The sequence below is a fragment of the Fictibacillus marinisediminis genome, from assembly GCF_023149135.1.
In the GTDB taxonomy this organism is placed as follows: domain Bacteria; phylum Bacillota; class Bacilli; order Bacillales; family Fictibacillaceae; genus Fictibacillus_C; species Fictibacillus_C marinisediminis.
Genome location: NZ_JAIWJX010000002.1, coordinates 1 through 57,671 on the forward strand (window position 1 = coordinate 1; position 57,671 = coordinate 57,671).

Sequence of the window (57,671 nt, forward strand, 5' to 3'; positions counted from 1 at the left end):
GTGGAAAATATTAATGACCTATGGAACAAAGCACTGGCTGCCATGGAAAAGAAGGTCAGTAAGCCCAGCTTTGAGACATGGTTGAAGTCCACAGCGGCACATGCACTGCAAAATGATACGCTTATCATTACTGCACCGAACGAGTTTGCCCGGGACTGGCTGGAATCCCGTTATTCCACCCTGATCTCGGAAACCCTCCAGGATGTAACCGGTGCTGCGCTGGATGTCAAATTCATCATTCCTCAAAATCAGATGGAAGAAGAAGTTGACCTTGAAAAAGTGTTAAAGAAAACACAAAAAGTAAATGTGGAGCAGCAAGAAGAAGTGAAACAAAGCATGCTGAATCCGAAGTACACTTTTGACCGGTTCGTTATCGGGTCAGGGAACCGATTCGCCCATGCTGCTTCTCTTGCGGTGGCTGAAGCTCCCGCCAAAGCCTATAATCCTTTGTTTATCTATGGAGGCGTAGGTTTGGGGAAGACCCACTTGATGCATGCGATCGGCCATTATGTGATCGACCATAAACCCAATGCCAAAGTGGCGTATTTGTCCTCTGAAAAGTTTACAAATGAGTTCATTAACTCGATCCGTGACAACAAAACTGTCGAATTTAGAAATAAATTCAGGAGTGTTGACGTTCTATTGATTGATGATATTCAGTTTTTGGCGGGAAAAGAACAGACTCAGGAAGAATTCTTCCATACGTTCAACGCTCTTCATGAAGAAAGCAAGCAGATTGTTATTTCAAGTGACCGTCCTCCAAAAGAGATTCCTACATTAGAGGACAGGCTCCGTTCCCGTTTTGAATGGGGGCTGATTACAGATATCACTCCGCCGGACCTCGAGACGAGAATTGCGATTCTTCGTAAAAAAGCGAAAGCAGAAGGATTGGACATTCCAAATGAAGTGATGCTTTACATCGCGAATCAAATCGACACCAACATCCGTGAACTGGAAGGGGCTTTGATCCGTGTTGTTGCCTATTCTTCTCTTATTAACCAGGATATGAATGCGGATCTGGCAGCAGAGGCATTGAAGGACATCATTCCTTCCTCTAAACCGCGTATGATCACGATTCATCATATTCAAGAGATTGTCGGCAGGCATTATAATATCAAGCTTGAAGATTTCACTGCCAAGAAGAGGACAAAGTCTGTTGCCTTTCCTCGACAGATCGCCATGTATCTCGCAAGGGAGCTGACCGACAATTCACTGCCTAAGATCGGCGAAGAATTTGGGGGAAGGGACCATACGACTGTCCTGCACGCTCATGAGAAAATTTCAAACTTAATGGTTTCCGACCAGCTGCTGCAAAAGAATATCAAGGAAATTCACGATCAGTTAAAATCGTAGTGCCTCTATAAGCACCTGTTTTTGCTGTGAATACTGTGAATAACCGGTACATGCTTATACACAGTCTGTCCACATGTGGATAGGCTGTTCTTCCTTTAACTTTTTGCGGTTATCCACAGATTCACAGGCCCTACTATTACTACGACTATTTTTTATTTAAAAAAATGAATAATATAACACAATTTCAAAATGAAAATGTTCAGGGGGATGACGATGAAATTTCAAATTAACCGAAGCCAGCTAATTGAAGGTGTTCAAGATGTAATGAAGGCCGTTTCTTCACGAACAACGATACCAATTTTGACAGGGATCAAAATGGACGTACATAGTGAAGGAATGACATTAACCGGCAGTGATTCCGATATATCCATTGAACGATTGATTCCTATGGAAGAGAACGGAACTGTCAATTTAGAAGTTCAAAAACCCGGAAGTATCGTGCTGCAAGCAAGGTATTTCTCTGAAATCGTTAAAAAACTGCCAAATGACACGGTTGAGATCGAAGTCGGGGAACGTTTTGAAACAAAGCTTCGTTCGGGAGCATCCGAATTCAGCCTGGTTGGCCTGGATCCTGAAGAATATCCTCGCCTTCCTCAGATTGAAGAACAAAATGTGTTCAGTATTCAAGGAGATCTGCTTCGCCAGATTATCAGGCAAACTGTCTTTGCGGTGTCCACGTCAGAAACACGCCCTATATTAACCGGGGTGAACATCAAGCTTGAGGATGGTGTTTTAAGCTGTGTAGCAACAGACAGCCATCGCCTCGCACTGCGCACTGCAAGAATTGAGAGCAACACGGAAGAATTATCGTTTCAGAATGTTGTCATTCCAGGCAAAAGCCTGAATGAACTTTCGAAGATCGTAGAAGAATCCAGTGAACTCGTTCAAATCGTTGTGACCGATAATCAAGTACTGTTCAAAACGAAGAATACATTGTTCTTCTCCCGCCTGCTCGACGGCAATTATCCTGATACGAGCAAGCTGCTTCCTAGTGAGAGCAAAACAACACTCGGATTATCTACGAAAGATTTCCTGCAGGCGATTGACCGTGCTTCCCTTTTAGCAAGAGAGGGCAGAAATAATGTGGTCAAGCTGGCCACCCTGGATAACCAGACAGTCGAGATCTCTTCCAACTCACCGGAAATCGGAAAAGTTTACGAGAATGTCATCACTGAATCGATGGAGGGAGAAGATCTTAAGATTTCGTTCAACGCGAAATATATGATTGATGCCCTAAAAGCGATGGATTGTACAGAAATTAAAGTCTTGTTTACAGGTGCTATGCGGCCGTTCCTTATCACACCTGTAGAAAATGAGACAGTTAAACAGCTCATTCTTCCTGTCAGAACGTATTAAGAACATAAATTACGCATAAAAAGCTGCTGGTCTTTATCCGGCAGCTTTTATGCCTTTTCATAAAGAGGATAAAAATGAAAATACTAGCTATAAAAGGGGTGTAACGATGGAAACTGTAAAAATTACAACCGAGTATATTACGCTGCAGCAGCTTTTAAAACAGGTAGATGCCATCTCTAGCGGAGGAATGGTAAAATGGTATTTAGCAGAGAATGAAGTGCTGGTTAACGGTGAACCTGAAAATCGCAGAGGCAGAAAGCTTTATGAAGGCGATGCGGTTTCTGTTCCCGATTTAGGTGAATTTACTGTAGCGAGATAGATGGGGGTATCCCGTTGTATATTGAAGAATTAAACATTAGGAACTACCGGAATTATTCGTCCCAGGAGATTAACTTTGAAAACAAAGTGAATGTGTTTCTTGGTGAAAACGCACAGGGTAAAACAAATGTGATGGAGGCCATCTATGTGCTTGCGATGGCTAAATCCCACAGGACTCCTCGTGATAAAGAATTAATCTATTGGGACGAAGAATATGCTAAAATAGAAGGACGGGTTCAAAAAAGGACCGGACCATTCAGTTTAAGCCTGGTCATTTCGCAAAAAGGAAAGAAAGCAAAAGTCAATGGACTTGAACAGCGGAGGCTGACTGATTATATAGGGGCATTAAATGTCGTCATGTTTGCACCTGAGGATTTGAATCTTGTAAAAGGGAGTCCGCAGGTGCGACGTCGTTTTATCGATATGGAGATCGGACAGGTCAATCCTGTATATCTCCACTACCTGACCCAATATCAAAAAGTCCTCGCTCAGCGCAACTCGCTTTTGCGGGATATGCAGCGGAACCGTTCTAAAGAAAACGGAGTCATGCTGGATATCCTGACTGAACAAATGATTCAGTCTGCTGCAAGAGTTACAGAAAAACGCATGAGCTATATGAAACTGCTTCAAAGCTGGGCCGATCCGATCCATCACGGGATCAGCCGGGGGCTTGAAAGGCTGGAAGTTTTATATAAACCGACCATTGAGGTATGTGAAGAGCAAGAATTGTCGAAAATGATAGAAGCTTATGAACAAAAGTTTGTTAAAATAAAAGATAGAGAACTAGAACGAGGGACCACTCTTTTCGGACCGCACCGTGACGACCTGCTTTTCCACGTGAACGGAAAAGATGTGCAGACGTTCGGTTCACAGGGCCAGCAGAGGACTACTGCGCTTTCGATCAAACTTGCAGAAATCGATCTCATTCATTCAGAAGTCGGGGAATATCCGCTGCTGCTGCTGGATGACGTTTTATCAGAACTTGATGATTACAGGCAGTCTCATCTGCTGAACACCATTCAAGGCAAAGTACAAACGTTTGTAACGACAACAAGTGTGGAAGGTATTCATCACGAAACGCTGGAAAAGGCGGCAACGTACCATGTCGAACAAGGTTCGATTGAACGGATAAGGTGAGGTGAACCATGTTACTTCATATTGGCGAAGAAGCGGTGATCCAGCAAAAAGATATCATAGCTATTCTGGATTACCATGCTCTTGAAAGCTCGGAATTAATGAACGCCTTTTTAAGGCAGCACAAAGAAAAGAAAAGCATGGTCAATCTATGCGACACAAATCCAAAATCCGTTATCATCACAAAGAAACAGGTTTATATCTCCCCTCTCTCCTCGATCACACTGAAAAAACGGGCAGGAGAACGTATTGATTTTGCCCATAGCTGGTATTTAAAATAAAAGGCTTTATTTGAAATTGTTCCCGAAACCGAAATGTAGGTGAAGAAAAAAATGACTACTGATCAGAAATTAGAACAGCATTATGATGAAAGTGATATTCAGGTATTAGAAGGGCTCGAAGCTGTCCGTAAACGTCCCGGAATGTACATCGGTTCCACGAACGTAAAAGGACTGCACCACTTAGTGTGGGAAATCGTCGATAACTCGATCGATGAAGCTTTGGCTGGTTACTGTGATGAGATTACTGTCACGATCGAAAAAGATAACAGCATTACTGTTACGGACAATGGACGAGGTATTCCTGTCGGGATTCAAGAAAAAATGGGACGTCCTGCTGTAGAGGTCATCATGACCGTACTTCATGCCGGCGGTAAATTTGGCGGCGGAGGTTATAAAGTATCCGGAGGACTTCACGGTGTTGGTGCGTCCGTTGTAAATGCGCTTTCCAGTGAAATGGATGTAACCGTCCATCGTGACGGAAAGATTCATTATCAGCAGTACCACCGCGGTGTTCCGGCGGCCGACCTGGCCGTGATTGGAGAAACAGACAAACGGGGAACGATCATTCACTTTGTTCCGGATAAAGAAATCTTTACGGAAACGAGGGAATATGACTTTGCCACACTCTCTCAAAGGATCAGAGAACTTGCCTACCTTAATCGCGGAATCAAGATTATCGCTAGAGACAAGCGCGAAGAAGAGCCAGTCGAACAGGAGTACCATTATGAAGGCGGGATCAAATCCTACGTTGAACACATCAACCGTTCACGTGAAGCCATTCATGAGCCGATCTTCATCGAAGGAGAGAAAGATGGAATCTCTCTAGAGATCGCACTTCAATATAACGACAGCTATACGAGCAATATCTATTCTTTCGCCAACAACATTAACACGCATGAAGGCGGAACCCATGAATCTGGGTTTAAGACTGCGTTAACACGTGTCATCAATGATTATGGGCGCCGAAACAATATGTTCAAAGACAGCGATACAAACTTGTCGGGTGATGATGTGCGTGAAGGTTTGACTGCCATCATCTCCATCAAGCATCCAGATCCACAGTTTGAAGGACAGACGAAAACGAAACTTGGAAACTCTGAGGCGAGAACGATTACGGAATCTCTATTCTCTGAACAGTTCTCCACCTTTATGCTGGAAAATCCAAATATCGCCAAGCGGGTACTGGAAAAAGGAATGATGGCGCTTCGTGCGCGCGTCGCTGCCAAAAAAGCCCGCGAGCTGACACGCAGAAAAAGCGCACTTGATGTTTCTTCTCTACCCGGTAAACTGGCAGACTGTTCTTCAAAGGACGCCAGCGTATCTGAATTGTACATCGTTGAGGGTGACTCGGCAGGTGGATCAGCCAAACAAGGGCGCGACCGCCATTTTCAGGCGATTCTGCCATTGCGGGGAAAAATAATCAACGTAGAAAAAGCACGTCTTGATAAAATCTTATCAAACAATGAGATCCGAGCCATCATTACGGCACTCGGTACGGGTATCGGTGAAGATTTTGATATTTCAAAAGCGAGATACCATAAAATTATCATCATGACAGATGCTGATGTCGATGGCGCTCATATCCGTACACTGCTGCTGACGTTCTTTTACCGGTATATGAGACCGATCATCGAGAATGGATATATCTACATCGCACAGCCGCCTCTTTATAAGATTCAGCAGGGCAAGCGGATTGAATATGCTTATAACGATAAAGAAATGGATAGAATTATGAAAGAGATCCCGCAGAATCCAAAACCGGGAGTTCAGCGATATAAAGGTCTTGGAGAAATGAATCCCACTCAGCTGTGGGAAACGACCATGGATCCAGAAACAAGAACGCTGCTGCAGGTTGAACTGAAAGATGCGATGGAAGCGGATGAAACCTTTGAGATCTTGATGGGGGATAAGGTCGAACCGCGGCGTGATTTCATTCAGGAAAATGCCCATTACGTCAAAAACTTGGATATTTAACAACAGTGGAAACAGGGCATACCCCTGTTTCTCTTACCGTTTTTATAGATATTATTTGTAAGGAAATGAGTGCACCGTAAAGAGAATTTCTTATGGATCATGCAGTAAATGGAGGTTAGAACTAATGTCTGAAGCAGATCAATCCCGGGTGAAGGAAATAAATATCAGCTCGGAAATGCGTACATCATTTATGGATTATGCGATGAGCGTTATCGTAAGCCGTGCTCTTCCTGATGTCCGTGACGGCCTGAAGCCTGTTCACCGGCGGATTCTTTATGCAATGAACGACCTGGGCATGACCGCCGATAAAGCGTACAAAAAGTCCGCTCGTATCGTCGGGGAAGTTATCGGTAAGTATCACCCTCACGGCGACTCTGCCGTATATGAAACGATGGTTCGTATGGCGCAGGATTTTGCATATCGCCACATGCTGATCGATGGCCACGGCAACTTTGGTTCCGTGGATGGGGACGCCGCTGCGGCAATGCGTTATACAGAAGCAAGAATGTCAAAAATTGCGATGGAAATGGTCCGTGACATCAACAAGGACACGATTGACTATAAGGATAACTATGACGGCTCCGAACGTGAACCGATTGTTATGCCTTCCCGTTTTCCAAACCTCTTGGTCAACGGTACTTCCGGGATTGCGGTTGGGATGGCAACCAATATTCCTCCTCACCATCTCGGAGAAGTCATCGACGGTATTTTGGAACTCAGCCGAAATCCCGATATTTCTATTCCGGAACTAATGGAATTCATTCCTGGGCCGGATTTCCCGACAGCAGGTGAAATTTTAGGACGTGAAGGAATCAGGAAAGCTTACCAGACTGGAAGAGGCTCCATCATTATCCGTGCCAAAGCAGAGATTGAAGAACAGGCGAACGGCAAAAGTACGATTATCGTTAATGAAATTCCTTACCAAGTCAACAAAGCCCGCCTGATCGAAAAGATCGCAGAATTAGTCAGGGATAAAAAGATTGACGGCATCACTGATCTTCGCGACGAATCAGACCGAAATGGAATGCGTATTGTCATCGAAGTCCGCCGTGATGCGAATGCCAATGTACTCTTAAATAACCTTTATAAACAGACGGCGCTGCAAACCAGCTTCGGTATCAATATGCTGGCATTGGTCGATGGGCAGCCGAAAGTACTGAACCTTAAAGAATGTCTGTATTATTACTTGAAACATCAGCAGGTCATCATCCGCCGCAGAACCGAGTTCGATCTTCGGAAAGCAGAAGCGCGTGCTCATATTCTTGAAGGCTTAAGAATTGCGCTGGATCATCTTGATGAAGTCATCGCCCTTATACGTTCTTCAAGAACAACAGAGATTGCGCGAGACGGCTTGATGGAGAAATTCTCTCTAAGCTATGAACAGGCTCAAGCCATCCTGGAAATGAGGCTTCAACGTTTGACAGGCCTGGAGCGGGACAAGATTGAAAATGAGTATAAAGAGCTTGTCGCTCTCATTGCAGAGCTGAAAGCCATCCTGGCAGATGAGGAAAGGATTCTCGAAATCATTCGTGAAGAACTCACTGAGATTAAAGAACGCTTCAGTGATGCGCGCCGTACGAACATTACCGTCGGCTTCGACATGATTGAAGATGAGGACCTCATTCCAAGAACAAATGTCGTCATTACTTTGACGAACAAGGGATACATTAAGCGTCTTCCCATCTCCACCTACCGCTCACAGCGTCGAGGCGGCCGCGGCATCCAAGGCATGGGAACGGGTGAAGATGATTTCGTGGAACATCTCTTTACAACAAACTCTCATAATACGATCCTCTTCTTTACGAATAAAGGTAAAGTGTACCGCCTGAAAGGTTATGAGATTCCTGAAATGAGCAGAACGGCAAAAGGAATTCCGATTGTCAACATGCTTCAGGTTGAACGGGATGAGACGATTTCAGCTGTCATTCCTGTAGAAGAATTCGAGGATACGTGGTACCTCAACTTCATGACGAGACATGGGATTACGAAACGTTCTCCGCTTTCTCAGTTTGCTAATATCCGAAAGGGCGGTCTGTTTGCCATTACCTTGCGTGAAGATGACGAGCTGATGGGTGTTAAACTGACAGATGGCAGCAAGGAGATTATCGTTGGAACAAGCCAGGGAATGGCGATTCGCTATAAAGAGGATGATGTACGATCAATGGGCCGTACAGCTGCAGGAGTAAAAGCTGTAACTCTTGGCGAAGACGATTATGTCGTCGGAATGGAAGTTCTCGATGAAGCACAGGATGTATTAATCGTTACGAAAAAAGGTTACGGAAAACGTACACCAATGGAAGAATACCGTCTGCAGTCACGCGGCGGAAAAGGAATCAAAACCTGCAACATCACCGATCGAAACGGAGCGATCATCGCGCTTAAAACGGTAACGAATGATGAAGACCTCATGATCATTACCGCTGACGGCATCCTGATCCGTATGAACATGTCCGGCATCTCATCCATGGGAAGAAATACTCAGGGTGTGAAATTGATCTCCATGCACGAAGGCAACCATGTAGCCACTGTTGCGGTTGTAGAAAAAGAACTCGATGAAGATCTTGAAGACGGATTGGAAGAAGAAATGGAAGGCCACGAAGATACACAGGCACCAGAAGAAGCTTCTAATGAAAACGATACAGAAGAATAATTGATAAAAAGAGGAAAATAATCATATATTTTCCTCTTTTTTATATGTAAAATGAAAAAGGAATTTCATATACATAAAAAGCGGGGAACCAAGATGATAATCCATCCTTCAGCGGCAAAAGTCGGCCAAGTTCTTGCTACCGATCATTTCGGCCGTACGAATCATCCGATTATAAAGAAGAATACTGTCCTGACAGATGAGCACCTGGACATTTTATCGTTGTTCATGATCAGGGAAATTGAAATCGTCTCTGAAACTTCCGAAAATAAACAGACAACAAAGACTGCTCCTGAAAAAAGCAAGCCATCTCCTGTTTCTTCTATAGAGATGCCCGGTGCCTTCCTGCCTCTCTATAACGAAGCCGTAAAGCGATTTAAAGTGCTGTTCATCAACTGGAGAGCAGGTGCTCAAATCGATGTGCTTACATTAAGGAATGCAATCGTACCTGTTGTGGAAAAAGGAATGGACCAGCCTGGAGGATTAAAGGACATGCAGCAGGCGGGAAATACAGACGATTATTTGTATTACCATGCAGTGTCTCTTTCTGTACTTAGTGCTTTCATAGCTAAAAAACTTGGATTCTCAAGAGGGGACTGTCTCCAGATCGGAGTGGCAGGCGCGCTGTGCGACTGCGGCATGTCCAAAATATCTCCAGCTATCTTAAAGAAAAAAGGGCCCTTGAACCTTCATGAGGTTAAAGAAATGAAGCAGCATTCCATCCAAGGCTATAACATGCTTAAAAAATTGCCTGCTATAAAAGAAGGTGTTCTTCTCGGGGTCCTGCAGCATCATGAACGTCAGGATGGAAGCGGCTATCCACTCAAGGTTCATGGAAGCAAGCTTCATCCTTACAGCAGAATCCTTGCCGCAGCGGACGTCTACCTTGCGATGACTTCAGAAAGGCCCTACCGGAAAAAACTAAGTCCTTTTAAAGTCATCGAGCTAATGATGAAAGATCAATTCGGCCAGTTTGATCCAGCTATCATTCGGGCGGTGACGGACGGACTGTCTATCTTTTCAGCAGGGACGAGAGTAAGACTATCGGACGGCCAGACAGGAACTATCGTTTTTAAGGAAGACTCTCATCCTGCGAGACCGATTATCCAGCTGGATGAATCGTCGGCCATTATCTCTTTAAGGGACAACAATGATGTCTTTATTGAAGAAGTTCTCTCTGAATAACGGAAGCAAGGGAGTCCTAAAGCTAGCAGGGACTCTCTTTTTTCATGTTTACACAGTTTTATTTTAAAAAACACTTGCAATAGATCCATTATGGTGGTATATTTATTGAGCTTCTTGTTTTGCCTATTCTTTCAGGCGAACTTCTGATAAAAACTTTTTCAGGAAAATGGTTGACTTAATAGATGCTAGTATGGTAATCTAATAAAGTCGCCAAAACGAGCGGCACAAACAAAATGTTCTTTGAAAACCAAACAAAAGCCAGGTAAGTCAGGGATTTTACAATCCCATCAATTTTTAAACTTTAAGAGCTATATCAAACACTTTATTGGAGAGTTTGATCCTGGCTCAGGATGAACGCTGGCGGCGTGCCTAATACATGCAAGTCGAGCGAACCAAAGAGAGCTTGCTCTCTGAGGTTAGCGGCGGACGGGTGAGTAACACGTGGGTAACCTGCCTGTAAGACGGGGATAACTTCGGGAAACCGAAGCTAATACCGGATGATAAAGAGAAACGCCTGTTTCTCTTTTGAAAGTCGGCCTTGTGCTGACGCTTACAGATGGGCCCGCGGCGCATTAGCTAGTTGGTGAGGTAACGGCTCACCAAGGCGACGATGCGTAGCCGACCTGAGAGGGTGATCGGCCACACTGGGACTGAGACACGGCCCAGACTCCTACGGGAGGCAGCAGTAGGGAATCTTCGGCAATGGACGAAAGTCTGACCGAGCAACGCCGCGTGAGCGATGAAGGCCTTCGGGTCGTAAAGCTCTGTTGTCAGAGAAGAACAAGTACCGGAGTAACTGCCGGTACCTTGACGGTACCTGACCAGAAAGCCACGGCTAACTACGTGCCAGCAGCCGCGGTAATACGTAGGTGGCAAGCGTTATCCGGAATTATTGGGCGTAAAGCGCGCGCAGGCGGTTCTTTAAGTCTGATGTGAAAGCCCACGGCTCAACCGTGGAGGGTCATTGGAAACTGGGGAACTTGAGTGCAGGAGAGAAAAGTGGAATTCCACGTGTAGCGGTGAAATGCGTAGAGATGTGGAGGAACACCAGTGGCGAAGGCGGCTTTTTGGCCTGTAACTGACGCTGAGGCGCGAAAGCGTGGGGAGCAAACAGGATTAGATACCCTGGTAGTCCACGCCGTAAACGATGAGTGCTAGGTGTTGGGGGGTTCCACCCTCAGTGCTGACGTTAACACATTAAGCACTCCGCCTGGGGAGTACGACCGCAAGGTTGAAACTCAAAGGAATTGACGGGGGCCCGCACAAGCAGTGGAGCATGTGGTTTAATTCGAAGCAACGCGAAGAACCTTACCAGGTCTTGACATCCTCTGACCATCCTAGAGATAGGACTTTCCCCTTCGGGGGACAGAGTGACAGGTGGTGCATGGTTGTCGTCAGCTCGTGTCGTGAGATGTTGGGTTAAGTCCCGCAACGAGCGCAACCCTTGACCTTAGTTGCCAGCATTCAGTTGGGCACTCTAAGGTGACTGCCGGTGACAAACCGGAGGAAGGTGGGGATGACGTCAAATCATCATGCCCCTTATGACCTGGGCTACACACGTGCTACAATGGGTGGTACAAAGGGTTGCAAAGCCGCGAGGCCGAGCCAATCCCAAAAAGCCACTCTCAGTTCGGATTGTAGGCTGCAACTCGCCTACATGAAGCCGGAATTGCTAGTAATCGCGGATCAGCATGCCGCGGTGAATACGTTCCCGGGCCTTGTACACACCGCCCGTCACACCACGAGAGTTTGTAACACCCGAAGTCGGTGGGGTAACCTTTTAGGAGCCAGCCGCCGAAGGTGGGACAGATGATTGGGGTGAAGTCGTAACAAGGTAGCCGTATCGGAAGGTGCGGCTGGATCACCTCCTTTCTATGGAGACATGAGCGCACTTAGATGCCTCATGAACTTACCTGAGCTTTTGTTTGGTTTTGAAAGAACATCGTTTCTTTCAAACAATAGAGGTTATGTGACGCATTTTTTTGCGCGCACGGACCATGTTCCTTGAAAACTAGATAACGAAACATCCAAACAAAGCCAACTAATTCATTAGTTGTGCGCTGATTATGCAAGACCCATGATCTAACGATCATGTGAAACGATTCAGCTGAAAAGCTGATTCGGTTAAAGGTTAAGCTAGAAAGGGCGCACGGTGGATGCCTTGGCACTAGGAGCCGAAGAAGGACGGGACGAACACCGATATGCCTCGGGGAGCTGTAAGTAAGCATTGATCCGGGGATTTCCGAATGGGGGAACCCACCATCCGTAATGGGATGGTATCCATATCTGAATACATAGGATATGAGAAGGCAGACCCGGGGAACTGAAACATCTAAGTACCCGGAGGAAGAGAAAGCAAATGCGATTTCCTGAGTAGCGGCGAGCGAAACGGAATCAGCCCAAACCAGAGGGCTTGCCCTCTGGGGTTGTAGGACACTCAACATGGAGTTACAAAGGAACGGGGTAGATGAAGCGGTCTGGAAAGGCCAGCCAAAGAAGGTAACAGCCCTGTAGTTGAAACTTCGTTCCCTCCTGAGTGGATCCTGAGTACGGCGGGACACGTGAAACCCCGTCGGAATCCGGGAGGACCATCTCCCAAGGCTAAATACTCCCTAGTGACCGATAGTGAACCAGTACCGTGAGGGAAAGGTGAAAAGCACCCGGAAGGGGAGTGAAAGAGATCCTGAAACCGTGTGCCTACAAGTAGTTGGAGCCCATTAACGGGTGACAGCGTGCCTTTTGTAGAATGAACCGGCGAGTTACGATAACGTGCAAGGTTAAGCTGATAAGGCGGAGCCGCAGCGAAAGCGAGTCTGAATAGGGCGCCATAGTACGTTGTCGTAGACCCGAAACCGTGTGATCTACCCATGTCCAGGGTGAAGTTCAGGTAACACTGAATGGAGGCCCGAACCCACGCACGTTGAAAAGTGCGGGGATGAGGTGTGGGTAGGGGTGAAATGCCAATCGAACACGGAGATAGCTGGTTCTCCCCGAAATAGCTTTAGGGCTAGCCTCGCGGCTAGAGTCCTGGAGGTAGAGCACTGATTGGACTAGGGGCCCCCACAGGGTTACCGAATTCAGTCAAACTCCGAATGCCAGAGACTTATCCGCGGGAGTCAGACTGCGAGTGATAAGATCCGTAGTCAAGAGGGAAACAGCCCAGACCATCAGCTAAGGTCCCAAAGTATACGTTAAGTGGGAAAGGATGTGGAGTTGCCCAGACAACCAGGATGTTGGCTTAGAAGCAGCCACCATTTAAAGAGTGCGTAATAGCTCACTGGTCGAGTGACTCTGCGCCGAAAATGTACCGGGGCTAAACGTATCACCGAAGCTATGGATTGTACCGTAAGGTACAGTGGTAGGGGAGCGTTCGAAGTGCAGTGAAGTCAGACCGGAAGGACTGGTGGAGCGCTTTGAAGTGAGAATGCCGGTATGAGTAGCGAAAGACAAGTGAGAATCTTGTCCATCGAAAGCCTAAGGTTTCCTGAGGAAGGCTCGTCCGCTCAGGGTTAGTCGGGACCTAAGCCGAGGCCGAAAGGCGTAGGCGATGGCCAACAGGTTGAAATTCCTGTACCACCTCCTTTCCGTTTGAACGACGGGGGGACGCAGGAAGGTAGGGAGAGCGCGCGATTGGAAATGCGCGTCTAAGCAGTTAGGCTGATTGTGAGGCAAATCCCGCAATCGTGAAGGCTGAGCTGTGACGGCGAGGGAAATTACAGTACCGAAGTCCCTGATCCTACACTGCCAAGAAAAGCCTCTAGTGAGGAAAGAGGTGCCCGTACCGCAAACCGACACAGGTAGGCGAGGAGAGAATCCTAAGATGATCGGGAGAACTCTCGTTAAGGAACTCGGCAAAATGACCCCGTAACTTCGGGAGAAGGGGTGCTCTGATAGGGTTAACGCCCGAGAGAGCCGCAGTGAATAGATCCAAGCGACTGTTTAGCAAAAACACAGGTCTCTGCGAAGCCGCAAGGCGAAGTATAGGGGCTGACACCTGCCCGGTGCTGGAAGGTTAAGAGGAGGGGTTATCCCTTACGGGAGAAGCTCTGAATTGAAGCCCCAGTAAACGGCGGCCGTAACTATAACGGTCCTAAGGTAGCGAAATTCCTTGTCGGGTAAGTTCCGACCCGCACGAAAGGTGTAACGACTTGGATACTGTCTCAACGAGAGACCCGGTGAAATTATAGTACCTGTGAAGATGCAGGTTACCCGCGACAGGACGGAAAGACCCCATGGAGCTTTACTGCAGCTTGATATTGGATTTTGGTACAGTTTGTACAGGATAGGTAGGAGCCTGAGAAGTCGGAGCGCCAGCTTCGATGGAGGCGTCGGTGGGATACTACCCTGACTGTATTGAAATTCTAACCTGGAACCGTGATCCGGTTCGGAGACAGTGTCAGGTGGGCAGTTTGACTGGGGCGGTCGCCTCCTAAATTGTAACGGAGGCGCCCAAAGGTTCCCTCAGAATGGTTGGAAATCATTCGCAGAGTGTAAAGGCACAAGGGAGCTTGACTGCGAGACCTACAAGTCGAGCAGGGACGAAAGTCGGGCTTAGTGATCCGGTGGTTCCGCATGGAAGGGCCATCGCTCAACGGATAAAAGCTACCCTGGGGATAACAGGCTTATCTCCCCCAAGAGTCCACATCGACGGGGAGGTTTGGCACCTCGATGTCGGCTCATCGCATCCTGGGGCTGAAGTAGGTCCCAAGGGTTGGGCTGTTCGCCCATTAAAGCGGTACGCGAGCTGGGTTCAGAACGTCGTGAGACAGTTCGGTCCCTATCCGTCGCGGGCGCAGGAAATTTGAGAGGAGCTGTCCTTAGTACGAGAGGACCGGGATGGACACACCGCTGGTGTACCAGTTGTTCCGCCAGGGGCATAGCTGGGTAGCTACGTGTGGACGGGATAAGTGCTGAAAGCATCTAAGCATGAAGCCCCCCTCAAGATGAGATTTCCCATCACGTTAAGTGAGTAAGACCCCTTAGAGATGATGAGGTTGATAGGTCTGGTGTGGAAGCGTGGTGACACGTGGAGCTGACAGATACTAATCGGTCGAGGGCTTATCCTTAAAATAATCAGAAGTTTGGATGAAGAAGTTATCTAGTTTTGAGGGAATATACCTCAAAATATGTCTGGTGGCGATAGCGAAGAGGTCACACCCGTTCCCATACCGAACACGGAAGTTAAGCTCTTCAGCGCCGATGGTAGTTGGGGGCTTCCCCCTGTAAGAGTAGGACGTTGCCGGGCACGAACGAAGCACTGTTGGATTGATTCCAGCAGTGCTTTTTTGTATGTTTTTTTATGAAAATGATGGGTTTGGCATGTAAAGGGTGAAAAGTCGCACGTAAAGTCTCCATTCCCGCATGTAATCCCTTCAAAGTCGCACGTAAAAGGGCCGAAGCCGCATGTAAACCGTACAAACCCGCAAGTAACGATCCCGAATCAACAAAGTAGAACCTTCAAAATTTCCATAAAACCATCGAGGGATCAACCCAATAAGTATGAAAATGACGTGATATGCAAGTAAATCTTGTCGAATCGCAAGTAACGGCTGTGAAATCGCAAGTAAACGCTGTCGAACCGCAAGTAAACAAGCCAACGCCGCAAGTAAACCCACCAAATCCGCAAGTAACGAAAATCACTCAAGGAAGAACGCCTAAATCACTCCCGACTGGCCATCGAACCCTCAGAACCCCTCCCTCAAGCACCCACGAACCCTTTAAATCAAGAATCCTGCTCACCCTTTGCGCTGCAGGAATTGTCCAAGCAAATAGGGTATTTTTGTACGTGTAATGGATAGGAATTCCTTGATAAAAGGGAGATCATTGGTAGTATAGGAATGGAAGATATCACTCCACCACTCGGTCTCATATCGGCACAGCATGCTCAGGTTATAAAGAACAGCATAATGAATCATGCATTCATTCAATTCTTTCATCTCTCGGCGGCTGCTGTAGAGATAATATGAACCGTTAGTGTGATAGCTGAATGGTTCGCATTCAAGGGGATGGAGTTCTTTGGAAGAATGGACAATGATATGTTCTTTTGATTCTTTTAAAAGTTGAAAGGTGATTTCCGGGTTTTCATTGAGAAAGGAGATCAGTCTCCCGGTATTCATATGAAGACCATCCAGCACATCAATGGGAATAGTAAGCTCCTGATCGTTTCGCATTACTTGAACGTTTATATCTTCGTTATGAACATGAAGAAAAAGATCTCTCAATTCGGGTATAAGAGCCATAATATCATTCATCTTAAGCTTTTCGCCTTCTGCATGTTTCACATGAAACAATTTAGTGGAAAAGTGATTAAAAAGACCGCTCCTCTGAATCCTCACTTCATCATGAAGAAATTCATAATACTTCTTTTTACGTTTCCTGGTTGTTACACCGTGGGCAAGAACAGAACTGTTTTCTGGATAGTCAGGGTCAACGGTCAGTATGCACGCCTTTAGCAGCTGGATCATGCCATAGAACAGCAAAACCGGCTGGAGTTCAGTCGGTGCTGCACCTGCCAGGTCATAATATTTCTTTCCATGTTCCAGAAAATAAATGAAGGGATAGCAGTTTTGATAGCTTTTGCTTTCTGCCTGCTCAATTCCAGCGTTTTCGTAGCAGCCATAAAGGTATTTTTGCGCCCTGCTTGAGGAGAAAAAACTGTAGTATAATGACCAGGTATTTGCATCGGACACCGGGCGCTCACCTCCGTGTTATTTTTTGAAAAGTTAGACTTATTGTTCCTTCCTTGACAGTAGTTTATCCAGTTGTTAATCTACAAATAATATTTTTCAGGAAGTTAATTGAAGAGAAGGGTGGAGTATGCATGTGGGAGAGCAAGTTTGAAAAAGAAGGATTAACGTTTGATGATGTGCTTTTAGTGCCGGCAAAATCGTCTGTTTTGCCAAAAGATGTTTCATTAAAGACACGTCTTTCAGATTCTGTACAGTTAAACATCCCTGTTATAAGCGCCGGAATGGACACGGTAACAGAGGCAGAATTGGCGATTGCCATGGCTCGCCAGGGCGGATTAGGAATTATCCATAAAAACATGTCTATCGAACAGCAGGCAGAGCAAGTGGACAGAGTAAAACGCTCTGAAAGCGGAGTTATTACTGATCCGTTCTACCTTACACCTGATCATCAAGTTTTTGATGCTGAACATCTTATGGGGAAATACAGAATCAGCGGTGTTCCCATTGTTGATGAAGATAAAAAGCTTGTAGGCATTCTCACCAACCGTGATCTTCGTTTTGTTGAAGATTACTCCATTCAGATTTCAGATGTAATGACGAAAGAAAATCTTGTGACTGCCCCAGTAGGAACTACCCTAAAAGAAGCAGAGCAATTACTTCAAAAGCATAAGATTGAAAAGCTTCCATTGGTCGATAATGAAGGCACTCTTCAAGGATTAATTACAATAAAAGATATCGAAAAGGTTATTGAGTTCCCTAATTCTGCAAAAGACAGCCAAGGTCGTTTGCTGGCTGGTGCAGCAGTAGGGGTAACAAAAGATGCGATGGTTCGTATTGATAAATTGGTCGAAGCAGGAGTGGATGTTATCGTCATCGATACGGCTCATGGCCACTCTGAAGGTGTATTGACTAAAGTAAGAGAAGTTCGTGCTAAATACCCTGACCTTACCATCATTGCTGGAAACGTAGCAACAGCAGAAGCGACAAAAGATTTGATCGAAGCTGGAGCAAGTGTGGTTAAAGTCGGAATCGGGCCTGGATCGATCTGTACGACCCGTGTTGTTGCCGGTGTAGGTGTGCCTCAGATTACGGCCATTTATGACTGCGCAACAGAAGCCCGCAAGCACGGTATTCCGATCATTGCTGACGGAGGCATTAAATATTCTGGAGACATCGTGAAAGCTCTTGCTACAGGCGGAAATGCTGTTATGCTCGGAAGCTTGCTTGCCGGAGTAACCGAAAGCCCAGGAGAACGGGAAATTTACCAAGGGCGCCAATTTAAAGTTTACCGGGGAATGGGATCGATCGGGGCTATGGAGCAAGGAAGCCGCGACCGATATTTCCAGGAAAATAATCAAAAACTTGTTCCGGAAGGCATTGAAGGTCGAGTACCTTATAAAGGGCCACTCGCTGATACATTGTTCCAGCTGATCGGCGGAATTCGTTCAGGTATGGGATATTGCGGAACTCCTACATTAGAGGAGCTTCAAAATAATTCTAAGTTCGTTAAGATTACCGGTGCTGGATTAAGAGAAAGCCACCCTCACCAAGTACAAATTACCAAAGAAGCACCAAATTATTCAGTCTAAAGATGGATTTTATAAAAAAAGTGGACAGAGGTCATTCCTCTGTCTATTTTTTTGTATATTGCTATGGTACAATTACGTTTGTGTAAATTGTATGGAGGTGTCAGTTTTGTTCGGCAACAAACTTAGAGGATTTACTTTTTCAGCTGTCATGGTTTCAATGCTATCAGCCAGTGTATTTGGATATTCAGAAAAAGCAAGCGCTGCTCCGGAATTGAAAACAAAATCGGAGACGGCGATTTTAGTTGATGGAGATACAGGTAAGATTTTATACGAAAATAAAGCCGATCAAGTATTGCCGCCAGCCAGTATGTCAAAAATGATGACTGAATACCTGGTCAATGAAGCAATTAAAAAAGGCAAAATTCAATGGGATCAAAAAACAGCCATTAGTGATTATGCACATAAAATTTCTCAAAACAGAGACCTTTCAAACGTACCATTGCGAAGTGATTATAAATATTCAGTAAAAGAATTATATGAAGCTATGGCCATTTATTCTGCAAACGGTGCTTCGATCGCATTGGCAGAGCTTGTTGGCGATGGTAAAGAGTCCAAGTTTGTCGGGATGATGAATGACAAAGCTAAAAAGATGGGAATCAAGGATGCTCGTTTTGTTAACAGTACAGGTCTGAACAACAATGACCTCCAAGGGTATGATTCCGTTGGGAGCAAGACGGATGAAAATAAGATGTCCGCAAAATCAGTAGGGATCCTTGCATTCAAATTAATCAGTGACTATCCTGAAGTTTTGGATACAGCAAGTATTCCATCCAAATGGTTCCGTCCTGGGACTGACGATAAAATCATGATGAAGAACTGGAACTGGATGCTTCCGTCCCTCGTTTATGGGTATAAGGGAGTAGACGGACTAAAGACGGGTACTACGGACAATGCGGGTTACTCTTTTGCAGCTACAGCGAAAAGAGATGGAACACGGTTGATTTCTGTTCTTATGAAATCGAACAGCTATGCAGGCCGGTTTGGTGAGACGAAACAATTGCTTGATTACGGATTTTCCAACTATACAAAAGAAACACTTCTTCCAAAAGGCTATCAGCTGAAGAAACAAAAATCTCTTCCTGTTATCCAAGGAAAAGAGAAAGAAGTTGGGATTGCAACACAAGAACCGGTTTCGATGCTTGTGAAAAATGGCGAAAAGCAAAATTATAAACCAGTGCTTGTGATCGACAAGAAGCACTTGGATAAAGACGGCAAATTGAAAGCTCCTCTAAAAAAAGGTGAAACAATCGGCCATATTCAATTGAAATATACAGGTAAAGATGCGGATCACGGCTATTTGCTGAATGACGGATCCGGTAAAGGACAAGCTAGTGTTGTAACAACCAAGGCAGTAGAAAAAGCCAATTGGTTTGTTCTTGCCATGAGAGGTACTGGCCATTTCTTTGGCGGTGTCTGGGATTCTGCAGTTGACACTGTAAAAGGCTGGTTCTGATCTTGATGAAATACTCTTCAAAAGCATTGCTTTTGAAGAGTATTTTTTAAACCCTAGCGAATTTATTGGTTTTACGTTAAAATGAATGTGAATTTGATTATTAAAAAAACTCATAAATGAGTTAATAAATAAACAGGGGGATATGTAGCATGTTAAAGACAGGTACAGATCGTGTAAAACGCGGAATGGCTGAAATGCAAAAGGGCGGCGTCATTATGGACGTTATCAATGCAGAGCAAGCTAAAATTGCCGAAGCTTCCGGAGCAGTAGCCGTTATGGCGTTAGAACGAGTTCCAGCAGATATTCGTGCAGCGGGCGGAGTAGCGCGCATGGCGGATCCTACAATCGTAGAGGAAGTACTAAATGCAGTCAGTATCCCTGTAATGGCGAAAGCTAGAATCGGACATATCGTGGAAGCACGTGTTCTTGAATCAATGGGTGTTGATTACCTTGATGAAAGTGAAGTACTTACTCCTGCGGATGAAGTATTCCACTTGAACAAACGTGATTTCACAGTTCCTTTTGTATGTGGAGCCCGTGATCTTGGGGAAGCTTCCCGCCGTATCGGAGAAGGCGCTTCTATGCTTCGTACAAAGGGTGAGCCTGGAACAGGAAACATCGTGGAAGCTGTTCGCCATATGCGCATGATTCAAGGCCAAATCCGCAAGGTAGCAGCTATGAGTGAAGATGAACTCATGACTGAGGCTAAAAATCTTGGAGCACCATATGAAATCCTTCTTCAAATCAAAAAAGACGGACGACTTCCTGTCGTTAACTTTGCAGCTGGCGGCGTAGCCACTCCTGCAGATGCAGCATTAATGATGGAGTTAGGCGCTGATGGAGTATTTGTCGGATCAGGAATCTTCAAGTCCGAAAACCCTGAGAAATTTGCCCGTGCGATTGTAGAAGCAACCACTCACTACAGAGACTATGAGCTGATTGCTAAACTATCAAAAGGACTCGGTACTGCAATGAAAGGAATCGAGATCTCCACGTTACTTCCTGGAGACCGCATGCAGGAACGAGGCTGGTAAGAAAGGAAGCAACGCGATGATTAAAATTGGTGTTCTTGCCCTGCAAGGCGCTGTGAGAGAACATATTAAAGCTTTGCAAGAAAGCGGCGCAGAAGCAGTGAGCGTAAAGCGTATTGAAGAGTTGAATGATTTGGACGGGCTTGTGATCCCAGGCGGCGAAAGCACTGCGATGAGGCGTCTGATCGATAAATATAATTTCCTTGAACCATTGAAGGAGTTTGCGCAAGAAAAGCCAGTTTTCGGTACATGTGCAGGCCTTATCCTCATGGCAAAACGCATTCAAGGTCAAGACCACGCTCACCTCGAGCTCATTGACATGACCGTTGAGAGAAATGCATTCGGCCGGCAGGTGGACAGCTTTGAAGCTGACTTGCACATTGAGGGTGTAGGCGAAGATGTGAATGGTGTTTTCATCAGAGCTCCTTATATTGTAGAAGTCGGGGAAGAAGTAGAAGTTTTGTCTGTTCATAATGACCGTATCGTTGCTGCAAAACAAGGACACTTCCTATGTGCAGCCTTTCACCCGGAACTGACCGATGATTACCGTCTTCACCAGTTTTTTGTGGAAATGGCATCTCAGAAGAAAAAGGTTATTGCATAAAAGCGGAAAATATTGTACATTACTATACAAACATTATTTGTTAAATCATTGACAGGAACCAGTAGCAAAATGATCTTTGCCTAGAGAGTCGGTGGCTGGTGTAAACCGACCAAAGTCATTTGTGAATCCATCCTTGAGTGGGAAGCTGAAATTATAACGTAAGCTTTCCCGGTATACATTGTCCGTTATCAATGACAAGGTGGCAGGTGTATTTACTTGCAACTAGGGTGGCAACGCGGGTTAACTCTCGTCCCTTTATAGGGACGGGAGTTTTTTGTATTTGTACGCCGAACAATAAGCGGCGGATTTCTTCGTTGCCTTGATTTCCTCGGATCCTCATTTGGGGTATACCAAACTCCGGTCCTCGGAATCAGCGGCGCCTCGAACTCCTTGCTTCTTGTTCGGCTACTCGGGCAAAGCGGCGGATTTCTTCGTTGCCTTGATTTCCTCGGATCCTCATTTGGGGTATACCAAACTCCGGTCCTCGGAATCAGCGGCGCCTCGAACTCCTTGCTTCTTGTTCGGCTACTCGGGCAAAGCGACGGATTTCTTCGTTGCCTTGATTTCCTCGGATCCTCATTTGGGGTATACCAAACTCCGGTCCTCGGAATCAGCGGCGCCTCGAACTCCTTGCTTCTTGTTCGGCTACTCGGGCAAAGCGGCGGATTTCTTCGTTGCCTTGATTTCCTCGGATCCTCATTTGGGGTATACCAAACTCCGGTCCTCGGAATCAGCGGCGCCTCGAACTCCTTGCTTCTTGTTCGGCTACTCGGGCAAAGCGACGGATTTCTTCGTTGCCTCGAACTCCTTGTTTTTTGAACGGATACCGGGCCGCAATTACGGATTTCTTTAGCTATTTGGGTTTTGTCAGAAAAGGTTATTGATTAAAGGAGGAAGAAACATGCTTGATTTGAAATATGTTCGAGCGAATTTTGATGATGTAAAAGAGAAATTGAGCAAACGGGGAGAAGACTTAACAGGCTTGGACCGTTTTGTTGAATTGGATGAAAAGCGCCGTGAACTGATTGGTGAAACAGAAACATTAAAGTCTAAACGTAACGAAGTATCCAAACAGGTAGCGGAATTTAAACGTGAAAAGAAAGATGCCGACCACTTGATCACAGATATGCGTGAAGTGGGAGACCGGATTAAATCCATCGATGACGAGCTGCGCACGGTAGAAGAGGATCTGAACTACCTGATGCTCACGCTGCCGAACCTGCCTCATGAAAGTGTACCGGTTGGTGAAACAGAGGACGATAATGTACCTGTACGCCATTGGGGAGATATTCAGGAGTTTGCATTCGAACCAAAAGCTCACTGGGACTTGGCGACAGATCTAGATATTGTCGATTTTGAAAGAGCTGCTAAAGTAACTGGAAGCCGTTTTGCTTTTTATAAGGGAGCGGGAGCACGCCTTGAACGAGCTTTGATCAACCTTATGATGGACTACCATGAAGATAAACACGGCTATACTGAAATCTTGCCTCCTTACATGGTGAACAGAGAAAGCATGACAGGAACTGGGCAACTGCCGAAGTTTGAGGAAGATGCGTTTAAAATCCGCGAAGAAGATTACTTTTTGGTTCCGACTGCTGAAGTTCCGGTAACCAACCTTCATCGCAATGAAATTTTAACTGCCGAAGAGCTTCCGAAAGGTTATGTTGCTTACAGCGCTTGTTTCCGATCTGAAGCGGGATCTGCTGGCCGTGATACACGCGGTCTCATCCGTCAGCATCAGTTTAATAAAGTAGAGCTTGTCCGTTTTGTGAAACCGGAAGAGTCTTATGAAGAGCTTGAAAAGCTGACAGGCCATGCAGAAAAAATTCTTCAGCTGTTAAAGCTTCCATATCGTGTACTGAGCATGTGTACAGCTGATTTAGGATTTACCGCTGCGAAGAAGTACGATATTGAAGTATGGCTGCCGAGCTACGGAACGTACCGTGAAATTTCTTCTTGTTCTAACTTTGAAAGCTTTCAGGCGAGAAGGGCGCAAATCCGCTTCCGCCGCGAAGCGAAAGGAAAACCGGAATTTGTTCATACACTGAACGGATCAGGACTGGCAATCGGCCGTACTGTAGCTGCCATCCTCGAGAATTATCAGCAGGAAGACGGCTCTATCGTCATCCCTGAAGTGCTTCGCCCATATATGGGGAACAAAGAAGTTATCAAGTAAAAAGAGAAAGGGAAGGATTTACTCCTTCCTTTTTCATTTTTTTATAAAAGAATGTTGACATATAATTGAGTCACATGGTATTATTATTTTTGTCAGTAAGACCACGGAGGTATACCCAAGTCCGGCTGAAGGGATCGGTCTTGAAAACCGACAGGGGTGTAACAACCCGCGGGGGTTCGAATCCCTCTACCTCCTCCATACATAATTTCAACATCTGCCGCTGTGCAGATGTTTTTTTAATGTCTTCAGATGAGTTTGATATAAAAAAAGTGCCTCCCGCTGTGTAACGGGGGCACTTTTTTTATAGAGTCGATTGCATAGAAGTAATGTCCAGCTCCAGTGCTTGTCGGACCTTAACAGGGCGCTTGCGCTTTCCTATAACCGGACTTCTCTTTTGGCTTCAATCTTTTGGCCGATCTTCGCCATAATTCTTTCGAGTGATTCAGGATCATGAAGCAGATCGTAATCATTGATGTTCAAGCGAAGGACGGGGCAGATGCTGAAGTTAGAAATCCATTGTTCGTATCGTTCATACATCTCTTCCCAATATTCAACAGGTGTATCCTGTTCCATCTGACGGCCACGCTGTTTAATGCGCTGCAAGATATCATCAAGCGATCCTTCGAGATGGATCAGAACATCCGGGTGGGGGAAATAAGGGGTCATGACCATTGCCTCAAACAGACGCGTATATGTATCATAATCCACTTCGGACATTGTCCCTTTATCGTAATGCATTTTTGCAAAGATGCCTGTATCCTCATAGATTGACCGGTCCTGAATAAAGCCTCCGCCGTATTCAAACATTCTCTTCTGCTCTTTAAAACGTTCAGCCAGAAAGAAAATCTGAAGATGAAAGCTCCATCGCTTAAAATCTTTATAAAATTTATCCAGGTACGGATTGTTGTCGACCTTTTCCATTGATGTTCTGAAGTTCAAGGCTTGAGCGAGAGCTGAAGTCAGTGTAGATTTACCTGCTCCGACCGTACCTGCGACAGTGATGACTGCATCTGAGGGAATGTTGTATTTTTCGGCTAAATTCATCGAGTCAGTTCTCCTTTATGCAAGGTGGCTTCAATCGCAGCAAATATCTTTTCCTTATCACTGCTTTGAGTGACAAAATCCAGTTCATCACCATTAAAAGATAGAACAGGGATCTCAGGATGCTCGTTTTGAAAAGCCGCCATAAACATTTCGTAATCATTGATGAGTCTCATTAAGTATGATGGATCGATCTGCTTCTCGATATTTCTGCCCCGAAGTTCTATGCGTTCCAGCAGCGTATCAAGGCTGGCGTTCAGATAGATTATCATATTGGGCACGGGCATGTCTTTCGTGAGAATATCGAAAATCTGCATATATTTATTATAATGATCGGCGGCGAGTGTCTGGCCCGCAAAGATGCGGTTTTTAAAAATATGATAATCAGCCACAACCGGAATGTCTTGATTTAAGTAGTGTGTTTGTATATCTTCAAGCTGTTTGTAGCGGTTGCATAAGAAGAACATCTCTGTTTGGAAACTCCATTCTTCGATGTTATCGTAAAACTTCCCCAAGAACGGATTTTCTTCAACGATCTCTTTCAACAGCTTAAATTTATAGTGTTCTGAGATGGCTTTTGCTAATGATGTTTTTCCAACACCAATCGGCCCTTCAACTGCAATAAAGGGGGTAGAATTCATGCTGCTTTTCCTCCCTATTTTCAATTACAAAAAAATAACAGACAGAAAATATTGTAGCATATGAAGGGCGGAGGGAATAGAACAAAATACTGTTAAATTAAAATCTTCTTCATTCTATAGAATTGTCCGTTTATTATTTTGTTCCGCCTCTTTTATGATTTTTTTAAAGTTAAGTTCATGGCTAGAGGAAGTATCGGCTCTCAATGTATTTTTTATTAAAAGAATAGCCCGTTCATTATCTTCAGAAATATTGGAAGCGGAGCAGTCTTCCGGCACATAAAGCGTGAAATCACGCATGAATGCATCGTTTGCCGAGAACAGGACACAAATGTTGCCAGCCAAGCCCGCGAGTATTAAGGTTGTTATTTTCATATCATGCAGCAGCGTGGATAATGGTGTTGAAAAGAAGGCCGAATGCATGGGTTTAATAATGAAAAAATCGTTATCTTCAGGCACGAGCTGCTCGACAAATTCTTTCCCTTCCTTTTCAAGGCAGTAATTGACCAGTTTCTTTCGGTCGGACTGCCATTTTCCGAAATTATCGTTCACATAGATAACCGGAATGCCGTTCTCTTTCGCTTTACTTTTGAGATCTGCGATGTTCGGGGCAATAGGCAATGCCTGTTCAATAAGCATATGGCCTTCCGGAAAATCAAAATCATTGATGACATCAATAATAAGGAGAGCAACTGGTGGATAAGATGGTGTTGAGGACAAGTGAAATCCACTCCTTTAAAGTCTGTTTTGCACATCCATAACTATTCCTTTCTTTATTATTGGCCAAACCTTATGTATAATCACATAAAATAAGAAGATGGAGTCGGAATCATGCTTCAAAACGAAAAAGATGAACAATATATGTTACTGGCTATGAAAGAAGCCAGAAAAGCAGAAGAACTGGGTGAAGTTCCGATCGGCGCTGTATTGGTAATGGAAGATGAGGTAATCGCTGCCGCTTATAACCGCCGTGAAATAGAACACCGTTCAGTTGCTCATGCTGAATTGATCGCTATTGATCAAGCATGCAAGAGCAAAGGGGCATGGCGGCTTACCGGAAGCACGCTGTATGTTACCCTGGAGCCTTGTGCCATGTGTGCAGGAGCAATTGTGCTCTCGAGAGTCGACCGTGTTGTCTATGGCGCACATGATCCAAAAGGCGGCTGTGCAGGAACGTTGATGAACCTTTTGCAGGAGGAGCGCTTCAATCACCAATGTGAAGTTGTTCCGGGCGTGCGCGGGCAGGAGTGCAGTGAGATGCTGTCTTCTTTTTTCAGGGGACTCAGAAAACGGAACAAGGAAAAGAAAAAAAATCAGAGCAGTCTTTGATGGGAATACCTGGTACGGGTTGATTTTTTAACGTATGCGTTGTATACTTAATCTTGCACATTTGATATGTGCTCAAACAACGTTATACACTTTGTCGCGCTAGGCGGGGAGGTAGCGGTGCCCTGTACTCGCAATCCGCTGTAGCGAGGCTGAATTCCTCTCCTCGGTTAGTCCTGCGTATGGTCTGACGCAAGTAAGTGGTGTTGACATTCGGGTCCTGCGCAACGGAGACCCATGAACCCTGTCAGGTCCGGAAGGAAGCAGCAGTAAGTGGTCATCTTCGTGTGCCGTGGGGCAGCCTGGATCGAGCTAACTGCTTGCGTAACGCATAGGTTGGCTACACCAAAGAGAGGTGCGCGGCATTTTATATATTCAAACAACAACTCACTCCTTATGGGGTGAGTTTTTTGTTCGTTTTCAGTATAATAGAAGATAGAGCAAATTGACGAAATGAATGAAGGAGGGCATGGGATGAGCTATCAAGCGCTTTACCGTGTCTGGCGGCCGCAGTCCTTTCATGATGTGGTCGGTCAGGAACATATCACCAAGACAATCCAGAACGCACTAATGCAGGACAAGCTTTCCCATGCCTATTTATTCTCAGGCCCGAGGGGAACCGGAAAAACAAGTGCAGCAAAGATCATAGCAAAAGCAGTAAACTGTGAAAAAGCCCCTACAGCGGAACCATGCAATGAGTGTGATAACTGTATTGGAATCACGAACGGTTCGATCTCTGATGTATTAGAGATTGACGCAGCATCAAACACCGGGGTAGACGACATCCGGGATATCCGCGACAAGGTAAAATTTGCCCCGTCAACTGTCCGCTATAAGGTTTACATTATTGACGAGGTACACATGCTTTCAACCGGAGCGTTTAACGCATTGCTTAAAACACTGGAAGAACCTCCACCGCATGTTATCTTTATACTTGCTACAACAGAGCCTCATAAAATTCCGCTGACCATCATTTCACGGTGCCAAAGGTTCGATTTCAAACGCATTTCCAGCCAGTCGATCGTGGACAGGATGAAAACGATCCTGGACTCCAACAGCATTATTCCTGATGATGACGCCCTGCATCTGCTTGCCCGGGCAGCAGAAGGCGGAATGCGTGACGCACTCAGCCTGCTTGATCAGGCAATATCCTACAGTGAAGATGAAGTCAGGGTAGAAGACGTTCTTGCTGTAACCGGAGCAGTGTCCCAGGGATTCTTGTCGCAAGTGGCAGCAGCCTTCAAAGAACAGGATGTCGCAAAAGCACTCCATGTTGCCGGCCGGCTAATGGCTGAAGGAAAAGACCCTGTCCGGTTTATCACGGATTTGATCTATTATTACCGTGACATGCTTTTATATCAGACAGCTCCTGGACTTGAAGAAGTGCTGGACCGTGTAAAAGTCGATGAAGAATTTAAGGAGCTGTCACAGGAAACGGACCGTACATGGATCTACAAGGTTATAGAACTCCTTAACCAGTCTCAGCAGGAAATGAAATGGACAAACCATCCTAAGATTTTCCTCGAGCTTTCCCTGATTAAAATCTGTCAGGAAGAACGACAGGAATCAGCGGGAGCGGGACAGGAGCTTTTAAAGAAAATAGAAGTACTGGAACAGCAGGTGAAGGAACTAAAAGAAAAAGGGGTAGCCCTTGCTCCAGCTGATCCTTCTACCCCTGCTGTCCAGGAAAAGAAAACCTTCCGTACAGCAGGCAGGGGGAGCGGCACGAATACAGGCCGTATAAAAGAAATGCTGAAAAAAGCTTCGAAACCGAATTTGGTCCAATTGAAAAACAATTGGGGAGCGATCATGGAAAAGATAAAATCGGAAAAAGTGAGTGTCTACGCCCTTTTATCCGGCGCTGAACCGGTTGCTTGTTCCGAACAGGATGTCCTGTTGTCTTTCCAGCATGAAATTCACAGCCAAATGGCTTCATCCGACAATATTCGAAGCTGTGTAGAAGGCGTGATTTATAGTACAATAGGGAAGTCCCTAACGATGTTAACCATCCTGCAGCCGGAATGGGATACTGTGAAAAAAGAATTCATCCAGCAGCAGCAGCGCGGGGACGGCAACAGCCAAGCTGAAGCGGAAGATCCTTTAATTGCGGAAGCCAAAAAGCTGTTTGGTGAAGAATTAATTGAAATAAAAGAATAAACCTTTAGGAGGACGATACGTATGATGCGTGGCGGCGGAAACATGAACAATATGATGAAACAAATGCAGAAGATGCAAAAGGAAATGGCAAAAGCCCAGGAAGATCTTAAGGATAAGAAAGCTGAAGGAACAGCTGGCGGCGGAATGGTTACTGTTATTGCCAACGGCCATAAAGAAGTACTCGAAGTTAATATTAAAGAAGATGTAGTGGATCCTGAAGATATCGAAATGCTTCAAGACTTAGTGCTTGCAGCAACGAACGATGCTTTGAAAAAAGTAGATGAGCTTGTGAACCAGGATATGGGTAAATTCACTAAAGGGTTAAACATACCGGGATTATTCTAGGGGGCGGAACATGCATTACCCAGAGCCAATATCAAAGCTGATCGACAGCTTTATGAAATTGCCAGGGATCGGACCAAAAACGGCGGTCCGTCTGGCATTTTTCGTATTAGAGATGCGCGAAGACGATGTACTCGATTTCGGCCGTGCCCTCGTCAACGCTAAACGGAATTTAATCTATTGCACCAACTGCTTCCATATTACGGACCGTGATCCATGCATGATCTGCGACGATTCCAGCAGGGACCGTACGACCATTTGTGTCGTTCATGATTCAAAAGATGTGATAGCTATGGAAAAAATGAAGGACTTTAGAGGGCTTTATCACGTGCTGCATGGCTCCATATCTCCAATAGAAGGAATTGGGCCGGAGGATATCAAGATTGCCGAGCTGTTAAAACGGCTTTCCGATGATACCATCCAGGAAATTATACTGGCCACCGACCCTAATATTGAGGGAGAGGCAACTGCCATGTATATTGCCCGTCTGCTGAAGCCGACCGGCATTAAGGTTACACGTATCGCTCATGGCTTGCCAGTAGGCGGAGATCTGGAATATGCCGACGAGGTGACGTTATCTAAAGCAATGGAAGGCAGACGTGAAATTTAAAAAAAGGAGACACACAGCATGTTTTTCTCCCGAAAAGGACGTTTAAGAAAAGCAGGGGATGAACGTCTTCTAGAAACTCTCCAACAAGTAAAATCAGTATGGACGCACCAGAAAGGTCTGGTGGAAAGAAGCGTCGAGCCTTCTGAACAGGTTATATATGAACTTAAGCTCGCTGAGGCCAAGTATCTGTTTCTCTTAAAAGAGGCTAAAATAAGAAAAGTAACCACAGGAAGACTGAAATAGTCTTCCTGTTCTTTTTTTGGGACATCCCCCATACATTTACTATAAAAGAAGCTGGGGGATGATAACTATGGAACCCGTGATGGTCATTTCCATTCTCGGTAGTGCAATTCTGCTGCTCCTGTTGATCGGGGCGCCGTTAAAACCATTAAGGTGGACAGGTCAGATGCTCATCAGATTATCCATCGGAGCTTTGCTGCTGTTCTTTTTGAACACTGCCGGTGCATCCTATGATATACACGTGCCGATCAATGCGGCTACTGTCTTCATATCAGGGCTGCTTGGCTTGCCAGGCCTTGCCTCACTTGCAGCCATTCAATATTTTATCGTAGGATAGCCCTCTTGCTGCCGAGCAATTTGTTCGGCAATCAGAGGGTCTCTTTTTTATTTTGAAAAAAACTCTTGCAACGTATGAATAAGGGTGGTATATTTATTGAGCTGCTTCTTTTGCTTGCTGACTAAGTCAGTAACCAAAAAACTTTTTCAAAAAAGTTGTTGACTTGGTAGGTGCCCATGTGGTATTCTAATAAAGTCGCCAAAACGAGCGGCACAAACAAAATGTTCTTTGAAAACCAAACAAAAGCCAGGTAAGTCAGGGATTTTACAATCCCATCAATTTCTTATTTTTAAACATTAAGAGCTATATCAAACACTTTATTGGAGAGTTTGATCCTGGCTCAGGATGAACGCTGGCGGCGTGCCTAATACATGCAAGTCGAGCGAACCAAAGAGAGCTTGCTCTCTGAGGTTAGCGGCGGACGGGTGAGTAACACGTGGGTAACCTGCCTGTAAGACGGGGATAACTTCGGGAAACCGAAGCTAATACCGGATGATAAAGAGAAACGCCTGTTTCTCTTTTGAAAGTCGGCCTTGTGCTGACGCTTACAGATGGGCCCGCGGCGCATTAGCTAGTTGGTGAGGTAACGGCTCACCAAGGCGACGATGCGTAGCCGACCTGAGAGGGTGATCGGCCACACTGGGACTGAGACACGGCCCAGACTCCTACGGGAGGCAGCAGTAGGGAATCTTCGGCAATGGACGAAAGTCTGACCGAGCAACGCCGCGTGAGCGATGAAGGCCTTCGGGTCGTAAAGCTCTGTTGTCAGAGAAGAACAAGTACCGGAGTAACTGCCGGTACCTTGACGGTACCTGACCAGAAAGCCACGGCTAACTACGTGCCAGCAGCCGCGGTAATACGTAGGTGGCAAGCGTTATCCGGAATTATTGGGCGTAAAGCGCGCGCAGGCGGTTCTTTAAGTCTGATGTGAAAGCCCACGGCTCAACCGTGGAGGGTCATTGGAAACTGGGGAACTTGAGTGCAGGAGAGAAAAGTGGAATTCCACGTGTAGCGGTGAAATGCGTAGAGATGTGGAGGAACACCAGTGGCGAAGGCGGCTTTTTGGCCTGTAACTGACGCTGAGGCGCGAAAGCGTGGGGAGCAAACAGGATTAGATACCCTGGTAGTCCACGCCGTAAACGATGAGTGCTAGGTGTTGGGGGGTTCCACCCTCAGTGCTGACGTTAACACATTAAGCACTCCGCCTGGGGAGTACGACCGCAAGGTTGAAACTCAAAGGAATTGACGGGGGCCCGCACAAGCAGTGGAGCATGTGGTTTAATTCGAAGCAACGCGAAGAACCTTACCAGGTCTTGACATCCTCTGACCATCCTAGAGATAGGACTTTCCCCTTCGGGGGACAGAGTGACAGGTGGTGCATGGTTGTCGTCAGCTCGTGTCGTGAGATGTTGGGTTAAGTCCCGCAACGAGCGCAACCCTTGACCTTAGTTGCCAGCATTCAGTTGGGCACTCTAAGGTGACTGCCGGTGACAAACCGGAGGAAGGTGGGGATGACGTCAAATCATCATGCCCCTTATGACCTGGGCTACACACGTGCTACAATGGGTGGTACAAAGGGTTGCAAAGCCGCGAGGCCGAGCCAATCCCAAAAAGCCACTCTCAGTTCGGATTGTAGGCTGCAACTCGCCTACATGAAGCCGGAATTGCTAGTAATCGCGGATCAGCATGCCGCGGTGAATACGTTCCCGGGCCTTGTACACACCGCCCGTCACACCACGAGAGTTTGTAACACCCGAAGTCGGTGGGGTAACCTTTTAGGAGCCAGCCGCCGAAGGTGGGACAGATGATTGGGGTGAAGTCGTAACAAGGTAGCCGTATCGGAAGGTGCGGCTGGATCACCTCCTTTCTATGGAGACATGAGTGCACTTAGATGCCTCATGAACTTACCTGAGCTTTTGTTTGGTTTTGAAAGAACATCGTTTCTTTCAAACAATAGAGGTTATGTGACGCATTTTTTTGCGCGCACGGACCATGTTCCTTGAAAACTAGATAACGAAACATCCAAACAAAGCCAACTAATTCATTAGTTGTGCGCTGATTTAGTAACAATTAAGACGATTCAGCAGCGACAAGATCGAGGAAGCGAAGTTCTGGAGGAGCGGAGTGTAGTTCGCCTACATGAGCACCGGAAGAACAAAGCTGACGAAGAGATTGGAAGCTGATCAATCGTCGATAAAGGTTAAGCTAGAAAGGGCGCACGGTGGATGCCTTGGCACTAGGAGCCGAAGAAGGACGGGACGAACACCGATATGCCTCGGGGAGCTGTAAGTAAGCATTGATCCGGGGATTTCCGAATGGGGGAACCCACCATCCGTAATGGGATGGTATCCATATCTGAATACATAGGATATGAGAAGGCAGACCCGGGGAACTGAAACATCTAAGTACCCGGAGGAAGAGAAAGCAAATGCGATTTCCTGAGTAGCGGCGAGCGAAACGGAATCAGCCCAAACCAGAGGGCTTGCCCTCTGGGGTTGTAGGACACTCAACATGGAGTTACAAAGGAACGGGGTAGATGAAGCGGTCTGGAAAGGCCAGCCAAAGAAGGTAACAGCCCTGTAGTTGAAACTTCGTTCCCTCCTGAGTGGATCCTGAGTACGGCGGGACACGTGAAACCCCGTCGGAATCCGGGAGGACCATCTCCCAAGGCTAAATACTCCCTAGTGACCGATAGTGAACCAGTACCGTGAGGGAAAGGTGAAAAGCACCCCGGAAGGGGAGTGAAAGAGATCCTGAAACCGTGTGCCTACAAGTAGTTGGAGCCCATTAACGGGTGACAGCGTGCCTTTTGTAGAATGAACCGGCGAGTTACGATAACGTGCAAGGTTAAGCTGATAAGGCGGAGCCGCAGCGAAAGCGAGTCTGAATAGGGCGCCATAGTACGTTGTCGTAGACCCGAAACCGTGTGATCTACCCATGTCCAGGGTGAAGTTCAGGTAACACTGAATGGAGGCCCGAACCCACGCACGTTGAAAAGTGCGGGGATGAGGTGTGGGTAGGGGTGAAATGCCAATCGAACACGGAGATAGCTGGTTCTCCCCGAAATAGCTTTAGGGCTAGCCTCGCGGCTAGAGTCCTGGAGGTAGAGCACTGATTGGACTAGGGGCCCCCACAGGGTTACCGAATTCAGTCAAACTCCGAATGCCAGAGACTTATCCGCGGGAGTCAGACTGCGAGTGATAAGATCCGTAGTCAAGAGGGAAACAGCCCAGACCATCAGCTAAGGTCCCAAAGTATACGTTAAGTGGGAAAGGATGTGGAGTTGCCCAGACAACCAGGATGTTGGCTTAGAAGCAGCCACCATTTAAAGAGTGCGTAATAGCTCACTGGTCGAGTGACTCTGCGCCGAAAATGTACCGGGGCTAAACGTATCACCGAAGCTATGGATTGTACCGTAAGGTACAGTGGTAGGGGAGCGTTCGAAGTGCAGTGAAGTCAGACCGGAAGGACTGGTGGAGCGCTTTGAAGTGAGAATGCCGGTATGAGTAGCGAAAGACAAGTGAGAATCTTGTCCATCGAAAGCCTAAGGTTTCCTGAGGAAGGCTCGTCCGCTCAGGGTTAGTCGGGACCTAAGCCGAGGCCGAAAGGCGTAGGCGATGGCCAACAGGTTGAAATTCCTGTACCACCTCCTTTCCGTTTGAACGACGGGGGGACGCAGGAAGGTAGGGAGAGCGCGCGATTGGAAATGCGCGTCTAAGCAGTTAGGCTGATTGTGAGGCAAATCCCGCAATCGTGAAGGCTGAGCTGTGACGGCGAGGGAAATTACAGTACCGAAGTCCCTGATCCTACACTGCCAAGAAAAGCCTCTAGTGAGGAAAGAGGTGCCCGTACCGCAAACCGACACAGGTAGGCGAGGAGAGAATCCTAAGATGATCGGGAGAACTCTCGTTAAGGAACTCGGCAAAATGACCCCGTAACTTCGGGAGAAGGGGTGCTCTGATAGGGTTAACGCCCGAGAGAGCCGCAGTGAATAGATCCAAGCGACTGTTTAGCAAAAACACAGGTCTCTGCGAAGCCGCAAGGCGAAGTATAGGGGCTGACACCTGCCCGGTGCTGGAAGGTTAAGAGGAGGGGTTATCCCTTACGGGAGAAGCTCTGAATTGAAGCCCCAGTAAACGGCGGCCGTAACTATAACGGTCCTAAGGTAGCGAAATTCCTTGTCGGGTAAGTTCCGACCCGCACGAAAGGTGTAACGACTTGGATACTGTCTCAACGAGAGACCCGGTGAAATTATAGTACCTGTGAAGATGCAGGTTACCCGCGACAGGACGGAAAGACCCCATGGAGCTTTACTGCAGCTTGATATTGGATTTTGGTACAGTTTGTACAGGATAGGTAGGAGCCTGAGAAGTCGGAGCGCCAGCTTCGATGGAGGCGTCGGTGGGATACTACCCTGACTGTATTGAAATTCTAACCTGGAACCGTGATCCGGTTCGGAGACAGTGTCAGGTGGGCAGTTTGACTGGGGCGGTCGCCTCCTAAATTGTAACGGAGGCGCCCAAAGGTTCCCTCAGAATGGTTGGAAATCATTCGCAGAGTGTAAAGGCACAAGGGAGCTTGACTGCGAGACCTACAAGTCGAGCAGGGACGAAAGTCGGGCTTAGTGATCCGGTGGTTCCGCATGGAAGGGCCATCGCTCAACGGATAAAAGCTACCCTGGGGATAACAGGCTTATCTCCCCCAAGAGTCCACATCGACGGGGAGGTTTGGCACCTCGATGTCGGCTCATCGCATCCTGGGGCTGAAGTAGGTCCCAAGGGTTGGGCTGTTCGCCCATTAAAGCGGTACGCGAGCTGGGTTCAGAACGTCGTGAGACAGTTCGGTCCCTATCCGTCGCGGGCGCAGGAAATTTGAGAGGAGCTGTCCTTAGTACGAGAGGACCGGGATGGACACACCGCTGGTGTACCAGTTGTTCCGCCAGGGGCATAGCTGGGTAGCTACGTGTGGACGGGATAAGTGCTGAAAGCATCTAAGCATGAAGCCCCCCTCAAGATGAGATTTCCCATCACGTTAAGTGAGTAAGACCCCTTAGAGATGATGAGGTTGATAGGTCTGGTGTGGAAGCGTGGTGACACGTGGAGCTGACAGATACTAATCGGTCGAGGGCTTATCCTTAAAATAATCAGAAGTTTGGATGAAGAAGTTATCTAGTTTTGAGGGAATATACCTCAAAATATGTCTGGTGGCGATAGCGAAGAGGTCACACCCGTTCCCATACCGAACACGGAAGTTAAGCTCTTCAGCGCCGATGGTAGTTGGGGGCTTCCCCCTGTAAGAGTAGGACGTTGCCGGGCAAGAACGAAGCACTGCTGGAAAGATTCCAGCAGTGCTTTTTTGTATGTTCTTTTTTGTGACAATGATGGGTTTGGCATGTAAAGGGTGAAAAGTCGCACGTAAAGTCTCCATTCCCGCATGTAAACACTTCAAAGTCGCACGTAAAAGGGCCGAAGCCGCATGTAAACCGTACAAACCCGCAAGTAACGATTCCGAATCAACAAAGTAGAACCTTCAAATCCTTATCCATTAGCCACAAAAAGAGGATTTTTAAAGAGAACACGAAAGGATAAAGCCTATACAAACTAATTACTTGTTCTATTTTTCATAAAACCATCGAGGGATCAACCCAATAAGTATGAAAATGACGTGATATGCAAGTAAATCTTGTCGAATCGCAAGTAACGGCTGTGAAATCGCAAGTAAACGCTGTCGAACCGCAAGTAAACAAGCCAACGCCGCAAGTAATCCCACTAAATCCGCAAGTAACGATCCATTCAGCCAACGGAATCCAATCATACAGTCAGAAGCCATTACTTTTACCATCTTGTCCTTCGAGCATAGAATATTTATTTCACTGAACCGGCCGGGAAGGCTTTAATTTTCCAAGACAGACACGAACAAATTCTGTTTCACATACATTGAACTAGAGCCTAAACAGAAACGAAGATTAATAAGGTACGAGAGTATAGATCGGAGGAACTCTGGGAAGAATGAAGTAATGGAGGTGGATGAAAATGAAATCATCATTGAAACCAACAGGGGAAATGTGTTTAATATGCGAGGAGCATAAGCAGACTGGTATTCATATTTTACATCAATACATTTGTATGGACTGCGAGGAAAAAATAGTTTCTGCTGAAACCAATGACGAGTATTACAAACACTATTTAAATCAATTAAGAAAACTAAAATTAGTTAATTCTTCTGTATAAAACAGGCCATGTTGGCCTGTTTTTCTCTTTGGAGCGAAAAGCAGAGAGGTTTGAGATATGCTAAAATAGAAGGATAAACAGTAACTTCATGCAAGAAAAAAGGATTGCACATGATAAATGAACAAAGAACTCCCTTATATGATGCCCTCATACGGCATAGCCATAAAACAAAATGGTCCTTTCATGTTCCAGGTCATAAAAATGGAGCCATCGGTTTTGGCGGCAAGCAAAACAAAACCTTTGCCTCCGTTCTTCCTATAGATGTGACGGAGCTGACTGGACTGGATGATCTGCATGAACCATCTGAAGCCATTCAGGAGGCGCAAGTGTTGACGGCTTCCTTGTATGGCGTTAACTCCAGTTATTTTTTAGTGGGAGGAAGTACCGCGGGAAACCTGGTCATGCTTTTGTCCGCTTTTCAAGAGAATGATGTAGTGTTCGTTCAGCGCAATTGCCATAAGTCTGTCTTAAACGGGCTTGAGCTGGCAGGGCTGCAGCCGGTGTTTCTCTCTCCGGGCATCGATCCGGTTGGCCAGTTTGCCACGGGTCTTACTCTTGAAGTGGTAAAAGAAGGTATAAGGAAGTTTCCGGCAGCCAAAGGCATTATGCTGACTAACCCCAACTATTATGGAATGTCGGTAGATCTTAAGGAAATAATTCATTATTTGCACGAGAACGGACTGGTTGTACTGGTGGATGAGGCCCATGGAGCCCACTTTGGACGGGATGGGCAGTTTCCCGAAAGTTCACTTGAAGCTGGAGCTGACATGGTTGTTCATTCTGCTCATAAAACATTGCCTGCTATGACCATGGGTGCGTACTTGCATTTCAATAGTTTTCGTATTGATGAAAAGAGGGTAAAACATTATTTACAAGCCCTTCAATCCAGTTCGCCATCTTATCCCATCATGGCCTCGCTGGATTTGGCCAGAGCCTATTTAGCCAGACTGACTCCAAGGGATTTTAATGAAATAAAAAAAGATGGTGATCATTTCCGGAAAGCTCTGAACCGTATTCCTCAACTAAATGTGCTGACTGCTTCGGCCGGCTGCGTGATGGACCCTCTAAAAGTTACCGTACAGAGCACGACGGGTCTTACCGGATATGAGCTGCAGGAGAAGCTAGAGGAGAAGGGGATTTTTACGGAACTCGCAGATCCCATGAATGTCCTGTTTGTTCTGCCCCTTGGAAGGATACCGGATCTCAGCGCATTGATTGAAGCCATTCAAGGCGCCCTGTCAGACGGGATGTTTCACAAGGAACATTCTCGAATCCCTTTACAGAGGGAAGGGACAGGCATCAGCCCCCTTGCAGTAAGCTATAAAGAGATGCTTAAGATGGAGAGTGCAGAAATATGGATATCCCACTCCTCCGGACACATAGCTGCCCAGTCCGTTATTCCATATCCGCCCGGCATTCCTTTGATTGCCAAGGGAGAACGAATTTCTGATGAAATGGTGAAAAACTACCAATATCTATTAGAGCAGGGCGCCCGTTTTCAGGGAGGCCAAGGCAAAAAAATAAACGTATATGCTGAACAGAAGGAAGAATAGACGTGAACGGATTATTTATTACGATAGAGGGCCCGGATGGCTCAGGAAAATCAACACAGATTAAAAAACTGGCTGATTATTTAGAAGAAAGCCGTATTCCATATCTTTTAACCCGTGAACCGGGAGGAACAGCGGTCAGCGACCGGATCCGCTCTTTGATTTTAGATCCGGCTCACCCAGAAATGGCGGATGAGACGGAAGTGCTGCTGTATGCCGCTTCACGGGCACAGCATGTGAAAGAAAAAATTGTTCCGGCGTTGCAGGAGGGCACACTGGTACTGTGTGACCGTTTTGTCGATGCGTCCATTGCCTATCAAGCCTATGGACTCGGTATTCCTGTGGAGGACGTCACCGCGATCAATCGCTTTGCAACAGGTGGATTAAGCCCGGACCGAAGCTACCTCATCGATATTTCTCCTGAAGCAGGCAGGGAACGGATGGTCAGCCGATATACTGAAGAAGGACTTGACCGTATAGAGCAGAAACAGCTGGAGTATCATGAGAGAGTAAGATCAGGATTCAGGAAAATTTACTCAGAAAACAAGGAACGTTTTCTTCTTGTAGATGGAAACCAGACTATAGACCAAGTTTTTGATGTCATCAAAAAGGATATTAAACTTCTTCTAGCGAACCGATATAACTAATAAATAACAGGAGGGAAAAGTATGAAAATGATCATTGCGGTGGTTCAGGATAAGGATAGCAGCCGTTTGGCGGATGCGCTTGTTAAACATGAGTTCCGTGCGACCAAGCTGGCGACGACCGGAGGCTTCCTTAAAGCAGGGAATACGACGTTCATGATTGGTGTGGAAGATCAGCAAGTGGACCGTGTAATGGACATCATCAAAGAGAACTGCAAGAGCCGCAATCAGCTGGTTGCCCCTGTATCGCCGATGGGCGGTAATGCTGATGCATACGTTCCCTATCCTGTTGAAGTAGAAGTTGGAGGAGCCACTGTATTTGTTCTTCCTGTGGAAAGCTTTCAGCAGTTTTAAAATGACGGAGGAATCAAAATGAAAATTGGCCAAGATCCCCGCCCTTTAATCGATACGAAACAAAAAGAAGGAAAGCTCAGCGGAAAAAGCGGACATGCTTTTGGCGAAGCTGTTACGAGCCATCAGGAAAAGCTGCAGTCCGATCAGCTAGGCACTCTTTTTAAGGACGTAGAGAAGCAGGGGCAGCGGCTTGCTCAGTATCAGACCATGAGAGATTTTAATCAGTATAAACAGCTTGTGCAGCGTTTTGTAAAAGAAGCTGTTGATTTTGGCATGAATCTGAAACAGAGCCGCGGCTGGAACAGCCAGGGAAGGCAGCAGACCACGAGACTTGTCCAAGAAGTAGATACGAAGCTTCTGGAAATGACAGATTTGATGTTGAAAAAGGAAGAAAAATCAATCGGCCTGCTCGATAAGATCGGTGAAGTCAAAGGTCTTTTGATTAATCTGTATACGTAGGTGGAAAAAAAATGAGCTGGGAACAATTAAGTGAACGGCAGCCAAGAGCTGTAAAAACGTTAACGAATAGTGTTAAGAAAGATCGTCTCGCTCATGCTTATGTGTTTGAGGGGGGCCATGGAACAGGAAAAATGGATATGGCCCTGCAGCTCGCAAAAACATTTTTGTGCAGGGAAACAACAAGTGTTGAACCATGCGGAGAATGTAAGGATTGTAAGAGGATCGACTCAGGAAATCATCCGGACGTTCATATCGTCCAGCCTGAAGGGCAATCCATTAAAATTGATCAGATCCGCGGTCTTCAAAAGGAATTTGCTTATCATGGAATGGAATCAGATAAAAAAGTATACATTGTTGAACATTCCGATCGTATGACGGTACAGGCCGCAAACAGCCTGCTTAAATTTTTGGAAGAACCGACGTCATCCACGATCGCCTTTTTATTGACAGAACAGGTGCATCGTCTGCTGGAAACCATTCTTTCCAGGTCACAGGTTGTTTCCTTTTCCCCTCTTCCGCCAGAACAGCTTGTGAAATCTTTGCAGGAAGAAGATATCTCTTTGCCTATGGCTGCTATGGCAGCTGCATTAACGAGTGATAAGTCAGAAGCACTCGAAATTTGTAGGCAAGAGTGGTTTGCACAAGCACGAGACAAAGTGATACAATTAACTGAAGAGTTGAGAACTCGTCCCAGCCAGGTATTTGTTTCATTACAGGATAACTGGTTGTCGTTTTTTAAGGAAAAAGATCAACTCGACAATGCATTAAGCCTTTTACTGATCTGGTACAAAGATCTTTTATTTATACAGCTTTCAGAGCCGGAGCACCTGGTATTTGTCGATCAGCGGCAAGCGTTAGAGCAGCAAGCTCTACATACCTCACAGAAAAGAATCAGTGAGAAAATGCTGGCTATCTTAACAGCCAAGCAACGTCTAGGTGCAAACGTAAACCCCCAGCTCCTGATGGAGCAGCTGGTGTTACGATTACGGGAGGGATAAAAGCCTGTGTATGAAGTAGTCGGAGTCCGTTTTAAAAAAGCGGGAAAAATATACTATTTCGATCCTGGCGACCTTGATATCATAAAGGATACATTCGTAATTGTTGAAACAGCGCGCGGAATTGAGTACGGAAAAGTCGTCATAGACAAGAAGCAAGTTGGGGAGAATGATGTTGTACTTCCTTTAAAAAAGGTAGTAAGAAGCGCAAACGAGAAAGATACACTTGCGGTTGATGAAAACAAAAAAGCTGCCCAAAATGCTTTTGAACTGTGTACGGAAAAAATAACCGAGCATAAGCTTGACATGAAATTGGTAGATGTCGAATATACCTTTGACCGAAATAAAGTCATTTTTTATTTCACTGCAGATGGACGCATCGATTTTAGGGAACTGGTTAAAGATCTCGCTTCCATTTTTCGGACGCGGATCGAGCTTCGGCAAATCGGAGTCCGTGATGAAGCAAAAATGCTCGGAGGCATCGGCCCATGCGGAAGAATGCTGTGCTGTTCCACTTTTCTTGGTGATTTTGAACCCGTATCAATTAAAATGGCCAAAGACCAGAATCTATCGCTTAACCCCGCAAAGATTTCTGGATTATGCGGCCGTTTAATGTGCTGTTTAAAATACGAAAATGATTATTATGAAGAAGTCAAAAGAGAGCTTCCAGATGTGGGTGAACATATTGCCACTCCAGATGGAAGAGGTCGCGTTGTTGGATTGAATATGCTCGAAAAACTTGTACAGGTCGAACTGCCGGAACTTGAAAAAGTAACGGAATATACAATTGAAGAGCTCATGAAAGAAAAGGAATTATTTACGCAAGCTACAGAATAACGAGGTGGAAAGCACGTGGAGAAAGATCAGATTTTTTCCCGGGTGACCCATATGGAGCAGCAATTGGCAGCTTTAACGGAACAAATTGGAGACTTAAAAGCAGATCTTGTCGCCTTATTGGAACAGAATCACAACCTGCAAATGGAAAATTACAATTTGCGAAGTGCTCTGAAGCCACAGGAAAAAAAAGGATCCAAATCCTCTGTTAAAAAGCGGCCATTGTCACAAGAATCGGCAGATATCGGGGAAGGCTATGACAACCTGGCCAGGCTGTATCAAGAAGGATTTCATATTTGCAATCTTCATTATGGAAGTGTGCGAACAGAGGGCGACTGCCTGTTCTGTCTGTCATTTCTTAATAAAAAATAAAGAGTCTTTCCACAGGGGAAGACTCTTTTCTATGTTTAAAGAAAAACTCTGTTCGTCAATGTTGTTGATTTTGAGCAGGGTGTGATTAAATCAACAATATGCTTTAAAAAAGCCAAAGAAAATAGTGAGGCAGAAAGAGTGATGAAATGGAAAACCTGTTAAAAGGAGACGAGCGGTTAGACTATCTAGTTGATGAATCTTTGAAAATCATACAGAGCCCATCCGTCTTTTCTTTTTCTCTGGATGCCGTACTGCTGAGCAGGTTTGCCTACGTACCCATTCAAAAGGGAAACATTATCGATCTGTGCACAGGAAACGGAGCCGTCGCCTTGTTATTGACACAGCGTTCGAAGGCAGCCATCACAGGAGTAGAGATTCAGGAACGGCTGAGTGATATGGCCGGCCGTAGCGTGGAAGTTAATGGGATGCAGGATCAGGTATCAATACTGACAGAGAACATCATCAATCTTCCTGGAAAGCTTGGTACAGGAAAGTTTGATACGGTCGTATGCAATCCGCCGTATTTTTCCTCGGTAAATGAAAAAGATTATAATGAGAACCCTTATTTGGCGGTAGCCAGGCACGAGATCCATTGTACACTTGAAGATGTGATCTCAGTGAGCAGCAAGCTGGTAAAGCAGGGAGGTAAAGCTGCGTTCGTTCACCGCCCACAGCGGCTGATGGATATATTGAGCCTGATGAGAAAATATAGGCTTGAGCCCAAAAGGCTGCAGTTTGTTTATCCAAAGCAAGGCGGTGAGGCGAACATGCTGCTTGTTGAGGGAATGAAGGACGGCAAGCCTGATCTTCATATTCTCCCTCCGCTGACCGTGTATAAAGAAGACGGGCAATATACGGAAGAATTGAAGAAGGTCTTCTATGGAAAATAAATTTTATGTTTATATTCTGAAGTGCAGTGATGATACCCTCTATACCGGCTATACCAATAACCTGGAAAAGCGGGTACTGGCTCATGAATCAGGAAAGGGAGCAAAGTACACAAGAGGGAGAGCCCCGCTGCAGCTTGTTTTCTTCGCTGATTTTCCAACTAAAGAAGATGCGATGAAAGCAGAATACCGAATAAAAAGAATGACGAAGAAAGAGAAGGAACACTTGATCAGGAAAGGAGGCGCTGTATACCATGTGGCAGCAGAACAGCTATCAGAGCGGTCATGAAACAGGTTTACTCTATTTAGTTCCTACGCCGATTGGAAATCTGGAGGACATGACTTTTCGTGCGATACGGATTTTAAGGGAAGCTGATTACATAGGAGCGGAAGATACAAGGCAGACGAAAAAGCTCTGCAATTACTTTGAGATCCAGACCCCTCTTTTCAGCTACCATGAACATAATAAAGAAGTGAGCGGCATGAAGCTCATCGACCTGCTGAAAGAAGGAAAAACAGTGGCACTTGTTTCAGATGCAGGAACACCGGCCATTTCCGATCCGGGTTATGAACTTGTTGTGAGCGCACTGCAGGAAAAGATTCCTGTTGTTCCTCTCCCCGGGGCGAATGCGGCATTATCTTCATTAATTGCTTCAGGACTTAATACGAAGGATTTTTACTTTTACGGATTTTTGCCACGGGGCAAGAAAGAAAAGAAAGAACAGCTTGAGCGGCTCAAGTCCTATCCATTTACGATGATCTTTTATGAGTCTCCCCATCGACTGAAAGAAACCTTATCCATTATGCATGACATTTTGGGTGAGCGGAGTGTTTCGATGGCGAGAGAATTGACAAAGAAATATGAGGAGTTCATCAGAGGTCCATTAAGCACGTTGGTGGATTGGGCTAAGGAAACAGAGATCAGAGGCGAGTTTTGCCTGGTGATTGAAGGCTCGTCAGATGCACCTGAAGAAAAGGCAGAATCTCAGTGGTGGGATCCTCTGACGCTTGTTGAACACGTCCAGCATTACATCGATGAAGAACAGCTAAAAAGTAAAGAAGCGGTAAAAAAAGCAGCGGCTGACCGAAATCTGCCAAAGCGAGAAGTATACCAGGCCTATCACGTTGAAAATGAAAGCTAATCACATAAAAAAGAGCCTCCTGTCATCAGGAGGCTCTTTTTTGTTCAATCCTTACTTTGTTGCTTGAAATTGTTTTTGAAGTTCATTCATGATTTCTTGTGCGCCTTCTGGGCTAAGAATGATTTTGCCGCCAGCAAGTGAGTAGTTGTCATCAGAAACTTCCCCAGTTACTGCACAAGTCATATTGGGCTTGTATTTTTTAAGGATGATGCGGTCATCATCAACGTAGATTTCAAGTGCGTCTTTTTCAGCAATTCCGAGTGTGCGTCGTAATTCGATTGGAATTACCACACGTCCTAGTTCATCAACTTTACGAACAATACCTGTAGATTTCATTTTAGTAATCTCCTCCCGAATAGTAGATATTTAAATCCTAATATTATTTATATATATAATCGTCAGAATTCGACAAAATCTTACGGATTCATCATAACAATATTTCCAGATGAGGTCAACTATTTTGCAAACAAAAATTTCTCTATCTATTTACCCGTTTTTCTATAAGTTCAATCATACCAGATTATCTTTACAAACAGGTAAAAATAGGTTTAGAAAATTATCCTTGTTTTTCAAAAAAATTACTGGGAATTATTCTTGATAAATTCGTCATTATTCGACAAAACTGACTTTTAAAAAATACTCCCTTAGCCTATTCTTCACCGTGCATCCTGTTTACCTTGACATGACTTTACGGGATTAGGTATATTTTGAGTGAAGAAAAGAGCATAATGAAAGTATTTACATAAAGTGATTTCGCACTTGTTTTGTATTTTATGTCCCAGAACAAACATTTTTTTACACTTTTCATAGAACTGACAAATTTGATAGGCGAAATGAGCAGTCACTTTTTTCTGTAAATAAAATGTCCCTCTTTTTGCAGGGGCTTTTTTCATAGTTTATTAAATTTTTTAACCGGAGGAATTCATTATGGGAGAAAAAACATTTTATATTACAACACCAATATATTATCCAAGCGGAAAACTCCATATCGGCCACGCGTACACAACAGTAGCGGGCGATGCCTTGGCAAGATATAAACGCTTAAAAGGCTATGAAGTTATGTATTTGACTGGAACAGATGAGCACGGCCAAAAAATTCAGCAGAAGGCGGAAGAGAACGGAGTAACTCCGCAGCACTATGTAGATGATATCGTGACGGGGATCAAAGACCTTTGGCAGAAACTCGATATCTCTTACGATGACTTCATCCGTACAACCGAAGACAGGCATAAAGAGGGTGTGGAGAAAATCTTTAAGCGCCTTCTTGATCAAGGAGATATTTACCTTGGCGAGTATGAAGGCTGGTACTGTACGCCGTGTGAATCCTTCTTCACTGAGACTCAGCTTGTCGACGGAAAATGCCCGGACTGCGGAAGAGAAGTAAAGCGCGTAAAGGAAGAGAGCTATTTCTTTAATATGAGCAAGTATGCGGACAGGCTTCTTCAGTTCTATGAAGAGAATCCGGAGTTCATTCAGCCGGAATCCCGCAAAAATGAGATGATCAATAACTTTATCAAGCCTGGATTAGAGGATCTCGCGGTTTCCCGTACGTCTTTCGACTGGGGTGTGAAGGTGCCCGGCAATCCGAAGCATGTTATCTATGTGTGGATTGACGCGCTTTCCAATTATATTACAGCGCTCGGTTATGGATCAGAAAACGATGAAAAGTATAAAAAATTCTGGCCGGCAAATGTTCATCTCGTCGGTAAAGAGATCGTCAGGTTCCATACGATTTACTGGCCGATCATGCTAATGGCACTGGACCTTCCACTTCCCAAAAAAGTCTTTGCCCACGGCTGGCTGCTTATGAAGGACGGAAAAATGTCCAAATCCAAAGGAAACGTTGTCGATCCTGTAACCTTGATTGACCGATATGGACTGGATGCCCTGCGCTACTATCTTCTCCGTGAAGTTCCTTTTGGTTCTGACGGCGTGTTTACGCCTGAAAGCTTTGTAGACCGGGTGAACCATGACCTTGCCAATGACCTGGGCAACCTTGTGAACCGTACGGTGGCGATGATCAATAAGTACTTTGACGGAGCGATTCCTGTTTATGAAGGGAATGTAACGGACTTTGACCAAACGCTTGTTGATTTTGTTCAAAACACTGTGAAAAAAGCAGAAGAATCTCTGGAGAACATGGAGTTTTCAGTAGCTTTAAGCAGCATATGGCAATTGATCAGCCGCACGAATAAATATATCGATGAAACCCAGCCTTGGATCCTAGCAAAAAATGAAGAAGACAAAAAGGCTCTGGCAGCAGTCATGTACCATTTGGCGGAGTCCATCCGTATTGTTTCCGTACTGATTCAGCCGTTTCTTACGAATGCGCCTGCGAAAATCTGGGGACAGCTTGGGATCCAGGAAGGTGAGCTTACAGACTGGAACACCGTTTATGAATTTGGTAAACTGCCTGAAGGAACGAAGGTACAAAAAGGAAATCCAATCTTCCCTCGTCTTGAAACTGAGGAAGAAGTGAGCTATATTCAGCAGTCTATGGGTGGTGCACCTGCTGCAGAGCAAGAAGAGAAGGCACCGGAAGCCATCGTTGAAAAAGAAGAAACAGCTGAGATCTCGATTGATGATTTTATGAAAGTTGACCTTCGAGTGGCTCAAGTCATCGAGGCGGAACCAGTTAAAAAAGCGGACAAACTCTTGAAGCTTCAGCTAGATCTCGGTTATGAGAAAAGGCAGGTAGTCTCAGGTATCGCAAAGTATTACCGACCTGAAGATTTGGTAGGACAAAAAGTCATTTGCGTCACCAACCTTAAACCGGTAAAACTCCGGGGAGAACTGTCAGAAGGCATGATCCTCGCTGGTTCAGCCGGAGATCAGCTGACTCTGGCAACGGTCGATCAAAGCTTGCCGAATGGATCAAAAATCAAATAAAGTACGCGTGAAAGGGGAGCCTAAAAGGGTTCCCTTTTTTGATAGGAAGAAAGCGTAATATTTAGCCTGCAAAGATGTGATGTCTAGCTCCAGCGCTTGTCGGACTTAACCAGGCCACTTGCGCTTTTCTTAAAGGGGTCAAATGGGGCATGTTATTTCCAATATGTAATAAAACTGTAATGCAATTGTTATCCAGACGTCTTGGTGTTATAGGACAAAGGTATGATAAACTGTGAAAGTATTAATTAGGAGGGCTTTCTTCATGTTTGATACACACGCACATTTAAATGCAATTCAGTTTGAAGAAGATCTTGAAGAGGTAATACAAAGAGCTTTGGATGAAGGAATTTCACATATTGTTGTCGTTGGGTTTGACCGGCCGACAATCAAAGGCGCTATAAAGTTGGCTGATACATATGATTTTATCTATGCAGCTGTAGGATGGCACCCCGTGGACGCGGTGGATATGACACCGGAAGATTTACAGTGGATCGAAGAACTCGCAGCTCACCCCAAAGTGGTGGCTTTAGGTGAGATGGGGCTGGATTACCATTGGGATACATCACCGGAAGATGTTCAGAAAGATGTCTTTCGCCAACAGATTCAACTTGCTAAGAAAGTGAAGCTTCCGATTATTATTCATAATCGCGATGCGACACAGGATGTCGTTGATATTCTTAAAAGCGAAGGTGCCGAGGAAGTTGGCGGAATCATGCACTGTTACAGCGGCAGCCTGGAGGTTGCTAAACAGTGTTTGGACATGAACTTCTACATTTCTTTTGGCGGGCCAGTTACATTTAAAAATGCCAAGAAGCCAAAAGAAGTGGCGAAAGAAATCCCGATCGACCGGCTCCTTATCGAAACGGATTGTCCTTACCTAAGTCCCCATCCGCTCAGGGGCAAGCGAAATGAACCATCATATGTAAAGTACGTAGCTGAGGCTATCGCCGAGTTAAGAGAAATGCCTCTGGAAGATTTAGTTAAAAAAACTTCCGACAATGCCAGACAATTATTCGGCATCAATCGCTGACCGGTTTTGTCGAAAAGAGAAAAAAACAGGCAAAAACGTTGTAAATCCAGCAAAATCAACATTACGGAAGAGGAAACTGTCGAACGGTTTTCCTTCCCTTTTCACCCTTTTTCCTTACATAATTGGGCTTGTGTAATTAATTTGCATAAGAGGGGGGATTTGACAACGAATTATTCAACGATTATACTTCAATCCTTGTAAAGGGGGAATGGATGACATGAACAGGAGCAAGAGTAAGCTTTTTTATGATTTCTTCACGAAAAAGCTCGTAATGGCTGCTGCCGCGATCATCGTTCTGGCTGTAACAACAGGTTTCGTAAGCTATGAAACTTCGAAAACCGACGTTATGATCATGGTTGATGGGAAAGAGAAATCGTTTAGTTCACACGCAGAAAATGTTAGGGATGCACTTTCTGACTACGGTATATCGGTTAATCGCCATGATGAGGTGGAACCAGGATTAAACGAGCCGCTTAAAAACGGCATGAAGATTGAGTATACACCTGCACATAAAATTAACTTTACGCAGGATGGAGAAAAACAATCGGTTTGGTCAACAGCCAGCACTGTTAAAGAATTTTTAGGCGAACGCAATATCAGCGTGAACCAGCATGATAAACTTAAACCTGGTCTAGCAACGCCGCTCAAAACTCAGCAGCACATAAACCTTCAGCAAGCTGTCTCAGTTGACCTTGTTGTAGGCGGAAAAGAAAAGCAAGTTTGGACCACTTCGACTACGGTCGCTGACCTTTTAAAACAAAACAAAGTGAAACTAGGGGATCTTGACCGGGTAGAGCCCGCTAAAGAGACGAAGTTAAACAACGACATGAAGGTTAATATCATCAGAGTAGAAAAGGTCACCGATGTAGTGGAAGAAGATACGCCGTTTGCTACCGTCACCCGTAAAGACGGAAAACTGGCAAAAGGAAAAGAGAAAGTGGTAGAACCGGGCTCCAAAGGCCGGGTATCGAAAAAGTATGAGGTCGTACTTGAAAACGGGAAAGAGGTTTCCCGAAAATTAAAAAGTAAAAAAACATTGGAAGATAGTTCAGATAAGGTAATAGCCGAAGGCACAAAGCCGAAACCTGTTACGGTTTCGCGCGGAAAGAGTGCTCCTTCCGGAGGCAAGGAACTTTATGTTACAAGTACCGCTTACACTGCGAGCTGCGCCGGATGTTCGGGCAAGACGAGGACAGGCCTGAACCTTCACGCCAATCCTAAAGCGAAAGTCATCGCGGTAGACCCAAAAGTCATTCCGCTTGGGAGCAAAGTGTATGTAGAAGGCTATGGCTATGCTATCGCTTCTGATACAGGCGGTGCCATCAATGGCAATCGCATCGATGTTTTCTTCTCCTCTCAGTCAGAGGCTGTCAAATGGGGAAGAAAAACGGTAAGAGTTAAAATTATTAAATAAAGCTAAATTCCGGATATAGAAGAGAAGCAGGGGAGCTGTGTCCATACCCGCAAAAGCGGGTATTGATGCCAATCCTCTGCTTTTTATTTTCCTTAAGGGAAAGTAAGGGTATACTAGGAAGTAGTTTTTTGCATGACCTGGGAGGAAATCATGAAAATTAAAGAAATAATTGTGGTTGAAGGCAAAAGTGATACCATCGTGATACAGAATGCGGTCAATGCGGACACCATTGAAACAAACGGTTCAGAAATAAGTGATGAAACGATAGAACAGATCAGGCTTGCTCAGGAAAAAAGAGGGGTTATCGTGTTTACAGATCCTGATTATCCGGGGGAGCGCATCCGGAAAATCATTTCAAACAAGATACCCGGTTGCAAGCATGCATTTCTTCCCAAAAAGGAAGCGATGGCAAGAAATAAAAAAGGCATTGGAGTGGAGCATGCCTCAAAGGATTCAATAAGAGAAGCACTGCGTCATGTAAAAGAAGAATATATAGAAGAAACAGAAAAAATTTCATGGAACGATCTTGTATCAGCAGGGCTAGTCGGCGGACAGCAGGCAAAGGCCAGAAGAGAAAAGCTTGGAAAGAGCTTAAAGATCGGATATATGAACGGAAAGCAGCTGCACAAGCGCTTGATGATGTTTCAGATTACTGAACAGCAATTTGCTGATGCCATGAAGGAAATTTTACAGGAGGAACAGGAAAGATGAAGGATATCTCAAATCCGCAAAGTACAAAGGCCATACTGAAGAAACATGGTTTCACATTTAAAAAAAGTCTCGGTCAGAACTTTTTGATTGACCGTAATATACTGAACAATATCGTCGCCCAGGCTGATTTAACAGAGGAATCCGGGGCTATAGAAATCGGGCCGGGAATTGGTGCGTTGACAGAGCATATCGCTCGCCAGGCAAAAAAGGTCGTTGCTTTTGAGATTGACCAGCGGCTGCTTCCCATCTTAAGCGAGACCCTGGAGCCTTATCCTCATGTGAAAGTTATTCATTCTGATATTCTTGAGGCCGATGTTTCTCAAGTGATCAGACAAGAGTTTGAAGGGATAGAGGATATTATGGTTGTGGCAAACCTTCCTTATTATGTGACCACACCAATCATTATGAAGCTCTTAACGGAAAAGCTTCCGATCCGGGGAATCGTCTGTATGATCCAAAAGGAGGTAGCGGACAGGCTTGCGGCTAAACCGGGAACGAAGGATTACAATTCCTTGTCGATTGCTGTACAGTACTATGCGGAAGCAGAAACGGTTCTGAAAGTGCCTAAAACGGTTTTTGTGCCGGCGCCTAACGTGGACTCTGCCGTTATCAGGCTGACCCTGAGAAAAGAGCCGCCTGTTCAAGTGAAGGATGAAACCTTCTTCTTTGAAGTGATTCGTTCCTCTTTTGGCCAAAGAAGAAAAACACTTTGGAACAACTTGCTGAATAACCTTCCATTAAAAGAGAAGAGAGAAGAGCTCCAAGAAGTTTTTGATGAAATTCAGATCGATCCAAAACGAAGAGGCGAGACCCTGACCATCGAAGAATTTGCAAAACTTGCAGACGCTTTAGCTCCCCTTCTAAAATGAGACTCATGTTTCTAATCCCGGTGACATATCTTTAAAAAGGATGATGTAACTGGGATTTGTACTTTTCTCCAAACAGGGGGAGTTCGATGAAACTTGAAATCGGATCAGTGGTTGGCAGGACGTCATATAAATGTGATCTATTGTTTCGTATTGTAGGGTTCAATGAAGATAAAACAGTGGCAGATCTTGCCGGTGAAGAGATGAGGCTGCTTGCCGATGCCCCGGTTGCTGATCTTGTAACCATGTCTCCGCAGCAGCAGCACGAAAGACGGCAGGCGGGGCAGGAAAAGGAAGAGTCCTCCTATAAACTGTTCAGGCAGGATTACTACCTGCTCAGGCAGAAGAGAGAATACCTTTCAACAAACGGCTATGAATATGACCAATCGTATTTCGAGCTGCCCGGCCGGGTTCTTCACGTAGATGGTGATCCCCTCTATTTAAGCAAATGCCTTGAGCTCTATAAGCGGCTTGGTGTTCCTGTATATGGCATCCATCTGAAGGAAACAGAAATGCCTGAAAAAGTTCCCGCCCTTGTCGATGAAGTGCGGCCGGATATCCTGGTCATCACCGGGCATGACGCCTACATGAAGAGCAAAGGATCAATTGATGATATTCAGGCGTATCGGCACACTAAATTCTTTGTAAGAACCGTAAAAGAAATTCGGAGGAAAAATCCTCAGCTTGATCATTTAATGATTTTTGCAGGAGCATGCCAATCTCATTTTGAGTCATTGATAAAAGCGGGCAGCAATTTTGCCAGCTCACCGGCTAGGATCAACATCCACGCCCTGGACCCTGTTTATATCGTATCCAAGATCAGCCTGACTTCCTTTATGGAACATGTGAATGTGATGGACGTCCTGCGGAACACGCTCACGGGCCGGGAAGGATTGGGCGGAGTCGAAACAAAAGGGTTCTTGCGGACTGGCATGCCGATTAAATCACAAACCTACATCCAATAAGAAAATCTCCAGCCTGTTTGCTGGAGGTTTTTTTATGTTTAAAAAAAGATTATTGGCAGGCATACATACTTTTTACAATTTCCCACATAATAAAAGTGAAAAAAAGGATAATTTTTCATTGACATCTGAACTTCAAAATTGCTATAATTTTAGTTTTAATTTGACAAAAAGTAGCGATTTGTGTTACAATTTGTCTAAGTGAGGTGGAGCCGATATGGGTAAAACAATTGTGGACATTAGACGAATTTTAGAGTCTAACGTGGGTAAAAGACTTTCTCTAAGAGCCAACGGAGGTCGTCGCAAAACGATTGAACGACTTGGTACCTTAGAAGAAACATACCCTGCCGTATTCATTATTAAACTGGATCAGGACACCAACGCTTTTGAACGTGTTTCTTACAGCTACGCTGACGTATTAACGGAAACCGTTGAACTAACTTTCTTAGAAGAATCCCAGGTGGTTAGCGGGCAGTAAGAATCCTTACTGCTTTTTTTTTGCCTTTTTTCAAAAAACGAAGACATAAGCAAACCAATGGTTGATACATAACATTTTATAATCTGTAAAATACTACCCTTATCGCTTATTTTTTGAGAGGGGTATTGCATCATGAGCCGTAGACGTGGAATGATGTCTGAACATTTCAAGATGGAGCTTGCAAAAGACCTTGGGTTTTATGATACGGTCCAAAAGGAAGGCTGGGGCGGCATTAAGTCCAAGGACGCAGGCAATATGGTAAAGCGCGCGATAGAAATGGCGCAGCAGAACCTGTCCCGACAGCAATAAAATATGCGAGACGCCGGAGCCATGCTCCGGTTTTTTGTATATAGAGGCGCTTCCCGTTTTATGATAGTATCAAATTATCTTAAAAATATAGGGGAATCTTTATGAATGATAATAAGATATCCATCAAGGCTCCGGCAAAAATCAATTTGTCTCTGGATGTTCTAGGTAAACGGGAAGATGGGTACCACGAAGTAAAAATGATTATGACGACGGTAGACCTCTCTGACCGTGTGGAACTGACACTCCTTGAGGAAGATCGAATAACGATTGAATCTACAGGCGGGTTCGTCCCTCTCGATCAGCGGAACCTGGCTTATCAAGCAGCTTTGCTTCTCAAGAAGACCTTTGGGGTTAAAAAAGGAGTCGGGATCCACATTGCTAAGAATATTCCTGTTGCAGCTGGACTTGCAGGGGGGAGCAGCGATGCAGCCGCGGCATTAAAAGGCCTGAATGAGATCTGGAAACTCGGACTTTCTCTGGATGAACTGGCTGTACTTGGGGCGAAGATCGGTTCTGACGTATCCTTTTGTGTTTACGGCGGTACGGCTATCGCTTCTGGCAGAGGGGAACATATACAGCATATTAAAGCGCCGCCGCCTTGCTGGGTGCTGCTTGCCAAACCCCCGATCGGTGTATCGACTGCTGAAGTGTACCGAAGGCTTGATACAAAAACCATTGATCACCCTGACATTGACGCGATGGTTCATGCGATTGAAACGAATAATTATGAAGGTGTCTGCGGCCAGCTAGGAAACGTTCTCGAAACGGTTACACTTCCCCTTTATCCGGAAGTAAAGCAGATCAAAGATCAAATGCATCGGCTCGGTGCAGATGGCGTGCTCATGAGCGGAAGCGGCCCAACCGTTTTTGGACTGTTTCAGCATGAGTCGCGGGTTAACCGTGTGTACAACGGCCTGAGAGGTTTTTGCCATGAAGTTTACGCTGTACGTCTGCTGGGCGAGGGACAGGAAGACTTTAAATACTAATGTTCTTTCGTCCTCTTTAAAAAAACGGATAATTTGAACGATTTTCATTTGTATGTTGATAAAAACCGTATGAAAATGGTATATTAACTTCAAATATTCGGTTTTTGGAGGCGCAGGATGAAGTTAAAACGAAGCGGAAGAATGGTTGACTTAACCACATACCTATTGCAGCATCCACATCAGTTGATTCCATTATCATACTTTGTGGAGAGGTATCAGTCTGCCAAATCATCCATCAGCGAAGACTTGGCCATCATTAAAGAAAATTTTGAATACCAAGGGATTGGCTCTATCATTACGGTGGCTGGCGCAGCCGGCGGCGTAAAGTATATTCCTTCTGTTTCTGAAGCGGAAGCAAAAGAAATCATTGAAGAACTGACCGGGATGCTTGAAGATCCTGACCGGCTGCTTCCCGGCGGTTACCTTTACTTAACGGACATCATTGGAAATCCTAATCTGGTCAACCAGGTGGGGCGGCTTTTTTCCTCCGTTTTTTCGCATCAAAAAATTGATGCCGTCATGACCGTGGCAACGAAGGGAATACCTTTGGCGTATGCAGTGGCCTCGCAGTTGAATGTTCCTGTCGTAATCGTACGCAGCAACAGCAGAGTGACGGAAGGATCTACTGTCAGTATCAACTATGTATCGGGATCAACGAAACGCATTCAAACGATGGCGCTGGCGAGAAGAAGTATCAAGAAGGATGCCAACGTACTCATTATTGATGACTTCATGAAGGCTGGCGGCACAATCCGCGGCATGATCAGCCTGATCAAAGAGTTCCAGGCGGAAGTGGCTGGAATCGGTGTGCTCGTTGAGGCACAGGATGGAGCAGAGAGGCTCGTCGATGATTATGTGTCATTAACCCGGCTGGCCAGTGTGAATGAAAAGGAACAGAGGATAGAGGTTGAGGAAGGAAATTACTTCATTCAAAAGGAGAAGAGATAACGATGAACAAGGTACAGACTGCAAAAGCACCTGCAGCTATCGGCCCGTATGTACAGGGGATGGTTGTTAATAATCTTTTTTACAGTTCAGGCCAGATTCCTCTTACTGCAGAAGGCACCTTGGTGGAAGGCGATATTGCTGCGCAAACCCATCAGGTCTTTAAAAACCTTCAGGCTGTTTTGGAGGAAGCGAACTCTTCATTCGAGCAAGTGGTAAAAACGACTGTCTTTATCAAGAATATGGATGATTTTGGAACCATTAATGAAGTATACGGAGAGTATTTCTCTGAACACAAGCCTGCCCGTTCTTGTGTGGAAGTTGCCCGCCTGCCAAAGGATGTGCAAATTGAAATTGAAGTCATTGCCTTAGTCAAAGCGTAAAAATAAAAAGATAGGAAAATAGCACCTTTTCATTTGAGAAGGTGCTATTTTCTATTTTACATAATTTTTTAAAAATTTTTATTATATATAGAAGGATTTTGAAAAAGAATGAAGAAATGTTGTTATACGTTCTTATTTATGGAAAAAGGTGGTGTTTGGAATGGAAGTGACTGATGTAAGACTTAGAAGGGTAAATACAGAAGGACGTATGAAAGCGATTGCTTCGATTACGATCGATCATGAATTTGTTATCCATGACATTCGTGTGATTGATGGGAATAACGGTATGTTCGTTGCTATGCCTAGCAAAAGAACACCGGATGGGGAATTTAGAGATATCGCTCACCCGATTACGTCCAGCACACGCGAAAAGATTCAAAACGCGGTGTTGACAGAATATCACAGAATGGGTGAAATGGAATCTGCTTTTGAAGAAGCAGGGGCATCCTAAACAGCGTATAAAAGAACTCCTTACTCAAGGAGTTCTTTTTTTATGTTTTTTTCAGTATGGGTGGTTTTAAGACAGGAATGAAAAGAGAAGTTCCAATGATGTATCTAGTCATTAAAGTTCTGCAAGGATAGCTATATTCATAGCCAATGGTAATGTCATTATGAGTAATAATGCGTTATTAGAGCTTTTTAACTAATCCCGCTCAAATGGTTAGAGACTTGAGTCACTTCGCCCCTTCGGCCCAGCACAAAGGACGTGCTGGATCTCAAGGCCTCCAGTGCACGGCGTCTCTGCCAAACCATTGGAGCTTTTTAACAATACATTGACAAATCCTTCACACTCCTTGAAATGACTGTGATTATAAGATATATTCGTAAGGGAATATCAGCAGAGTAATAGTAAATAATAGTGGAGGTCATTTATGAGTAAACGCTTCGCAGTAGTGTTAGCTGCAGGTCAAGGAACGAGAATGAAATCCAGTTTATATAAAGTACTGCATCCTGTCTGCGGCAAACCGATGGTACAACACGTGGTCGATCAGATCTCTCAATTGGACATGCAGAAGATTGTAACGGTAGTAGGCCATGGCGCCGAAAAGGTTAAAGACCAGCTAGGAGACCGTTCAGGATATGTACTTCAGGAAGAACAGCTAGGAACAGCGCATGCAGTCATGCAGGCTGATGAGGAACTGTCAAAAGAGGAAGGCATTACGCTTGTCGTATGTGGCGACACTCCTCTGATCACTGCAGAAACGATGCAGAAGCTGATTGATGAGCATCAGGCTGCCGGCGCGAAGGTCACGATTCTTACTGCGAAAGCAGAAGATCCTGCAGGATATGGACGTGTACTTCGCAATGAGAGCGGAACGGTTGAAAGAATCGTTGAGCATAAAGATGCAAGTGACGAAGAAAAGAAAGTACAGGAAATTAATACAGGAACCTACTGCTTCGATAACCAGTCCTTATTTGAGGCTCTTTCTTCTGTCAATAACGATAACTCTCAGGGTGAATACTATTTGCCAGACGTAATCGAAATCATTCAGAAGAAAGGTGAAGTCGTAGCAGCTTATCAGACTCCATCTTTTGATGAAACACTTGGTGTCAATGACCGTGTAGCCCTTTCGCAAGCGGAAAAAACGATGAAAAAACGAATCAATGAAGGGCATATGAGGAACGGCGTAACCATCATTGACCCTGAACAGACGTATATTTCTTCTGACGCAGTCATCGGAAGAGACACCATTCTTTATCCGGGAACAATGATCCATGGATCTTCTGTCATCGGTGAAAACAATATTATTGGACCAAACAGTGAAATTAAGGACAGTAAGTTCGGAAATGGAAATACGATCAAACAGTCCGTCGTTCATGACAGTGAGGTTGGTAATGAAGTAAACATCGGGCCATTCGCCCATATCCGCCCAGCTTCTTCTATTGAAGATCAGGTAAAGATTGGTAACTTTGTGGAAGTGAAAAAATCGGTAATGGCACAAGGAAGCAAGGCTTCTCATTTAAGCTATATCGGTGATGCGGAGATTGGCAGAGAGGTGAACCTCGGCTGCGGATCGATTACCGTGAATTATGATGGAGAGAACAAGCATCTGACGAAAGTTGAAGACGGAGCTTTCATCGGCTGCAACTCCAATTTAATTGCTCCTGTAACAGTCGGGCAAAACGCCTATGTCGCTGCAGGATCTACGATTACTGATGATGTTCCGGGTGAAGCATTCTCGATCGCAAGAAGCAGACAGACAACTAAAGAAGGTTATGTTTCAAAATTAAAGAACAAAAAATAAAGCATAAAAGCTGTTTACAAGAAAATTGAGCAAGTAGTTTAAAAAACGGAAGGAATAGGTGTTAATGGCTACTAGTTATGTTGATTCTACGTTAAAGGTTTTTACGTTAAATTCAAATATTGAACTCGCACAGGAAATTGCGAAGCATATTGGAATTGATCTTGGAAAAAGCTCTGTAACCCGCTTCAGCGATGGCGAAATTCAAATCAATATCGAAGAAAGCATCCGCGGGAGCGAAGTTTATATTATTCAGTCTACAAGCGACCCAGTTAATCAGCACTTAATGGAATTGCTTATCATGATTGATGCGCTTAAACGTGCTTCAGCCAAAACGATCAATGTGGTCATTCCTTATTACGGGTATGCCCGCCAGGACCGCAAAGCGCGTGCGCGTGAACCTATTACAGCAAAACTAGTAGCAAACCTATTAGAAACTGCAGGGGCGACAAGGGTTATTACTATCGACCTTCATGCTACCCAAATCCAGGGATTCTTTGATATTCC

50 protein-coding genes, 1 tRNA gene, 6 rRNA genes, 1 other RNA gene and 1 other annotated feature (1 of these 59 running past the window's edge) are annotated in these 57,671 nt (G+C 45.3%); of the genes, 52 read left to right on the forward strand and 6 right to left on the reverse strand.

Going from position 1 to position 57,671, the window contains the following annotated elements; genetic code table 11:
* The 11 genes from dnaA to rrf (LCY76_RS00115) all read left to right on the forward strand — a co-directional run bounded on the left by dnaA (position 1) and on the right by rrf (LCY76_RS00115) (position 15,493).
* Positions 1–1,353, forward strand: coding sequence for a chromosomal replication initiator protein DnaA (dnaA, locus tag LCY76_RS00065; RefSeq protein WP_053356310.1), 1,353 nt, complete (start codon positions 1–3; stop codon positions 1,351–1,353).
* 213 nt (positions 1,354–1,566) lie between these two features.
* On the forward strand, positions 1,567–2,709 hold the full coding sequence (dnaN, locus tag LCY76_RS00070; protein ID WP_248251008.1) for a DNA polymerase III subunit beta: 1,143 nt from the start codon (positions 1,567–1,569) through the stop codon (positions 2,707–2,709).
* Positions 2,710–2,815: 106 nt separating this feature from the next.
* A complete protein-coding gene (yaaA, locus tag LCY76_RS00075) occupies positions 2,816–3,028 on the forward strand; it encodes a S4 domain-containing protein YaaA (RefSeq protein WP_053356308.1) in 213 nt (70 codons plus the stop codon).
* Between the two features lie 14 nt (positions 3,029–3,042).
* The gene (gene recF, locus LCY76_RS00080; RefSeq protein ID WP_248251009.1) at positions 3,043–4,164 is read left to right on the forward strand and encodes a DNA replication/repair protein RecF; all 1,122 of its coding nucleotides are present in this window, start codon (positions 3,043–3,045) and stop codon (positions 4,162–4,164) included.
* An 8-nt stretch (positions 4,165–4,172) separates the two neighbouring features.
* A complete protein-coding gene (remB, locus tag LCY76_RS00085) occupies positions 4,173–4,442 on the forward strand; it encodes an extracellular matrix regulator RemB (RefSeq protein ID WP_248251010.1) in 270 nt (89 codons plus the stop codon).
* Between the two features lie 51 nt (positions 4,443–4,493).
* On the forward strand, positions 4,494–6,416 hold the full coding sequence (gene gyrB, locus LCY76_RS00090) for a DNA topoisomerase (ATP-hydrolyzing) subunit B (protein WP_248251011.1): 1,923 nt from the start codon (positions 4,494–4,496) through the stop codon (positions 6,414–6,416).
* A gap of 124 nt (positions 6,417–6,540) precedes the next feature.
* A complete protein-coding gene (gene gyrA / locus LCY76_RS00095; protein ID WP_248251012.1) occupies positions 6,541–9,066 on the forward strand; it encodes a DNA gyrase subunit A in 2,526 nt (841 codons plus the stop codon).
* Positions 9,067–9,159: 93 nt separating this feature from the next.
* The gene (locus tag LCY76_RS00100) at positions 9,160–10,248 is read left to right on the forward strand and encodes an HD-GYP domain-containing protein (protein WP_248251013.1); all 1,089 of its coding nucleotides are present in this window, start codon (positions 9,160–9,162) and stop codon (positions 10,246–10,248) included.
* 322 nt (positions 10,249–10,570) lie between these two features.
* Positions 10,571–12,120, forward strand: a 16S ribosomal RNA gene (locus LCY76_RS00105).
* Between the two features lie 257 nt (positions 12,121–12,377).
* Positions 12,378–15,314: ribosomal RNA gene (locus LCY76_RS00110) — 23S ribosomal RNA — on the forward strand.
* Between the two features lie 63 nt (positions 15,315–15,377).
* Positions 15,378–15,493, forward strand: a 5S ribosomal RNA gene (gene rrf / locus LCY76_RS00115).
* Together the 16S, 23S and 5S rRNA genes form the textbook arrangement of a ribosomal RNA operon.
* A 490-nt stretch (positions 15,494–15,983) precedes the next feature.
* Here rrf (LCY76_RS00115) and LCY76_RS00120 read toward each other — a convergent pair.
* Positions 15,984–16,937, reverse strand: a complete 954-nt coding sequence (locus tag LCY76_RS00120; RefSeq protein ID WP_248251014.1) for a YaaC family protein — start codon at positions 16,935–16,937, stop codon at positions 15,984–15,986.
* 131 nt (positions 16,938–17,068) lie between these two features.
* On the opposite strand from LCY76_RS00120, the gene guaB reads away from it, so the two are divergent.
* The 6 genes from guaB to LCY76_RS00150 all read left to right on the forward strand — a co-directional run bounded on the left by guaB (position 17,069) and on the right by LCY76_RS00150 (position 23,988).
* Positions 17,069–18,526, forward strand: a complete 1,458-nt coding sequence (gene guaB / locus LCY76_RS00125) for an IMP dehydrogenase (protein WP_248251015.1) — start codon at positions 17,069–17,071, stop codon at positions 18,524–18,526.
* Positions 18,527–18,674: 148 nt separating this feature from the next.
* Positions 18,675–19,979, forward strand: a complete 1,305-nt coding sequence (locus LCY76_RS00130; RefSeq protein WP_419714967.1) for a serine hydrolase — start codon at positions 18,675–18,677, stop codon at positions 19,977–19,979.
* A 149-nt stretch (positions 19,980–20,128) separates the two neighbouring features.
* Entirely contained in the window at positions 20,129–21,013 is an 885-nt protein-coding gene (pdxS, locus tag LCY76_RS00135) for a pyridoxal 5'-phosphate synthase lyase subunit PdxS (RefSeq protein WP_053356298.1), read from the forward strand.
* 16 nt (positions 21,014–21,029) lie between these two features.
* The gene (gene pdxT, locus LCY76_RS00140; RefSeq protein WP_053356297.1) at positions 21,030–21,614 is read left to right on the forward strand and encodes a pyridoxal 5'-phosphate synthase glutaminase subunit PdxT; all 585 of its coding nucleotides are present in this window, start codon (positions 21,030–21,032) and stop codon (positions 21,612–21,614) included.
* A 39-nt stretch (positions 21,615–21,653) separates the two neighbouring features.
* Positions 21,654–21,872: a binding site (T-box leader), on the forward strand.
* A gap of 643 nt (positions 21,873–22,515) precedes the next feature.
* Complete coding sequence (serS, locus tag LCY76_RS00145; protein ID WP_248251016.1) at positions 22,516–23,790, forward strand: serine--tRNA ligase; 1,275 nt, start codon at positions 22,516–22,518, stop codon at positions 23,788–23,790.
* Between the two features lie 105 nt (positions 23,791–23,895).
* Positions 23,896–23,988 (forward strand) — tRNA-Ser (locus tag LCY76_RS00150).
* A 177-nt stretch (positions 23,989–24,165) separates the two neighbouring features.
* Here LCY76_RS00150 and LCY76_RS00155 read toward each other — a convergent pair.
* From LCY76_RS00155 to LCY76_RS00165, 3 genes are all read right to left on the reverse strand, one after another.
* Positions 24,166–24,834: a deoxynucleoside kinase gene (locus LCY76_RS00155; RefSeq protein ID WP_248251017.1), complete on the reverse strand. Its 669-nt coding sequence runs from the start codon at positions 24,832–24,834 to the stop codon at positions 24,166–24,168.
* Entirely contained in the window at positions 24,831–25,472 is a 642-nt protein-coding gene (locus LCY76_RS00160; protein WP_053356293.1) for a deoxynucleoside kinase, read from the reverse strand. The genes LCY76_RS00155 and LCY76_RS00160 overlap by 4 nt, the downstream gene beginning before the upstream one ends.
* A 114-nt stretch (positions 25,473–25,586) precedes the next feature.
* On the reverse strand, positions 25,587–26,189 hold the full coding sequence (locus tag LCY76_RS00165; RefSeq protein ID WP_248251018.1) for a cysteine hydrolase family protein: 603 nt from the start codon (positions 26,187–26,189) through the stop codon (positions 25,587–25,589).
* 111 nt (positions 26,190–26,300) lie between these two features.
* Here LCY76_RS00165 and tadA point away from each other — a divergent pair, with 111 nt between their 5' ends.
* From tadA to rrf (LCY76_RS00215), 10 genes are all read left to right on the forward strand, one after another.
* Entirely contained in the window at positions 26,301–26,798 is a 498-nt protein-coding gene (tadA, locus tag LCY76_RS00170) for a tRNA adenosine(34) deaminase TadA (protein ID WP_248251019.1), read from the forward strand.
* A gap of 94 nt (positions 26,799–26,892) precedes the next feature.
* Positions 26,893–27,158, forward strand: an RNA gene (gene ffs / locus LCY76_RS00175) — signal recognition particle sRNA large type.
* A gap of 111 nt (positions 27,159–27,269) precedes the next feature.
* A complete protein-coding gene (gene dnaX / locus LCY76_RS00180) occupies positions 27,270–28,952 on the forward strand; it encodes a DNA polymerase III subunit gamma/tau (protein ID WP_248251020.1) in 1,683 nt (560 codons plus the stop codon).
* A gap of 21 nt (positions 28,953–28,973) precedes the next feature.
* On the forward strand, positions 28,974–29,297 hold the full coding sequence (locus tag LCY76_RS00185; RefSeq protein WP_053356289.1) for a YbaB/EbfC family nucleoid-associated protein: 324 nt from the start codon (positions 28,974–28,976) through the stop codon (positions 29,295–29,297).
* A gap of 10 nt (positions 29,298–29,307) precedes the next feature.
* Positions 29,308–29,904, forward strand: coding sequence for a recombination mediator RecR (recR, locus tag LCY76_RS00190; RefSeq protein WP_053356288.1), 597 nt, complete (start codon positions 29,308–29,310; stop codon positions 29,902–29,904).
* Between the two features lie 18 nt (positions 29,905–29,922).
* Entirely contained in the window at positions 29,923–30,147 is a 225-nt protein-coding gene (locus LCY76_RS00195) for a YaaL family protein (protein WP_053356287.1), read from the forward strand.
* Between the two features lie 67 nt (positions 30,148–30,214).
* Positions 30,215–30,481 (forward strand): pro-sigmaK processing inhibitor BofA family protein, encoded by a 267-nt coding sequence (locus tag LCY76_RS00200; protein ID WP_062240420.1) that lies wholly within the window; start codon positions 30,215–30,217, stop codon positions 30,479–30,481.
* A gap of 317 nt (positions 30,482–30,798) precedes the next feature.
* Positions 30,799–32,348 (forward strand): 16S ribosomal RNA (locus LCY76_RS00205).
* 331 nt (positions 32,349–32,679) lie between these two features.
* Positions 32,680–35,617: ribosomal RNA gene (locus LCY76_RS00210) — 23S ribosomal RNA — on the forward strand.
* A gap of 63 nt (positions 35,618–35,680) precedes the next feature.
* Positions 35,681–35,796: ribosomal RNA gene (gene rrf / locus LCY76_RS00215) — 5S ribosomal RNA — on the forward strand.
* Positions 35,797–36,094: 298 nt separating this feature from the next.
* Here rrf (LCY76_RS00215) and LCY76_RS00220 read toward each other — a convergent pair.
* Complete coding sequence (locus tag LCY76_RS00220; RefSeq protein ID WP_248251021.1) at positions 36,095–36,322, reverse strand: hypothetical protein; 228 nt, start codon at positions 36,320–36,322, stop codon at positions 36,095–36,097.
* Positions 36,323–36,513: 191 nt separating this feature from the next.
* On the opposite strand from LCY76_RS00220, the gene LCY76_RS00225 reads away from it, so the two are divergent.
* The 11 genes from LCY76_RS00225 (at position 36,514) to rsmI (ending at position 43,948) form a co-directional block, all read left to right on the forward strand.
* Positions 36,514–36,711, forward strand: a complete 198-nt coding sequence (locus LCY76_RS00225; RefSeq protein ID WP_053356285.1) for a sigma factor G inhibitor Gin — start codon at positions 36,514–36,516, stop codon at positions 36,709–36,711.
* A gap of 113 nt (positions 36,712–36,824) precedes the next feature.
* Positions 36,825–38,264 (forward strand): aminotransferase class I/II-fold pyridoxal phosphate-dependent enzyme, encoded by a 1,440-nt coding sequence (locus LCY76_RS00230; protein WP_248254551.1) that lies wholly within the window; start codon positions 36,825–36,827, stop codon positions 38,262–38,264.
* Positions 38,265–38,266: 2 nt separating this feature from the next.
* Entirely contained in the window at positions 38,267–38,908 is a 642-nt protein-coding gene (tmk, locus tag LCY76_RS00235; RefSeq protein ID WP_248251022.1) for a dTMP kinase, read from the forward strand.
* A 21-nt stretch (positions 38,909–38,929) separates the two neighbouring features.
* Positions 38,930–39,259 carry a cyclic-di-AMP receptor gene (locus tag LCY76_RS00240; protein WP_053356283.1) on the forward strand — a complete coding sequence of 110 codons (330 nt, stop codon included), beginning with the start codon at positions 38,930–38,932 and terminating at the stop codon, positions 39,257–39,259.
* Positions 39,260–39,277: 18 nt separating this feature from the next.
* Positions 39,278–39,718, forward strand: coding sequence for a YaaR family protein (locus tag LCY76_RS00245; RefSeq protein WP_091010633.1), 441 nt, complete (start codon positions 39,278–39,280; stop codon positions 39,716–39,718).
* Between the two features lie 11 nt (positions 39,719–39,729).
* A complete protein-coding gene (gene holB / locus LCY76_RS00250) occupies positions 39,730–40,716 on the forward strand; it encodes a DNA polymerase III subunit delta' (RefSeq protein ID WP_248251023.1) in 987 nt (328 codons plus the stop codon).
* A 6-nt stretch (positions 40,717–40,722) separates the two neighbouring features.
* The gene (locus tag LCY76_RS00255; RefSeq protein WP_053356280.1) at positions 40,723–41,550 is read left to right on the forward strand and encodes a PSP1 domain-containing protein; all 828 of its coding nucleotides are present in this window, start codon (positions 40,723–40,725) and stop codon (positions 41,548–41,550) included.
* 15 nt (positions 41,551–41,565) lie between these two features.
* Positions 41,566–41,919, forward strand: a complete 354-nt coding sequence (gene yabA / locus LCY76_RS00260) for a DNA replication initiation control protein YabA (RefSeq protein ID WP_248251024.1) — start codon at positions 41,566–41,568, stop codon at positions 41,917–41,919.
* A gap of 146 nt (positions 41,920–42,065) precedes the next feature.
* Positions 42,066–42,809, forward strand: a complete 744-nt coding sequence (locus LCY76_RS00265; RefSeq protein ID WP_248251025.1) for a tRNA1(Val) (adenine(37)-N6)-methyltransferase — start codon at positions 42,066–42,068, stop codon at positions 42,807–42,809.
* Positions 42,799–43,095, forward strand: a complete 297-nt coding sequence (locus LCY76_RS00270) for a GIY-YIG nuclease family protein (RefSeq protein WP_248251026.1) — start codon at positions 42,799–42,801, stop codon at positions 43,093–43,095. The genes LCY76_RS00265 and LCY76_RS00270 overlap by 11 nt, the downstream gene beginning before the upstream one ends.
* The gene (gene rsmI, locus LCY76_RS00275) at positions 43,061–43,948 is read left to right on the forward strand and encodes a 16S rRNA (cytidine(1402)-2'-O)-methyltransferase (RefSeq protein ID WP_248251027.1); all 888 of its coding nucleotides are present in this window, start codon (positions 43,061–43,063) and stop codon (positions 43,946–43,948) included. The genes LCY76_RS00270 and rsmI overlap by 35 nt, the downstream gene beginning before the upstream one ends.
* A 51-nt stretch (positions 43,949–43,999) precedes the next feature.
* Here rsmI and abrB read toward each other — a convergent pair whose 3' ends face one another.
* A complete protein-coding gene (gene abrB / locus LCY76_RS00280) occupies positions 44,000–44,284 on the reverse strand; it encodes a transition state genes transcriptional regulator AbrB (RefSeq protein ID WP_248251028.1) in 285 nt (94 codons plus the stop codon).
* A 591-nt stretch (positions 44,285–44,875) separates the two neighbouring features.
* On the opposite strand from abrB, the gene metG reads away from it, so the two are divergent.
* The 14 genes from metG to LCY76_RS00355 all read left to right on the forward strand — a co-directional run.
* Positions 44,876–46,837, forward strand: a complete 1,962-nt coding sequence (gene metG, locus LCY76_RS00285) for a methionine--tRNA ligase (RefSeq protein WP_248251029.1) — start codon at positions 44,876–44,878, stop codon at positions 46,835–46,837.
* Between the two features lie 262 nt (positions 46,838–47,099).
* Entirely contained in the window at positions 47,100–47,867 is a 768-nt protein-coding gene (locus LCY76_RS00290) for a TatD family hydrolase (protein WP_248251030.1), read from the forward strand.
* Positions 47,868–48,084: 217 nt separating this feature from the next.
* Complete coding sequence (locus tag LCY76_RS23745) at positions 48,085–49,281, forward strand: G5 and 3D domain-containing protein (RefSeq protein WP_272885542.1); 1,197 nt, start codon at positions 48,085–48,087, stop codon at positions 49,279–49,281.
* Positions 49,282–49,431: 150 nt separating this feature from the next.
* Positions 49,432–49,992: a ribonuclease M5 gene (gene rnmV, locus LCY76_RS00305; protein ID WP_248251031.1), complete on the forward strand. Its 561-nt coding sequence runs from the start codon at positions 49,432–49,434 to the stop codon at positions 49,990–49,992.
* A complete protein-coding gene (gene rsmA, locus LCY76_RS00310) occupies positions 49,989–50,861 on the forward strand; it encodes a 16S rRNA (adenine(1518)-N(6)/adenine(1519)-N(6))-dimethyltransferase RsmA (protein ID WP_248251032.1) in 873 nt (290 codons plus the stop codon). The genes rnmV and rsmA overlap by 4 nt, the downstream gene beginning before the upstream one ends.
* An 86-nt stretch (positions 50,862–50,947) precedes the next feature.
* On the forward strand, positions 50,948–51,823 hold the full coding sequence (yabG, locus tag LCY76_RS00315; protein WP_248251033.1) for a sporulation peptidase YabG: 876 nt from the start codon (positions 50,948–50,950) through the stop codon (positions 51,821–51,823).
* 214 nt (positions 51,824–52,037) lie between these two features.
* Positions 52,038–52,298 (forward strand): biofilm formation stimulator Veg, encoded by a 261-nt coding sequence (gene veg, locus LCY76_RS00320; RefSeq protein ID WP_061975971.1) that lies wholly within the window; start codon positions 52,038–52,040, stop codon positions 52,296–52,298.
* Positions 52,299–52,430: 132 nt separating this feature from the next.
* Positions 52,431–52,607 carry a small, acid-soluble spore protein, alpha/beta type gene (locus LCY76_RS00325; RefSeq protein ID WP_248251034.1) on the forward strand — a complete coding sequence of 59 codons (177 nt, stop codon included), beginning with the start codon at positions 52,431–52,433 and terminating at the stop codon, positions 52,605–52,607.
* A 101-nt stretch (positions 52,608–52,708) separates the two neighbouring features.
* Complete coding sequence (gene ispE / locus LCY76_RS00330) at positions 52,709–53,593, forward strand: 4-(cytidine 5'-diphospho)-2-C-methyl-D-erythritol kinase (protein WP_248251035.1); 885 nt, start codon at positions 52,709–52,711, stop codon at positions 53,591–53,593.
* Positions 53,594–53,710: 117 nt separating this feature from the next.
* Positions 53,711–54,541: a pur operon repressor gene (gene purR, locus LCY76_RS00335; protein ID WP_248251036.1), complete on the forward strand. Its 831-nt coding sequence runs from the start codon at positions 53,711–53,713 to the stop codon at positions 54,539–54,541.
* A gap of 2 nt (positions 54,542–54,543) precedes the next feature.
* On the forward strand, positions 54,544–54,921 hold the full coding sequence (locus tag LCY76_RS00340) for a RidA family protein (RefSeq protein WP_248251037.1): 378 nt from the start codon (positions 54,544–54,546) through the stop codon (positions 54,919–54,921).
* 160 nt (positions 54,922–55,081) lie between these two features.
* On the forward strand, positions 55,082–55,372 hold the full coding sequence (spoVG, locus tag LCY76_RS00345; RefSeq protein ID WP_053356264.1) for a septation regulator SpoVG: 291 nt from the start codon (positions 55,082–55,084) through the stop codon (positions 55,370–55,372).
* Between the two features lie 421 nt (positions 55,373–55,793).
* Positions 55,794–57,167 carry a bifunctional UDP-N-acetylglucosamine diphosphorylase/glucosamine-1-phosphate N-acetyltransferase GlmU gene (gene glmU / locus LCY76_RS00350; RefSeq protein WP_248251038.1) on the forward strand — a complete coding sequence of 458 codons (1,374 nt, stop codon included), beginning with the start codon at positions 55,794–55,796 and terminating at the stop codon, positions 57,165–57,167.
* 64 nt (positions 57,168–57,231) lie between these two features.
* Positions 57,232–57,671 carry the beginning of a ribose-phosphate diphosphokinase gene (locus LCY76_RS00355; RefSeq protein WP_248251039.1) on the forward strand. 514 nt of this gene lie beyond the right edge of the window, so only the first 440 of its 954 coding nucleotides appear in the window; the start codon lies at positions 57,232–57,234; the stop codon falls past the right edge of the window.

Excerpts from the sequence above, each read along its gene's own strand:
- glmU (WP_248251038.1), top strand. The coding sequence starts at position 55,794 with ATGAGTAAACGCTTCGCAGTAGTGTTAGCTGCAGGTCAAGGAACGAGA.
- LCY76_RS00290 (WP_248251030.1), top strand. The coding sequence starts at position 47,100 with ATGTTTGATACACACGCACATTTAAATGCAATTCAGTTTGAAGAAGAT.
- LCY76_RS00225 (WP_053356285.1), top strand. The coding sequence starts at position 36,514 with ATGAAATCATCATTGAAACCAACAGGGGAAATGTGTTTAATATGCGAG.
- LCY76_RS00325 (WP_248251034.1), top strand. The coding sequence starts at position 52,431 with ATGAGCCGTAGACGTGGAATGATGTCTGAACATTTCAAGATGGAGCTT.
- rsmI (WP_248251027.1), top strand. The coding sequence starts at position 43,061 with ATGTGGCAGCAGAACAGCTATCAGAGCGGTCATGAAACAGGTTTACTC.
- LCY76_RS00155 (WP_248251017.1), bottom strand. The coding sequence starts at position 24,834 with ATGAATTTAGCCGAAAAATACAACATTCCCTCAGATGCAGTCATCACT.
- LCY76_RS00240 (WP_053356283.1), top strand. The coding sequence starts at position 38,930 with ATGAAAATGATCATTGCGGTGGTTCAGGATAAGGATAGCAGCCGTTTG.
- LCY76_RS00340 (WP_248251037.1), top strand. The coding sequence starts at position 54,544 with ATGAACAAGGTACAGACTGCAAAAGCACCTGCAGCTATCGGCCCGTAT.
- LCY76_RS00270 (WP_248251026.1), top strand. The coding sequence starts at position 42,799 with ATGGAAAATAAATTTTATGTTTATATTCTGAAGTGCAGTGATGATACC.
- serS (WP_248251016.1), top strand. The coding sequence starts at position 22,516 with ATGCTTGATTTGAAATATGTTCGAGCGAATTTTGATGATGTAAAAGAG.
- yabG (WP_248251033.1), top strand. The coding sequence starts at position 50,948 with ATGAAACTTGAAATCGGATCAGTGGTTGGCAGGACGTCATATAAATGT.
- rsmA (WP_248251032.1), top strand. The coding sequence starts at position 49,989 with ATGAAGGATATCTCAAATCCGCAAAGTACAAAGGCCATACTGAAGAAA.
- metG (WP_248251029.1), top strand. The coding sequence starts at position 44,876 with ATGGGAGAAAAAACATTTTATATTACAACACCAATATATTATCCAAGC.
- veg (WP_061975971.1), top strand. The coding sequence starts at position 52,038 with ATGGGTAAAACAATTGTGGACATTAGACGAATTTTAGAGTCTAACGTG.
- LCY76_RS00245 (WP_091010633.1), top strand. The coding sequence starts at position 39,278 with ATGAAAATTGGCCAAGATCCCCGCCCTTTAATCGATACGAAACAAAAA.
- LCY76_RS00100 (WP_248251013.1), top strand. The coding sequence starts at position 9,160 with ATGATAATCCATCCTTCAGCGGCAAAAGTCGGCCAAGTTCTTGCTACC.
- purR (WP_248251036.1), top strand. The coding sequence starts at position 53,711 with ATGAAGTTAAAACGAAGCGGAAGAATGGTTGACTTAACCACATACCTA.
- remB (WP_248251010.1), top strand. The coding sequence starts at position 4,173 with ATGTTACTTCATATTGGCGAAGAAGCGGTGATCCAGCAAAAAGATATC.
- LCY76_RS00265 (WP_248251025.1), top strand. The coding sequence starts at position 42,066 with ATGGAAAACCTGTTAAAAGGAGACGAGCGGTTAGACTATCTAGTTGAT.
- gyrA (WP_248251012.1), top strand. The coding sequence starts at position 6,541 with ATGTCTGAAGCAGATCAATCCCGGGTGAAGGAAATAAATATCAGCTCG.
- LCY76_RS00200 (WP_062240420.1), top strand. The coding sequence starts at position 30,215 with ATGGAACCCGTGATGGTCATTTCCATTCTCGGTAGTGCAATTCTGCTG.
- LCY76_RS00130 (WP_419714967.1), top strand. The coding sequence starts at position 18,675 with ATGGTTTCAATGCTATCAGCCAGTGTATTTGGATATTCAGAAAAAGCA.
- abrB (WP_248251028.1), bottom strand. The coding sequence starts at position 44,284 with ATGAAATCTACAGGTATTGTTCGTAAAGTTGATGAACTAGGACGTGTG.
- LCY76_RS23745 (WP_272885542.1), top strand. The coding sequence starts at position 48,085 with ATGAACAGGAGCAAGAGTAAGCTTTTTTATGATTTCTTCACGAAAAAG.
- LCY76_RS00195 (WP_053356287.1), top strand. The coding sequence starts at position 29,923 with ATGTTTTTCTCCCGAAAAGGACGTTTAAGAAAAGCAGGGGATGAACGT.
- dnaN (WP_248251008.1), top strand. The coding sequence starts at position 1,567 with ATGAAATTTCAAATTAACCGAAGCCAGCTAATTGAAGGTGTTCAAGAT.
- dnaX (WP_248251020.1), top strand. The coding sequence starts at position 27,270 with ATGAGCTATCAAGCGCTTTACCGTGTCTGGCGGCCGCAGTCCTTTCAT.
- spoVG (WP_053356264.1), top strand. The coding sequence starts at position 55,082 with ATGGAAGTGACTGATGTAAGACTTAGAAGGGTAAATACAGAAGGACGT.
- tadA (WP_248251019.1), top strand. The coding sequence starts at position 26,301 with ATGCTTCAAAACGAAAAAGATGAACAATATATGTTACTGGCTATGAAA.
- LCY76_RS00160 (WP_053356293.1), bottom strand. The coding sequence starts at position 25,472 with ATGAATTCTACCCCCTTTATTGCAGTTGAAGGGCCGATTGGTGTTGGA.
- ispE (WP_248251035.1), top strand. The coding sequence starts at position 52,709 with ATGAATGATAATAAGATATCCATCAAGGCTCCGGCAAAAATCAATTTG.
- holB (WP_248251023.1), top strand. The coding sequence starts at position 39,730 with ATGAGCTGGGAACAATTAAGTGAACGGCAGCCAAGAGCTGTAAAAACG.
- guaB (WP_248251015.1), top strand. The coding sequence starts at position 17,069 with ATGTGGGAGAGCAAGTTTGAAAAAGAAGGATTAACGTTTGATGATGTG.
- pdxS (WP_053356298.1), top strand. The coding sequence starts at position 20,129 with ATGTTAAAGACAGGTACAGATCGTGTAAAACGCGGAATGGCTGAAATG.
- recR (WP_053356288.1), top strand. The coding sequence starts at position 29,308 with ATGCATTACCCAGAGCCAATATCAAAGCTGATCGACAGCTTTATGAAA.
- yaaA (WP_053356308.1), top strand. The coding sequence starts at position 2,816 with ATGGAAACTGTAAAAATTACAACCGAGTATATTACGCTGCAGCAGCTT.
- LCY76_RS00185 (WP_053356289.1), top strand. The coding sequence starts at position 28,974 with ATGATGCGTGGCGGCGGAAACATGAACAATATGATGAAACAAATGCAG.
- pdxT (WP_053356297.1), top strand. The coding sequence starts at position 21,030 with ATGATTAAAATTGGTGTTCTTGCCCTGCAAGGCGCTGTGAGAGAACAT.
- LCY76_RS00220 (WP_248251021.1), bottom strand. The coding sequence starts at position 36,322 with ATGGTAAAAGTAATGGCTTCTGACTGTATGATTGGATTCCGTTGGCTG.
- gyrB (WP_248251011.1), top strand. The coding sequence starts at position 4,494 with ATGACTACTGATCAGAAATTAGAACAGCATTATGATGAAAGTGATATT.
- rnmV (WP_248251031.1), top strand. The coding sequence starts at position 49,432 with ATGAAAATTAAAGAAATAATTGTGGTTGAAGGCAAAAGTGATACCATC.